This window comes from Streptomyces sp. NPDC001135 (assembly GCF_053598395.1).
Genome location: NZ_JBSFKD010000016.1, coordinates 55,990 through 111,357, shown reverse-complemented (window position 1 = coordinate 111,357; position 55,368 = coordinate 55,990). Strand labels below are relative to the sequence as shown.

The 55,368-nt window shown below is 71.0% G+C and carries 57 protein-coding genes (1 of these 57 only partly in view); 39 read left to right on the top strand and 18 right to left on the bottom strand.

Going from position 1 to position 55,368, the window contains the following annotated elements; all coding sequences use genetic code 11:
• Nucleotides 1-71 precede the first annotated feature (71 nt).
• Nucleotides 72-1,046, bottom strand: a complete 975-nt coding sequence (locus ACWC94_RS20840) for a quinone oxidoreductase family protein (RefSeq protein WP_450798270.1) — start codon at nt 1,044-1,046, stop codon at nt 72-74.
• A gap of 107 nt (nt 1,047-1,153) precedes the next feature.
• On the opposite strand from ACWC94_RS20840, the gene ACWC94_RS20835 reads away from it, so the two are divergent.
• Both ACWC94_RS20835 and ACWC94_RS20830 read left to right on the top strand, forming a co-directional pair.
• On the top strand, nt 1,154-1,477 hold the full coding sequence (locus ACWC94_RS20835; protein ID WP_450798269.1) for an ArsR/SmtB family transcription factor: 324 nt from the start codon (nt 1,154-1,156) through the stop codon (nt 1,475-1,477).
• A 109-nt stretch (nt 1,478-1,586) separates the two neighbouring features.
• A complete protein-coding gene (locus ACWC94_RS20830) occupies nt 1,587-2,543 on the top strand; it encodes a DMT family transporter (protein WP_450798268.1) in 957 nt (318 codons plus the stop codon).
• Here ACWC94_RS20830 and ACWC94_RS20825 read toward each other — a convergent pair.
• Entirely contained in the window at nt 2,431-3,321 is an 891-nt protein-coding gene (locus tag ACWC94_RS20825) for a LysR family transcriptional regulator (protein WP_450798345.1), read from the bottom strand. The genes ACWC94_RS20830 and ACWC94_RS20825 overlap by 113 nt on opposite strands.
• Nucleotides 3,321-3,599 carry a PLD nuclease N-terminal domain-containing protein gene (locus tag ACWC94_RS20820; RefSeq protein WP_450798267.1) on the bottom strand — a complete coding sequence of 93 codons (279 nt, stop codon included), beginning with the start codon at nt 3,597-3,599 and terminating at the stop codon, nt 3,321-3,323. The genes ACWC94_RS20825 and ACWC94_RS20820 overlap by 1 nt, the downstream gene beginning before the upstream one ends.
• A gap of 132 nt (nt 3,600-3,731) precedes the next feature.
• Between ACWC94_RS20820 and ACWC94_RS20815 the strand changes: the two genes are divergently transcribed.
• Entirely contained in the window at nt 3,732-4,220 is a 489-nt protein-coding gene (locus ACWC94_RS20815) for a DUF3515 family protein (RefSeq protein ID WP_450798266.1), read from the top strand.
• A gap of 9 nt (nt 4,221-4,229) precedes the next feature.
• Here the strand turns inward: ACWC94_RS20815 and ACWC94_RS20810 are convergent, their stop codons facing one another.
• Nucleotides 4,230-4,805, bottom strand: a complete 576-nt coding sequence (locus ACWC94_RS20810; RefSeq protein ID WP_450798265.1) for a TlpA family protein disulfide reductase — start codon at nt 4,803-4,805, stop codon at nt 4,230-4,232.
• Nucleotides 4,806-4,893: 88 nt separating this feature from the next.
• Here ACWC94_RS20810 and ACWC94_RS20805 point away from each other — a divergent pair, with 88 nt between their 5' ends.
• The 9 genes from ACWC94_RS20805 to ACWC94_RS20765 all read left to right on the top strand — a co-directional run bounded on the left by ACWC94_RS20805 (nt 4,894) and on the right by ACWC94_RS20765 (nt 12,061).
• On the top strand, nt 4,894-6,345 hold the full coding sequence (locus tag ACWC94_RS20805) for a menaquinone biosynthesis decarboxylase (protein ID WP_450798264.1): 1,452 nt from the start codon (nt 4,894-4,896) through the stop codon (nt 6,343-6,345).
• Complete coding sequence (gene mqnP / locus ACWC94_RS20800; protein WP_450798263.1) at nt 6,342-7,244, top strand: menaquinone biosynthesis prenyltransferase MqnP; 903 nt, start codon at nt 6,342-6,344, stop codon at nt 7,242-7,244. Before ACWC94_RS20805 ends, mqnP begins: the two co-directional genes overlap by 4 nt.
• 79 nt (nt 7,245-7,323) lie before the next feature.
• A complete protein-coding gene (locus tag ACWC94_RS20795; RefSeq protein ID WP_450798262.1) occupies nt 7,324-7,971 on the top strand; it encodes a UbiX family flavin prenyltransferase in 648 nt (215 codons plus the stop codon).
• Nucleotides 7,972-8,049: 78 nt separating this feature from the next.
• Nucleotides 8,050-8,505, top strand: a complete 456-nt coding sequence (locus tag ACWC94_RS20790; RefSeq protein WP_031166822.1) for an Lrp/AsnC family transcriptional regulator — start codon at nt 8,050-8,052, stop codon at nt 8,503-8,505.
• Nucleotides 8,506-8,543: 38 nt separating this feature from the next.
• Nucleotides 8,544-9,707 carry an aminofutalosine synthase MqnE gene (gene mqnE / locus ACWC94_RS20785; RefSeq protein WP_450798261.1) on the top strand — a complete coding sequence of 388 codons (1,164 nt, stop codon included), beginning with the start codon at nt 8,544-8,546 and terminating at the stop codon, nt 9,705-9,707.
• Nucleotides 9,708-9,760: 53 nt separating this feature from the next.
• Nucleotides 9,761-10,423 carry a UdgX family uracil-DNA binding protein gene (locus ACWC94_RS20780; protein WP_450798260.1) on the top strand — a complete coding sequence of 221 codons (663 nt, stop codon included), beginning with the start codon at nt 9,761-9,763 and terminating at the stop codon, nt 10,421-10,423.
• Nucleotides 10,424-10,471: 48 nt separating this feature from the next.
• Nucleotides 10,472-10,996, top strand: coding sequence for an N-acetyltransferase family protein (locus ACWC94_RS20775; protein WP_450798259.1), 525 nt, complete (start codon nt 10,472-10,474; stop codon nt 10,994-10,996).
• A 75-nt stretch (nt 10,997-11,071) separates the two neighbouring features.
• Entirely contained in the window at nt 11,072-11,371 is a 300-nt protein-coding gene (locus ACWC94_RS20770) for a DUF4229 domain-containing protein (protein WP_450798258.1), read from the top strand.
• A gap of 48 nt (nt 11,372-11,419) precedes the next feature.
• Nucleotides 11,420-12,061 carry a TetR/AcrR family transcriptional regulator gene (locus ACWC94_RS20765; protein ID WP_450798257.1) on the top strand — a complete coding sequence of 214 codons (642 nt, stop codon included), beginning with the start codon at nt 11,420-11,422 and terminating at the stop codon, nt 12,059-12,061.
• A 142-nt stretch (nt 12,062-12,203) separates the two neighbouring features.
• Here ACWC94_RS20765 and ACWC94_RS20760 read toward each other — a convergent pair whose 3' ends face one another.
• The 5 genes from ACWC94_RS20760 to ACWC94_RS20740 are packed head-to-tail and all read right to left on the bottom strand — an operon-like array spanning nt 12,204 to nt 19,334.
• A complete protein-coding gene (locus ACWC94_RS20760; protein WP_450798256.1) occupies nt 12,204-13,469 on the bottom strand; it encodes an MFS transporter in 1,266 nt (421 codons plus the stop codon).
• A 39-nt stretch (nt 13,470-13,508) separates the two neighbouring features.
• The gene (locus ACWC94_RS20755) at nt 13,509-13,964 is read right to left on the bottom strand and encodes a cupin domain-containing protein (RefSeq protein ID WP_450798255.1); all 456 of its coding nucleotides are present in this window, start codon (nt 13,962-13,964) and stop codon (nt 13,509-13,511) included.
• A gap of 14 nt (nt 13,965-13,978) precedes the next feature.
• A complete protein-coding gene (locus ACWC94_RS20750; protein ID WP_450798254.1) occupies nt 13,979-15,673 on the bottom strand; it encodes an acyl-CoA synthetase in 1,695 nt (564 codons plus the stop codon).
• On the bottom strand, nt 15,670-18,876 hold the full coding sequence (locus ACWC94_RS20745; protein ID WP_450798253.1) for an FAD/NAD(P)-binding protein: 3,207 nt from the start codon (nt 18,874-18,876) through the stop codon (nt 15,670-15,672). Before ACWC94_RS20745 ends, ACWC94_RS20750 begins: the two co-directional genes overlap by 4 nt.
• Complete coding sequence (locus ACWC94_RS20740; protein ID WP_450798252.1) at nt 18,873-19,334, bottom strand: cobalamin B12-binding domain-containing protein; 462 nt, start codon at nt 19,332-19,334, stop codon at nt 18,873-18,875. Before ACWC94_RS20740 ends, ACWC94_RS20745 begins: the two co-directional genes overlap by 4 nt.
• A gap of 465 nt (nt 19,335-19,799) precedes the next feature.
• Here ACWC94_RS20740 and ACWC94_RS20735 point away from each other — a divergent pair, with 465 nt between their 5' ends.
• The 3 genes from ACWC94_RS20735 to ACWC94_RS20725 all read left to right on the top strand — a co-directional run bounded on the left by ACWC94_RS20735 (nt 19,800) and on the right by ACWC94_RS20725 (nt 23,978).
• On the top strand, nt 19,800-20,777 hold the full coding sequence (locus ACWC94_RS20735; protein WP_450798251.1) for a LysR family transcriptional regulator: 978 nt from the start codon (nt 19,800-19,802) through the stop codon (nt 20,775-20,777).
• Between the two features lie 206 nt (nt 20,778-20,983).
• Nucleotides 20,984-22,906: an AMP-dependent synthetase/ligase gene (locus ACWC94_RS20730; RefSeq protein WP_450798250.1), complete on the top strand. Its 1,923-nt coding sequence runs from the start codon at nt 20,984-20,986 to the stop codon at nt 22,904-22,906.
• Between the two features lie 190 nt (nt 22,907-23,096).
• Entirely contained in the window at nt 23,097-23,978 is an 882-nt protein-coding gene (locus tag ACWC94_RS20725) for a LysR family transcriptional regulator (protein WP_450798249.1), read from the top strand.
• Here ACWC94_RS20725 and ACWC94_RS20720 read toward each other — a convergent pair.
• The gene (locus tag ACWC94_RS20720; protein WP_450798248.1) at nt 23,929-24,393 is read right to left on the bottom strand and encodes an ATP-binding protein; all 465 of its coding nucleotides are present in this window, start codon (nt 24,391-24,393) and stop codon (nt 23,929-23,931) included. The genes ACWC94_RS20725 and ACWC94_RS20720 overlap by 50 nt on opposite strands.
• A 106-nt stretch (nt 24,394-24,499) precedes the next feature.
• On the opposite strand from ACWC94_RS20720, the gene ACWC94_RS20715 reads away from it, so the two are divergent.
• Together ACWC94_RS20715 and ACWC94_RS20710 are read left to right on the top strand one after the other, a co-directional pair.
• Nucleotides 24,500-25,363, top strand: coding sequence for a helix-turn-helix domain-containing protein (locus ACWC94_RS20715; RefSeq protein WP_450798247.1), 864 nt, complete (start codon nt 24,500-24,502; stop codon nt 25,361-25,363).
• A complete protein-coding gene (locus ACWC94_RS20710) occupies nt 25,360-25,614 on the top strand; it encodes a DUF397 domain-containing protein (protein ID WP_450798245.1) in 255 nt (84 codons plus the stop codon). Before ACWC94_RS20715 ends, ACWC94_RS20710 begins: the two co-directional genes overlap by 4 nt.
• On the opposite strand, the gene ACWC94_RS20705 is transcribed toward ACWC94_RS20710, so the two are convergent.
• On the bottom strand, nt 25,573-26,223 hold the full coding sequence (locus tag ACWC94_RS20705) for a class I SAM-dependent methyltransferase (protein WP_450798244.1): 651 nt from the start codon (nt 26,221-26,223) through the stop codon (nt 25,573-25,575). The two genes, ACWC94_RS20710 and ACWC94_RS20705, sit on opposite strands and share 42 nt — an antisense overlap.
• Before the next feature lie 84 nt (nt 26,224-26,307).
• On the opposite strand from ACWC94_RS20705, the gene ACWC94_RS20700 reads away from it, so the two are divergent.
• Nucleotides 26,308-27,960 carry a serine/threonine-protein kinase gene (locus ACWC94_RS20700; protein ID WP_450798243.1) on the top strand — a complete coding sequence of 551 codons (1,653 nt, stop codon included), beginning with the start codon at nt 26,308-26,310 and terminating at the stop codon, nt 27,958-27,960.
• Here the strand turns inward: ACWC94_RS20700 and ACWC94_RS20695 are convergent.
• Both ACWC94_RS20695 and ACWC94_RS20690 read right to left on the bottom strand, forming a co-directional pair.
• Nucleotides 27,957-28,271: an AzlD domain-containing protein gene (locus tag ACWC94_RS20695; protein ID WP_450798242.1), complete on the bottom strand. Its 315-nt coding sequence runs from the start codon at nt 28,269-28,271 to the stop codon at nt 27,957-27,959. The genes ACWC94_RS20700 and ACWC94_RS20695 overlap by 4 nt on opposite strands.
• Nucleotides 28,268-28,957: an AzlC family ABC transporter permease gene (locus ACWC94_RS20690; protein ID WP_450798241.1), complete on the bottom strand. Its 690-nt coding sequence runs from the start codon at nt 28,955-28,957 to the stop codon at nt 28,268-28,270. The genes ACWC94_RS20695 and ACWC94_RS20690 overlap by 4 nt, the downstream gene beginning before the upstream one ends.
• Nucleotides 28,958-29,025: 68 nt before the next feature.
• Here ACWC94_RS20690 and ACWC94_RS20685 point away from each other — a divergent pair, with 68 nt between their 5' ends.
• Nucleotides 29,026-29,589, top strand: a complete 564-nt coding sequence (locus ACWC94_RS20685) for a helix-turn-helix domain-containing protein (protein WP_450798240.1) — start codon at nt 29,026-29,028, stop codon at nt 29,587-29,589.
• 135 nt (nt 29,590-29,724) lie between these two features.
• Here ACWC94_RS20685 and ACWC94_RS20680 read toward each other — a convergent pair whose 3' ends face one another.
• On the bottom strand, nt 29,725-29,928 hold the full coding sequence (locus ACWC94_RS20680; RefSeq protein WP_003992177.1) for a cold-shock protein: 204 nt from the start codon (nt 29,926-29,928) through the stop codon (nt 29,725-29,727).
• A gap of 297 nt (nt 29,929-30,225) precedes the next feature.
• On the opposite strand from ACWC94_RS20680, the gene ACWC94_RS20675 reads away from it, so the two are divergent.
• From ACWC94_RS20675 to ACWC94_RS20650, 6 genes are all read left to right on the top strand, one after another.
• Complete coding sequence (locus tag ACWC94_RS20675; RefSeq protein ID WP_450798239.1) at nt 30,226-31,074, top strand: menaquinone biosynthetic enzyme MqnA/MqnD family protein; 849 nt, start codon at nt 30,226-30,228, stop codon at nt 31,072-31,074.
• An 87-nt stretch (nt 31,075-31,161) separates the two neighbouring features.
• On the top strand, nt 31,162-32,982 hold the full coding sequence (locus ACWC94_RS20670; protein ID WP_450798238.1) for a serine/threonine-protein kinase: 1,821 nt from the start codon (nt 31,162-31,164) through the stop codon (nt 32,980-32,982).
• 31 nt (nt 32,983-33,013) lie between these two features.
• A complete protein-coding gene (locus ACWC94_RS20665) occupies nt 33,014-33,754 on the top strand; it encodes a prepilin peptidase (RefSeq protein WP_450798237.1) in 741 nt (246 codons plus the stop codon).
• A gap of 71 nt (nt 33,755-33,825) precedes the next feature.
• Nucleotides 33,826-35,025: a cyclic dehypoxanthinyl futalosine synthase gene (gene mqnC / locus ACWC94_RS20660; protein ID WP_450798236.1), complete on the top strand. Its 1,200-nt coding sequence runs from the start codon at nt 33,826-33,828 to the stop codon at nt 35,023-35,025.
• A gap of 16 nt (nt 35,026-35,041) precedes the next feature.
• On the top strand, nt 35,042-35,647 hold the full coding sequence (locus ACWC94_RS20655; RefSeq protein WP_450798235.1) for an imidazolonepropionase-like domain-containing protein: 606 nt from the start codon (nt 35,042-35,044) through the stop codon (nt 35,645-35,647).
• Between the two features lie 72 nt (nt 35,648-35,719).
• Nucleotides 35,720-36,415, top strand: a complete 696-nt coding sequence (locus ACWC94_RS20650; RefSeq protein ID WP_450798234.1) for a demethylmenaquinone methyltransferase — start codon at nt 35,720-35,722, stop codon at nt 36,413-36,415.
• Nucleotides 36,416-36,439: 24 nt separating this feature from the next.
• Here ACWC94_RS20650 and ACWC94_RS20645 read toward each other — a convergent pair whose 3' ends face one another.
• Together ACWC94_RS20645 and ACWC94_RS20640 are read right to left on the bottom strand one after the other, a co-directional pair.
• Nucleotides 36,440-36,748 (bottom strand): PASTA domain-containing protein, encoded by a 309-nt coding sequence (locus ACWC94_RS20645; RefSeq protein ID WP_450798233.1) that lies wholly within the window; start codon nt 36,746-36,748, stop codon nt 36,440-36,442.
• 109 nt (nt 36,749-36,857) lie between these two features.
• Nucleotides 36,858-37,388 (bottom strand): GNAT family N-acetyltransferase, encoded by a 531-nt coding sequence (locus ACWC94_RS20640; protein WP_450798232.1) that lies wholly within the window; start codon nt 37,386-37,388, stop codon nt 36,858-36,860.
• A 98-nt stretch (nt 37,389-37,486) separates the two neighbouring features.
• Between ACWC94_RS20640 and ACWC94_RS20635 the strand changes: the two genes are divergently transcribed.
• A complete protein-coding gene (locus ACWC94_RS20635) occupies nt 37,487-38,803 on the top strand; it encodes a geranylgeranyl reductase family protein (RefSeq protein WP_450798230.1) in 1,317 nt (438 codons plus the stop codon).
• A gap of 16 nt (nt 38,804-38,819) precedes the next feature.
• Here the strand turns inward: ACWC94_RS20635 and def are convergent, their stop codons facing one another.
• The gene (def, locus tag ACWC94_RS20630) at nt 38,820-39,446 is read right to left on the bottom strand and encodes a peptide deformylase (protein ID WP_450798228.1); all 627 of its coding nucleotides are present in this window, start codon (nt 39,444-39,446) and stop codon (nt 38,820-38,822) included.
• A gap of 149 nt (nt 39,447-39,595) precedes the next feature.
• Nucleotides 39,596-40,408, bottom strand: a complete 813-nt coding sequence (locus tag ACWC94_RS20625; protein ID WP_450798227.1) for a C40 family peptidase — start codon at nt 40,406-40,408, stop codon at nt 39,596-39,598.
• A gap of 751 nt (nt 40,409-41,159) precedes the next feature.
• On the opposite strand from ACWC94_RS20625, the gene ACWC94_RS20620 reads away from it, so the two are divergent.
• The 13 genes in view from ACWC94_RS20620 to ACWC94_RS20560 are tightly spaced (at most 15 nt apart) and all read left to right on the top strand, a layout consistent with a single transcriptional unit that may run on beyond the window.
• Nucleotides 41,160-41,519, top strand: coding sequence for an NADH-quinone oxidoreductase subunit A (locus ACWC94_RS20620; protein WP_003992243.1), 360 nt, complete (start codon nt 41,160-41,162; stop codon nt 41,517-41,519).
• A 15-nt stretch (nt 41,520-41,534) separates the two neighbouring features.
• Nucleotides 41,535-42,089: a NuoB/complex I 20 kDa subunit family protein gene (locus ACWC94_RS20615; protein ID WP_007383964.1), complete on the top strand. Its 555-nt coding sequence runs from the start codon at nt 41,535-41,537 to the stop codon at nt 42,087-42,089.
• Entirely contained in the window at nt 42,086-42,856 is a 771-nt protein-coding gene (locus tag ACWC94_RS20610) for an NADH-quinone oxidoreductase subunit C (RefSeq protein ID WP_450798225.1), read from the top strand. Before ACWC94_RS20615 ends, ACWC94_RS20610 begins: the two co-directional genes overlap by 4 nt.
• Nucleotides 42,853-44,178, top strand: a complete 1,326-nt coding sequence (locus ACWC94_RS20605) for an NADH-quinone oxidoreductase subunit D (RefSeq protein WP_450798223.1) — start codon at nt 42,853-42,855, stop codon at nt 44,176-44,178. Before ACWC94_RS20610 ends, ACWC94_RS20605 begins: the two co-directional genes overlap by 4 nt.
• Complete coding sequence (nuoE, locus tag ACWC94_RS20600) at nt 44,175-45,041, top strand: NADH-quinone oxidoreductase subunit NuoE (RefSeq protein WP_450798221.1); 867 nt, start codon at nt 44,175-44,177, stop codon at nt 45,039-45,041. Before ACWC94_RS20605 ends, nuoE begins: the two co-directional genes overlap by 4 nt.
• A complete protein-coding gene (nuoF, locus tag ACWC94_RS20595; RefSeq protein WP_450798220.1) occupies nt 45,038-46,387 on the top strand; it encodes an NADH-quinone oxidoreductase subunit NuoF in 1,350 nt (449 codons plus the stop codon). Before nuoE ends, nuoF begins: the two co-directional genes overlap by 4 nt.
• The gene (locus ACWC94_RS20590) at nt 46,384-48,888 is read left to right on the top strand and encodes an NADH-quinone oxidoreductase subunit G (RefSeq protein ID WP_450798219.1); all 2,505 of its coding nucleotides are present in this window, start codon (nt 46,384-46,386) and stop codon (nt 48,886-48,888) included. The genes nuoF and ACWC94_RS20590 overlap by 4 nt, the downstream gene beginning before the upstream one ends.
• Nucleotides 48,885-50,249 (top strand): NADH-quinone oxidoreductase subunit NuoH, encoded by a 1,365-nt coding sequence (nuoH, locus tag ACWC94_RS20585; protein ID WP_450798218.1) that lies wholly within the window; start codon nt 48,885-48,887, stop codon nt 50,247-50,249. Before ACWC94_RS20590 ends, nuoH begins: the two co-directional genes overlap by 4 nt.
• Entirely contained in the window at nt 50,242-50,883 is a 642-nt protein-coding gene (gene nuoI / locus ACWC94_RS20580; protein ID WP_450798217.1) for an NADH-quinone oxidoreductase subunit NuoI, read from the top strand. The genes nuoH and nuoI overlap by 8 nt, the downstream gene beginning before the upstream one ends.
• Nucleotides 50,880-51,722, top strand: coding sequence for an NADH-quinone oxidoreductase subunit J (locus ACWC94_RS20575; RefSeq protein WP_450798216.1), 843 nt, complete (start codon nt 50,880-50,882; stop codon nt 51,720-51,722). The genes nuoI and ACWC94_RS20575 overlap by 4 nt, the downstream gene beginning before the upstream one ends.
• On the top strand, nt 51,719-52,018 hold the full coding sequence (gene nuoK / locus ACWC94_RS20570) for an NADH-quinone oxidoreductase subunit NuoK (protein WP_023547474.1): 300 nt from the start codon (nt 51,719-51,721) through the stop codon (nt 52,016-52,018). The genes ACWC94_RS20575 and nuoK overlap by 4 nt, the downstream gene beginning before the upstream one ends.
• Nucleotides 52,019-52,033: 15 nt before the next feature.
• Nucleotides 52,034-53,980 carry an NADH-quinone oxidoreductase subunit L gene (gene nuoL, locus ACWC94_RS20565; RefSeq protein WP_450798215.1) on the top strand — a complete coding sequence of 649 codons (1,947 nt, stop codon included), beginning with the start codon at nt 52,034-52,036 and terminating at the stop codon, nt 53,978-53,980.
• Nucleotides 53,981-53,985: 5 nt separating this feature from the next.
• Nucleotides 53,986-55,368: the 5' portion of an NADH-quinone oxidoreductase subunit M gene (locus tag ACWC94_RS20560; RefSeq protein WP_450798214.1), read on the top strand. The gene runs 189 nt beyond the window's last position; 1,383 of the gene's 1,572 nt are visible here — the first part of the coding sequence; its start codon is at nt 53,986-53,988; its stop codon lies beyond the right edge, outside the window.

The window sequence follows — 55,368 nt, the reverse complement described above, 5'->3', positions numbered from 1 at the left end:
ATCCCCGGTGGGCGATGGCAAGTCGTCGGCGGCTGCGAAGTGATGCTGGGGGACGGCGAGTTGACGGCTGCTCAGCCGGTCACGCGGAGCAGCAGCTTCCCCGTGCTCGACCGTCCTCCCATCAGCCGGTGCGCCTGCGCCGCCTCCGCGAGGGTGAACTCGGCCGTCACCGGCAGGGTCACCGTCCCGTCGACCGCCTTCGCCAGCGCCTGCTCCGTCAGCCGACGCAGCGCGTCAGGTGCCGTCCTGGCCAGGGTCAGGACGGAGAAGCCGGACACCGTGACGCCGAGCGGGTACAGCTCGGGCTGGCCCACGCTCCACGGCTCGGCGCCGCTCGCGTTGCCGAAGGAGACCAGGCGCCCGAAGGGGGCCAGCGAGGCCAGTCCGGCGCGCAGGGTGTCGCCGCCGACGGGGTCCAGTACGAGGTCGGCGCCGCGCCCGCCGGTCGCCTCGCGCACCTGCTCCTGGAAGGCGCCGACGAACACCTCGTCGTACCCGTGGTCCTTGGCGTGGGCGGCCTTCGCGGCCGAGGACACCACGCCGTACACCGCCCCGGCGCCCGCGGCCCGCGCGAGCTGCCCGACCGCCGTGCCGACCCCGCCCGCCGCGCCCTGGACGAGGACCGACTCGCCGGGCTGGAGCCGGCCGACGGTGTGGACGAGGGCGTACGCCGTGGTCAGGACCGTCGGCAGGGTCGCGGCGGTGCGCAGGTCCAGGCCGGCCGGGACCGGGAAGACGGTCGTCGCCCCGGCCACCGCGACCTCCGCGTATCCGCCGCCCTCGGTGTGTGCCACCACCTCCTGGCCGACGGTCAGGCCCGTGACCCCGGAGCCGAGCGCACGGACGCGGCCGGAGACCTCCAGGCCGGGGACGTAGGGGAGTGCGGGTACCCGGTAGCCGTCCGAACGGGCCTTCAGGTCGGCGAAGTTCACGCCGGTGTACGCCACGTCGATGCTCACCTGCCCCGGGCCTGGTTCCGGCGCCCGGGCCGTCACCAGCCGCAGCACCTCGGGACCGCCGTACTCCTGGAACTCCACCGCGCGCATGCCGCACCCCCGGTTCGACTGTTCAATCAAAAGCGAACACTCGCGAGTGTATGGTTTTCGTCGAACACTCGGCAAGCGGAAGCGGAAGACGAAGAGGGGAGCGTGGCGTGGTAGCCGGCAGTCACCGGGCCGCCCCGGAGCACACCCACCCGGACGACGTGCCCGTCCTCACGGCGCTCGCCGCCCTCGCCGACCCCGTGCGCCTCACCCTGGTGAGGGAGCTGGCCGGCTCCGCCGACTGGAGCCGCAGCTGCGGCAGCTTCGACGTGCCGGTCGGTAAGGCGGCCCTCAGCCACCACTTCGCGGTGCTGCGCGGCGCCGGGCTCGTGGAACAGCGCGACGAGGGACCCAAGCGGGTCAACCGGCTGCGCCGGCCGGAGTTCGACGCCCGCTTCCCGGGCCTGCTGGACCTGGCCCTCCGGGGCGACTGACCGGGCCGAGCGGCTCACCTGCCCGTATCGGCGGCGCCGATGGCCCCATCGGCAGCGCCCCGCACCGGCGCGTGGCACCCGGTCGGGGCCCGGTCCTAGCGTCGGTGCCATGACCTCGGAACTCAAGGGCACCGCCCAGCTGACCACCGCCATGATGCTCTCCGGCACCCTCGGCGTCTTCGTCGTCGAGTCGGGAGCCCCGCCCTTCGACGTCGTCTTCTTCCGCGTCCTGTTCGGCGCCCTCGCCCTCGGCGGCTACGTCACCGCCCGCGGCTGGCTGCGCGACCACGGCTTCACCCCGCGCACCCTCGGACTCGCCGTGCTCGGCGGGGTGTTCATCGTCTTCAACTGGGTGCTGCTCTTCCAGTCGTACCGGAACACGTCCATCTCCGTCGCCACGGTCGTGTACCACACCCAGCCGTTCTACGTGGTCCTCCTCGGCGCCCTGCTGTTCCGCGAACGGCTCACCGCCGCCAAGGCCGGCTGGATCGCCGTGGCCTTCGCCGGGCTGGTCCTGGTCTCGGGCGTCACACCCGGCGACTTCGCGAGCGGCGGGTCGTACCTGACCGGCATCGGCCAGGCCCTCCTCGCCGCCCTGCTCTACGGCCTGTCCACCCTGGTCACCAAGCGGATCACCGGGGTGCGCCCGCATCTGATTGCCCTCGTCCAGGTCCTGGTCGGCATCCCGCTGCTGCTCCCCTTCGCGGACTTCGGCGCCATGAGCGGCACCGGCTGGGGCTGGGGCTGGCTGGCCGGGCTCGGTCTGATCCACACCGGCGTGATGTACGTCCTCATGTACGCCGCGTACGCCAAGCTGCCGACCTCGAAGATCGCCGTGCTCGCCTTCGTCTACCCGGCCGTGGCGATGCTGACGGACTGGGCGGTGTACGGCCACCACATCGGGCTCGTCCAGGCACTGGGCGTCCCGCTGATCGTGACGGCCAGCCTCCGGGTCACCCTCGCCCGTCCTGCTCGGCGAGCAGCCTCCGCGCCCGCTCCACGAACAGCCGCGCATGCGCCGGAAGCCGCTTCCCGGCCCGCCACGCCAGCTGCGTCCGAAGCGTGAACGGCGGCTCCCAGTCCAGTCGTACGACAGAGCCCTCCGCGAGTTCGGCGGCGACCGTCACCTCGGGCAGCAGCGCGACCCCGAGGCCGGCCGCCGCCGCGCGCTTGGTGGCCTCGATCGTGCCGAACTCCATGAACTCCACCGGCTTCAGCGCCGTCAGCTCCCGCTCGAACAGGTCACGGTAGGCACAGCCCGGCTCGGTGGCCAGCAGGGGCTGCCCGGTCAGCTCCGCCGTCGTGACCGCCGCCCCGGCCAGGGCGTGCCCGGGTGCCGCCACCAGGGCCAGCGGTTCCACCGCCAGCACGGCGGTCTCCAGCCCCGGGTGCTCGGTCTCCTCCTCCATCAGGAACCCGACGTCGTACGTGCCCTGACGCAGCGCCTGCCGGGTCTCGTCGCCGATGGTGGTGCGCAGCGCGAGGCGCACCTTGGGGTGGCGGTGGTGGAAGTACTCCAGCAGCGGCGGCAGCCGGTAGGAGGTCAGGGACTCCATCGTGCCGACGGTCAGGGTGCCGGACGGCTCCTCCGGCTCGACGACCACCGCCCGGGCCTCCTCGGTCAGTTCGATGATCTGCCGGGCGTACGGCAGCAGCCGCTCACCGGCCTCGGTGAGCCGGATCCGGCTGCCGAGCCGGTCGAACAGCTCCACACCGAGGGAGGCCTCCAGGGTGCGGATCTGACCGGTCACACTGGACTGGGCGTACGCCAGCTCGGCCGCGGCCCGGGTGAAGCTCAGTACGGTGGCGACCTTCTCGAAGGTGACGAGCAGCCGGAGTTCCATCACGCGTCCCGGTCGTCCTTGCCGAGGGACTTGAGGAACTCGGGGTTGTCGTCGGGCGCGACCCAGGCGGGTGCGGAGCCGCCGGCCGCGGCCTGCCGCACCCGGCCGGTGATCAGCCAGGCGACCGGACCGACCAGCACCTCGCCGAAGAGCAGGATGACGATCACCCACACCACCTTCGGCAGATGCCGCACCTCTTCCTCGGGGGTGTTCAGGCAGTCCACGAAGGCGTAGATCCACAGGGCCAGGACCAGCAGGAACGGCAGATACCTGAGCATTGGCGTGCGATCCCCCGACGATGTGAGACGGCCCCGGTGACCGGGCCAGAGTAGCGGTTGGCCATGATGGACCCCCGCATGATCGCTGCCCGTGCACCGGGGGGCCCGTGCACCGGGGGAGAGGTGGCCGCGATGAGGACCGGCGCGCGCAGGAGACGGGCGGCGGCCTGGCTGGCCGTCGGGGGACTGGTCCTCGGGGGCGTGCTGGTCGCGCGGGAGCTGGCCTCTCCGGTGTTCGGCATGCGGCAGGGACCGCTGGCGAAGGACCCGGCGTGCGCCCGGATCGCCGCGCACTACCCGGACCGCCTGGACGGCGACCGGCTCGACCCGTTCGGCTACGAGGGGCTCGCGGCCTGGGGGCACGGGAAGGTCCGCCTGCGCTGCGGCCTCGTCCCGCCCGCCCCGGCGAAGGACCCGTGCGTCGCGGTGAACGGCGTGGACTGGGTGCTGCGGGAGGCCGCCGCGCGCGACGGGCACGACGTGCTCGTCACCTACGGCCGCCGGCCCGCCGTCGAGGTGACGCTCTCGGCCTCGGTACGGCAGACCGACACCGTGCTCATGGAGCTGAGCCGGCTGGTCGCACCGGTACGCCAGAGCGACCACTGCCTGGCCCGCCACTGAACGGGGGACTCAGCGCGCCCCGTCCGCCTTCTCGGCGAGCAGCGGACGCGTGACCGAGCGCACGTCCGCCTCGGTGAGCGCGACCAGGCCCTGCGCGGCGATCCTTCCCTCCCGGTCGACGAACAGCGTGTACGGCAGCGTCCGCGCCAGGTACTTCCCGGGCAGCCGGTGGACGAGCTGCCGGCTGCCGGGGTCGTACAGGCTCGGGTAGGCCAGGCGGTGGTCGCTCGCGAAGGCCCGGCCCTGGGAGCGGTCGGCGTCGGTGTCCACGCCCAGCACCTGGACGCCCTTGACCGCCAAGTGCCGCTGGGCCTGCGAGAGTTCGGGCGCCTCTGCACGGCACGGGCCGCAGTAGGCGGCCCAGACGTTGAGGACGACGACCTTGCCCCGGTAGTCGGACAGCCGGATGCGGCCGCCGTCGAGCGTGGTGCCGCTGAGGTCGGGTGCGGCCCGGCGGTCGGCGGCCGGGACGCGGATCACCGCGGGCGCGGCCGAGCCGCCCGTGTCCTGCTGGGGCGTGCACGAGGCGAGCGCGACCAGCGCGACCAGCGGAACCAGGAGTCGTGACACGCGACGACGTCTCATGATCGACGAGTATCCCAGCCACGCCGGACCCCGGCCGGGGCAGGGGTGGGCGCAGGGACGCGGCGGTAGGTCGGCGATACTTGGGCGCATGGCTTACGACGATCTTCGCTCCCTGCTGCGGGCGCTGGAGCGCGAGGGCGACCTCAAGCGCATCAAGGCCGAGGTCGACCCGTATCTGGAAGTCGGGGAGATCGTCGACCGGGTGCAGAAGTCCGGCGGCCCGGCCCTGCTCTTCGAGAACGTGAAGGGCTCGGCGATGCCGCTGGCCATGAACGTCTTCGGCACCGACCGCCGCCTGCTGAAGGCGCTGGGCCTGAAGTCGTACGGCGAGATCTCCGAGAGGATCGGCGGCCTGCTGCGGCCCGAGCTGCCGCACGGCTTCGTCGGTGTGCGCGAGGCCTTCGGCAAGCTCGGCGCGATGACGCACGTGCCGCCGAAGAAGGTGAAGGAGGCTCCGGTCCAGGAGGTCGTCCTGCACGGCGACGAGGTCGACCTCGACCGGCTCCCGGCCCTGTTCACCTGGCCGCAGGACGGCGGTTCCTTCTTCAACCTGGGCCTGACCCACACCAAGGACCCCGAGAGCGGCATCCGCAACCTGGGCCTGTACCGCCTGCAGCGCCACGACCGGCGCACCATCGGCATGCACTGGCAGATCCACAAGGACAGCCGCAACCACTACCAGGTCGCGGCGCGGCGCGGCGAGCGCCTGCCGGTGGCCATCGCCTTCGGGTGTCCGCCCGCCGTGACGTACGCCTCCACCGCCCCCCTCCCCGGCGACATCGACGAGTACCTGTTCGCCGGGTTCATCGCGGGCAGGCGGATCGAGATGGTCGACTGCAAGACGGTCCCGCTCCAGGTGCCCGCGAACGCCGAGGTCGTGCTGGAGGGCTGGCTGGAGCCGGGGGAGATGCTGCCCGAGGGCCCCTTCGGCGACCACACCGGCTTCTACACGCCGCAGGAGCCGTTCCCCGCGCTGAAGATCGACTGCGTGACCATGCGGAAGCGTCCGCTGCTCCAGTCGATCGTGGTGGGCAGGCCCCCGACGGAGGACGGCCCGCTCGGCCGTGCCACGGAGCGCTTCTTCCTGCCCCTGCTCAAGATCATCGTCCCGGACATCGTGGACTACCACCTGCCCGAGGCCGGCGGCTTCCACAACTGCGCGATCGTCTCGATCGACAAGAAGTACCCGAAGCACGCGCAGAAGGTGATGCACGCGATCTGGGGGGCGCACATGATGTCCCTGACCAAACTGATCGTGGTCGTGGACTCCGACTGCGACGTGCACGATCTGCACGAGGTCGCCTGGCGGGCCCTCGGCAACACCGACTACGCCCGTGACCTCACGGTCGTCGAAGGCCCCGTCGACCACCTCGACCACGCCTCCTACCAGCAGTTCTGGGGCGGCAAGGCGGGGATCGACGCCACGAAGAAGTGGCCGGAGGAGGGCTACACGCGGGACGGGGGCTGGCCGGACATGGTCCTCTCCGACCCCGACACGGCGGCCCTGGTCGACCGCCGCTGGAAGGAGTACGGCCTGTGAGCAGCGCCTCCGCAGCGATCCCGCAGCCGGGACGCACCAAAGCCTTCCTGCGCCTGGTGATGATCGAGCACTCGGTCTTCGCGCTGCCCTTCGCCTACATCGCCTCCCTCACGGCGATGTACGAGGGGGACGGGAACATCCACTGGGGCCGGCTGCTGCTGGTCACCGTCTGCATGGTGGGCCTGCGCACCTTCGCGATGGCGGTCAACCGCATCATCGACCGCGAGATCGACGCCCGTAACCCGCGCACGGCCCACCGGGAACTGGTGACCGGTGCGATGTCGGTCCGGCACGCCTGGACGGGCGCCCTGATCGCCCTGGTGGTCTTCCTCGGCGCGGCGGCCCTGCTCAACCCGCTGTGCCTGGCCCTCGCCCCGGTCGCCGTCGTCCCGATGGTGGTCTACCCCTACGGCAAACGGTTCACGAACTTCCCGCAGGCCATCCTCGGGCTCGCCCAGTCCATGGGCCCGATCGGCGGCTGGCTCGCGATCTCCGGTTCCTGGGACTGGGACGCGGTGATCCTCGGCCTGGCCGTCGGTGTCTGGATCGGCGGCTTCGACCTGATCTACGCCTGCCAGGACGTCGACACCGACCGCGAGATCGGTGTCATGTCGGTCCCGGCCCGCTTCGGCGTCCCGGCGGCGATCTGGGGCGCGCGGGCCTGCCACACGGTGACGACGGCCCTGTTCGTCTGGTACGCCCTGGCCACCCACGCCGGGGCCCCCTTCTGGCTGGGCCTGGCGATCGTCGCGGGTGCCTTCGTCTACGAACACCGCATCGTCCGCCCCCACGACCTGTCCCGTCTCAACCGGGCGTTCTTCTCGGTCAACGGGTTCATCGGCATTGCCCTGTTCGTGTGCGCCCTGCTGGATCTGCTGGTGCGCGGTCTGACGGTCTGACGAATCCCGGGCCACCCGGCCTGAACCCTGGCCGACCCACCGGTACGCTCAAGGTGTGAACGCAGGAGAAACGCAGCGCGTGCCTTGGATCGTGGGGGTGTCCGGTGCTTCCGGGACGCCGTATGCGGCGGCCGTACTGCGGGCGCTGCTGGAGGCGGGCGAGGCGGTCGACCTGGTGGTCAGCCGGGCCTCGCGGCTGACGCTGCTGGACGAGACGGGGATCTCGTTCCGGGACGCCCACTGGCAGGACGACCTGCGTGAATGGCTGGCCCGGGGTGCCGACGGCAAGCCCGGGACCTTCGACGTGGACATCAGCGGGGTGCGGTACTGGAGCGCGGGCGACCTCGCCGCCGGTCCGTCCTCGGGGTCGTACCCGGCGAAGGGGATGCTCATCGTGCCCGCGTCCACCGCCTGCGTGGCCGGTGTGGCGCTCGGTCTGTCCAAGGATCTGCTGCAGCGCGTGGCGAGCGTCACCCTGAAGGAGCGCCGGCCGCTGGTGGTCTCGGTGCGGGAGACGCCGCTGAACGGGCAGACCCTGCGCCACCTGGTCGCCCTGGACGACGCCGGTGCCACCGTCGTACCGGCCTCGCCCGCCTTCTACGCGGGCGCCACCCACATCCAGGACCTGGTGGACTTCGTCGCCGGACGGGTGCTGGACGCGGCCGGCGTGCGGCACGGCCTGTACCGGCGCTGGAAGGGCGAGCTGGGCAGCGGCACGGACCGGTAGCGCACATCGCAGGCACATCGCAGTACGTCGCATCACTTCAGGAACTCTTCAGACTCTTCAGCGGAAGGCTTCGATCGCATGGACGCGGTGGACAGGCAGCTCATCCAGGCCCTGAGGGAGAACGGCCGGGCCTCGTACGCGGAGCTGGGGCGCCTCGTCGGCCTGTCGGGCCCCAGTGTCACCGACCGCATCAACCGGCTGGAGGCGGCCGGTGTCATCACCGGCTACCGCGCCACGGTGAACGCGGCCTCGCTCGGTCTCGGCGTGACCGCCCTGATCGGCATCTCGCTCTCCGACGCCGCCGATCACGAGGACGTCGCGCAGCGGCTGCGGGACCTGCCGGAGATCGAGGACTGCTGGTTCATCGCCGGCGACGACTCCTACATGCTCAAGGTGCGCTCGTCGGACGTCGACGGTCTGGAGAGGACCATCCGCCGGCTGAGCGGCACCAAGGGCGTCTCCCGGACCCGTACCACCATCGTGCTGTCCACGAAGTGGGAGAACCGGGTCGGGGAGCTGCCCGAAGAGGTCTAGGGATACCGTTGGTCGGGCTGTCGTAGAAAGGTGTTGGCATGGACGTCGGGCTCAAGCGCGAGCTGGAGGAGAAGGTCCGCTCCGGTGAGCGGCTGACCCGCGAGGACGGCATCGCGCTGTACGAGTCGGACGACCTGGCGTGGCTCGGCGGCCTCGCCCACGAGGTGCGCACCCGCAAGAACGGCGACGTGGTGCACTTCAACGTCAACCGGCACCTGAACATGACCAACGTGTGCACGGCCTCCTGCGCCTACTGCTCGTTCCAGCGCAAGCCGGGCGAGAAGGACGCGTACACGATGCGCATCGAGGAGGCCGTCAAGCTCGCCAAGGCGATGGAGTCGGAGAACCTCACCGAGCTGCACATCGTCAACGGCCTGCACCCGAACCTGCCCTGGCGCTACTACCCGCGTTCGCTCAGGGAGCTGAAGCAGGCCCTGCCGAACGTCTCCCTGAAGGCCTTCACGGCGACGGAGATCCACCACTTCGAGACGATCAGCGGTCTGTCCGCCTCGGAGATCCTGGACGAGCTGATCGACGCGGGGCTGGAGTCGCTGACCGGCGGTGGCGCGGAGATCTTCGACTGGGAGGTCCGGCAGCACATCGTGGACCACCGCACCCACTGGGAGGACTGGTCCCGTATCCACCGCCTGGCGCACGAGAAGGGCCTGAAGACCCCGTGCACCATGCTGTACGGCCACATCGAGGAGCCGAGGCACCGGGTCGACCACGTTCTCCGTCTGCGCGAACTGCAGGACGAGACGAACGGCTTCCAGGTCTTCATCCCGCTGCGCTACCAGCACGACTTCGTGGACATGCAGGACGGGAAGGTCAGGAACCGCCTGCAGGCCCGCACCCAGATGGCGACCGGCGCGGAGGCCCTCAAGACCTTCGCCGTCTCCCGGCTGCTCTTCGACAACGTCCCGCACGTGAAGGTCTTCTGGGTCATGCACGGCGTGCAGACCGCGCAGCTGGCCCTGCAGCACGGCGCGGACGACATGGACGGCTCGGTCGTCGAGTACAAGATCACCCACGACGCGGACAACTTCGGTACGCCGAACAAGCTGACCCGTGAGGACCTGCTGGAGCTGATCCGCGACGCCGGCTTCCGCCCCGTGGAGCGGAACACCCGCTACGAGATCATCCGCGAGTACGACGGCCCCGACCCGGAGCGCAGGGAGTCCCCCCAGCCGATGCGGGTCTGACCCCGGGCGGCTTCGCCCGTGAAAAGGCGGGGCCCCAGGGGTACCCGCCCGGCATGGTTGCAACGAAGGCCCCCGAGGACGCCTACACGGCGGAGCCCTTCGTCCCGGACGGCGCGAGCCTCACCGCCCTGCGCCGGGCGGCGGCCGACTGCCGTGGCTGCCCCCTGCACCGGGACGCCACGCAGACGGTGTTCGGCACGGGCAACGCGCACGCGCGCGTGATGCTCGTCGGCGAGCAGCCCGGCGACCAGGAGGACCGCCAGGGCAAACCGTTCGTGGGCCCCGCCGGGAAGCTGCTCGACCGTGCCCTCGCCGAAGCGGGCATCGACCCGGGCGACGCCTACGTGACCAACGCGGTCAAGCACTTCAAGTTCACCCGGGCGGAGCCCCGCAAGCGCCGGATCCACAAGGCTCCGAGCCTGCGCGAGATGACGGCGTGCGGGCCGTGGCTCGCGGCGGAGCTGGCGCTGGTCGAGCCCGAACTGATCGTGGTGCTGGGCGCGACGGCCGGGAAGGCGCTGCTGGGGTCGTCGTTCCGGGTGGGCGAGGTGCGCGGGACCGTACTGGAGCGGGTGATCCACGGCCGGCCCGAGCGGCTGGTGCCGACCGTGCATCCGTCGTCGGTGCTGCGGGCGCAGGACGACGCGGACAGGAAGGCCGCCTACCAGGGGCTCGTGGCCGACCTGAAGGTGGCCGCACGCGCCCTCGGGGCGTAGCCGACCCGGGGTGACGGCCGTCTCTCGGGTAATGGATAAAGTGGCCCAATGCCGCTTACCTATACTCTGGATCCCGCCATCACCCCCGCCCTGCGCGACGGCATCCTCGACCTGTGGACGGACGTGTCCAACGCGGGCGGCGCCGTGGGGTTCGTACCGCCGGTGAGCCGGGAGGACGTCCGGCCGGAGCTGGTGCGCCACTTCGTGGCCATGGCCGAGGGCCGTCACCGGCTGCTCGTCGGGTGCGACGAGACGGGCGCGCCGGCCGCGACCGCCTTCTTCTCCTTCAACACGCACCCGCTCCAGAAGCACTGGGTGTGGCTGTACACGGTGATGGTCCACCCGGGGCACCAGGGCAAGGGGTACGGCCGCGAGCTGCTGGCGACCGCCGCGGACGCGGCCCGCACCTTCGACGGCATCGACGCGATACGACTGACCTGCCGGGGCGGCCTCGGCCTGGAGCGGTTCTACGGCTCCTGCGGCTACAAGGAGGTCGGCCGGGTGCCGGGTGCCGTCCGGGTGGCACCCGGCGACGACCGCGACGACGTGTTCATGCTGCTGTCCCTCGTCTGACCCCCCTGCAAGATCCCTTCCCGGTCGTGCTTCACTGGACGATGACCCCTTTTGGAATCGGACGAGTGGATTGAGATGCTCCGCTACACGCTGATGCGCCTCGGCATCTTCGCCGGCTGCCTCGTGGTCGTCTGGGGAGCCGTCTACTCCGGCATCTTCCCGCGCGGTTTCGGCGACTCCAACTTCCTGTGGGTGCTGCTGCTCTCGCTGGTGCTGTCGGCGCCGATCAGCTGGGTGGTGCTGCGCGGGGTGCGGGAGCGGGCCTCGGAGCAGATCGTCGACAGGGTCGACCGGATGAAGGCCAACCTGGACGCCAACCGCAGCCAGGAGGACCTCGCCGACGACACCGCCCGGGCGCAGGGCCAGCCCTCCTGACCGACGGCACGGCTCCCGGCACCCCGGGCCGCAATTAGTCTTTTCCCCATGGGTGGGGCGAAGACCAGACGGATGCCGCGTGCGGTGCGGGAGCAGCAGATGCTCGACGCCGCCGTGCGGATCTTCGGCCGGCGCGGGTACATGGCCGCCTCGATGGACGAGATCGCCGAACTCGCCGGTGTCTCCAAGCCGTTGGTCTATCTGTATCTGAACTCCAAGGAAGACCTCTTCACCGCCTGCATCCGGCGTGAGGCCGGCGCCCTGACGCAGGCCGTCCGCGCCGGGGTCCGCACGGACCTGCCCGCCGACCGCCGGCTGTGGGACGGGCTCAAGGCGTTCTTCGCGCACACCGCGGAGCACCCCGACGCCTGGTCGGTGCTGCACCTCCAGGCCCGTACGCACGGGGAGCCCTTCGCGGGGGAGGTCGCCGCGATGCGCGAGGAGATCGTCACGTTCGTGACCCGGCTGGTCGCGGTCGCCGCACGGGAGGCCCACCGGGATCCCGACCTTCCCGAGCGTGAGGTCGCCGGACTCGCCGAGGCCCTGGTCGGCGCCGCGGAGTCACTGGCCACCTGGGCCAACGCCACGCCCGGTGCCACCGCCCGGCAGGCCGCGGCCACCCTGATGAACTTCGCCTGGGCGGGTCTGGGCAACCTGATGGAGGGCCGGCCCTGGGCTCCGCCCGGCTGACGGACCCCACACACGTGGTGCCGCGGACCACGCACCCGTGACCACAGGGCCCCCTGGTGCCCGGAGGGGTTTCCCCGGGCGGCCAGGAGGCCCTGTTCCGACTGGGCGCGGGTGCACGGCGGGCCGGTGTCCGGCCGGTGCCCTACTTGCCTTCGCGCGGCATCACCACGGCGGACAGGACGGCGGGCACGGCGCCGACGAGCAGCATGATCACCGGCCAGGACGTCGCCGACAGCAGGCCGGGGATGATGATCGGGGTGATGAACGCACCCGCGAAGACCATCGTGTTCTCCAGCCCGAGTGCGGTGCCGGACCGCTCCTTGCCCGCCATGATCGCGATCTCGGCGTAGTGGACACCGTGCCAGCCGCAGGAGAGCAGTCCCGCGAGGACCATCAGCGCGGCCGCCACCCAGGACGGCCCCGACTGGCACAGCGCGAGCCCGGCGAAGCAGGCCGCGATGATCCAGCTGTAGACGATGACCAGGGTACGGCGGTGCCGGCCGCCCCGGCTGTCGGTCCACCGCCCGCTCCACACCCGGGACACGGCGCCCATGGCCTGGACGGCGAACAGCAGACCGGAGATCGCCGTGAGACCCAGCCCGTGGACGGTGTGCAGGTAGATCGCGGCGAACGACAGGATCGTGAACTGCGGGAAGTCGAGCAGGAAGGCGCTGAAGGACACCCGCCAGATGCTCCAGCGGCGCAGCGGGCTGACGGTGTTGGTCGCCTTCAGACCGCCGGCGGGCAGCGGCGGCTCGTCCATCCAGCAGACGATGGCGAGGGTGGCGGCCAGGGAGAAGGCCGTCAGGAAGGTGAAGACCGCCCGGAATCCGATACCCATGGCGAGGGCGGGAAGGACCGCCGCACCGATGGCTCCGCCGAGGGGCACGGCCGCCACCCGGAGACTGATGGCGAAGCCGTGGCTACCGGGCGGGAACCAGCCCATCACCGCCCTGCCCGAGGCACTGTTGACGCAGCCGCCGAGGGCGCCGGCGAGGAGGAGCACGGCGGACAGCAGCCAGGAGGGCGGGCTGGAGTGCCCGGTCGGGACGAGGAGGGCCGCGGCCACGGCGAGGCACAACGTCGTGCCGGACAGGCCCGAGATCAGCACCCTCCGCTCGCCGAAGCGGTCGGTGAGCAGGCCCCAGATGACTTCGGTGAGCGCTGCCCCGCAGGTCAGGGCGGCGAGGACCAGACCGAGCTGTCCGGTCGAGTAGTGGTAGTCGTCCTGGAGGACCGCGCTGGCCATGGGGATGCCCTGGAAGGCCGCGCTGAACGCGGCCTGCGCGAAGATGCCGATGCCGAGGACCCCCCACTTGTAGTGGGGTGAGTGGACCTTCCCCGACCTGCCGACGGGGAGGGGTTCCGCGGCGTTGTCGGCGACGGCTGTCGTGACCTTTGTGGACATGGTGTTGGGGATCCTTCTGTGAGCGGGGCGGGGGGGAGGTCAGGCAGCGGAGGCCGGTGCGCCGTCCAGGACCAGGCCGGTGTCCGGGGTCTCGCCGGGCAGCAGGGGTTCGGTGCGCTTCTCCCGGATGACGAGCAGGGTGCAGCCGTGCGGGCTGCTCACGCGGTGGACGCTGCCGGGTTTTTCGAGGACGAGGTGCCCGGCGGGGTAGATGTCGCCGTTGTCGTTGTGGAGTTCACCGTCCACGACCACGATCAGTTCGTAGCCGAGATGCCGGTGGAGGTCTCCGTGCGATTGCGGTCCGAAGCGCGCGAGGTAGGCCTCCGCGCCGTCCGGGCCGGTCTCCTCGGCGGTGTAGAGCCAGTGGACGTCGACGGCCTCGCGTCCGGGCTGGACATAGGGCTGCCAGGTCAGGTCGTCGTGCTGCGCACCGCCGAGGAGGCCGGGGATGACACGGACGTCGCGTCGCTGCTGGGGGGAGTTGGCTGCGGTCATGGCGGAGAGTCCTCTCAGATCCGGGAAGTGGTGTGCTGGGCGCTGTCGGTGGTGCCGCTGTGCAGTCGCGCGGCGACTTCGGCGCGGCGGACCTTGCCGGACACCGTGCGCGGCAGGCTGCGGGTGAAGGAGACGCTGTGCACGCGCAGCGCGCGGGTGACGTGAAGGTCGACGTGGGCGAGGAGTTCGGCCGCCGTGGCCCGCCGGCCGGGTTCGAGTTCGACCACGGCGTGGGCGGCCTGGGTGAGGGCCGGGTGGGGCACGGGCACGACCGCGGCTTCGTGCACCGCGGGGTGCGTGCGCAGGACCGCTTCGAGTTCGTACGGGGAGACCCGGTGGCCCGCCGACTTGAAGACGTCGTCGCGGCGCCCGAGGAGGCGTACGTATCCGTCGCGCCCGAATTCCCCGCAGTCCCCCGTCGCGTACAGGTCCTCGGTGAGGACGCGGCCGGTGCGCTCGGCGTCGTCGTCGTAACCGGGCATCAGTCCCACGGGCTGGTTCGCCCGTGACACGTACAGCTGGTCGTCCCGGACGGTGAGCTCCCAGCCCGGCAGCGGCTTGCCGGCCCAGCCGGGCTTGCCGGGCAGGCCCGGGGTGGTGCCGATCAGCGCGGTCGTCTCGGTCTGGCCGTACCCCTCGCGGATGGTGACGCCCCACGCGGTCTGGACGGCCTCGGCCACCTGCGCGGGCAGCGGCTCTCCGGCGGTGGTGGCCTCCCGCAGCCGCGGCCGGGCCCGGTCGGCGTGCCGGGCCAGGCGGGCCCACTGCGCGGGCGGGGCGCACAGGCTGGTGATGTCCCGCTCCTGCAGGAACCGCGGCAGCTGCCCGGAGTCGACGGTGTCGGCGGGCGGCACCACGAGGGTCGCCTCGGCGGTGAAGGGGACGAAGAAGCTGGACCAGGAGTGCTTGGCCCAGCCGGGCTCGGAGATGTTCACATGCCGGTCGCCGGGAAGCAGCCCGTTGAAGTACAGGGACGACAGATGGCCGACGGGGTACGACACGTGGGTGTGGGTGACGAGTTTGGGTGCCGAGGTGGTACCGGAGGTGAAGTAGGCGAAGGCCGTGTCCGAGGCCGGGGTGGGGCCGGTCGGCAGGTACCGCGCCGGGGCGTCGCGGGAGTCGGCGTACGGGTGCCAGCCGGCGACGGGAGCACCGGCCGCGATGCGGGTCACGGGCCCGTCGTGGTCCGACGCGTCCGACGGGTCGAAGAGCGGGGCGAGGTCGCTGCGGCAGACCACATGGCGGACCCGGCCGCGCCGGAGCCGGTCGGCGGCCTCCTTCCGGGTCAGGGAGGTGTAGGTGGGGATGGCCACGGCGCCGGTCTTCAGACAGGCCAGGAGGGTTTCCCACAGCTCCGCCTGCGCGCCCAGGACGATGAGCACCCGGTCGCCGCGCCGGACGCCCAGCCGGGTGAGCCAGGTGGCGAGGCGGTCGGAGCGGGCCGCGAGGTCCTGGTAGGAGATCTGCTGGACCTGGCCGTCGGGGCCGTGGAGTTCCAGGGCGGTGCGCGGGTTGTCGTGGGCGATGACGTCGAACCACTCCAGGGCCCAGTTGAAGTGGGTCAGGCGCGGCCAGGTGAAGGCCCGGCGGGCGGCTTCGTGGTCGGCGCGCAGTTCCTGGAGCAGGTCGCGGCTGCGGCGGAAGACGGTGTGGGCCAGGGTGTGGCGGAGGACGAAGTGGTCTGCGGCGTCCGGGTGCTGCGACGTCATGCGCGGGCTCCTTCCAGTCCGCGAGGGGCGGCCGTGAGCCGCAGCGCTGCCAGCGCGTCCCCGGCGACGGCGTCGGCGTCCTTGGTGAAGTCGGTCCACGGGCCGGGCCGTGCGGATCCGACCTGCATGAACCAGCGCTGCCCCTCGGAGGGGATGCCGAGGACGTAGAGGCCGTCCGCCGCGGTCCCGGCGGTGGTCATCGGCCGGTACGGCGCATCGGTCGTGGTGACACCGCCGGTGGCGAAGCCGTCCGTGCCGTGGTTGTTGCTCCAGGGGGTGATGAGCCCGGTGTCGAGCAGGTGCCGGGTGAGCGGTGCGGGATCGCGGGTGACGTCCGGCGCGGGGATGCGGGCGTCGACGAGGACGTCGCAGTGCTGGAGCGACCCGCCGACCTGTGCGGAGCGGACCGTGAAGCGCTTGCCGGCCTCGTCCGTGCCGAACTCGGTCGCGGGACCCGCCACGTGCAGGACACCCGCCTGGAGCAGGGCCAGTGTCTGCCGCAGGCGCTGGGCCGGCGGGCCGGCGGCCAGGAAGGAGCTGAGCGGTGCGAACCAGCCGAGGAAGTCGTCGCGGTGCGACGCGGCGGTCAGGCCGCCGAAGTCGACCGCGCGGCGGATGGTTCCCCGTACGTCGCGCAGGACGTCCAGGGCCGCCTTGCGCGGACCGTGGTGGTTGCCCTGCGCTGCCTGTGCGATGTCGTCCTGGATCCACCGCGTCAGAGCGGCGGTGAACTCGGCCGGGTCGGCGAAGTCCTGCGGCCCGAACGGCCGTGCCAGGGCGTTGATGTCGAGGGGCTCCAGGTCCTCGATGCCGAGCCGGCGTGCCTCGGCGCGGACGATCCGCTCGGCGTCCTTGGCGTCGGTGGCCTCCACACAGGCGGCCGCACGGGCCAGGAACCGCTGTTCGGCCCGGTCCCCGCGGGACGCGCGCATGGCGGTGGCGTAGTAGACGAGTTGCATCTCCGCGTGCAGCCAGGGCCAGACCTGTGTACGGAAGGTGAGCGGGGCGCCCGATGCGCGCAGGGCGGTGATGCGGTCCGGGGTGAACAGGCGTGGCGTGTAACGCCACAGCGGGCCCTTCTGGTTGCGGCCACGCGCCGGGAGCGGTGCGCCGGAGCGGGAACCGGCGACGATGACGGGCTCCTGCCCGCTGGGCACGTACCGCAGCGACCCGTCCTTCGTCTCGGTGAAGTGCCCGCCGCGTCCCGTGGTCAGGGCGGCGACGATGTCGTAGAACGTCAGGCCCATGCCGAGGACGGCGACCCGGGTACCCGGCGCGATGTCGTCCAGCGGCATGTCGGCGGCGCTGTCGCCGCGGATGTACCGCACCGTCGGGTGGTCGTCGGCGAATCGGGCGAGGCGGTCCTGGTCCGCGGAGAGTCCGCTGCGGGGATGGCCGGTGGTCAGCACCACCCGGTCGGCGGCGAGCAGCTCACCGTCGGAGAACGCCAGCTGCCAGCCGGCGCCGTCGGAGCGCCGCAGGGCGACGACGTGGCCGGTGCGGCGGCGCAGGGTCACGCCCGCGGGCAGGGAGTTCTCGACCGCGTCGAGGAAGAACCGCAGGTATCCGCCGTACAGGGCACGGGGGGCGTAGGCGTTGGGGCCGGGCCACACGGTGTCGGTGGCGGCCCACCACTGGGCCAGGGAGGGACCGGCACCCGCGCGGGCGGGACCGTCGTCCGCGGGACCGGAGAACATGGTCACTTCGCCGCAGGCGGTGTTCATCAGGAAGGCGCTGCTCTGGTTCGTGCGCCAGATGCGTCCCGCGCCGACCTGGTCCTTGTCGACCAGAACGATCTCGACGGGCCGGCCGGGCGCGGCCTTGCCCAGACGGGCGGCGATGCGCTCGACGACGGCCAGTCCGCGCGGGCCCGAACCGACGACCGCGACGCGGTAGGGGGCGGTGACCTGGGGGCGCGGGCGGGGCAGCGCCGCCGCCAGCCGGTCGTGTGTGTCGGCGGTGTAGCGCAGCATGCCGAGCAGCCGGCTCGAGGTGACGGCGAGACGGGTGGTGCCCGGGGCGGGCAGGGGCATGGCGCCCGTGTCGGACCACACCAGGCGGCCGTCGTCGCCGATGGTGCCGCGTGCCGTGCCCGCGTTGTCGCGGTGCAGGCAGAAGGGCACGTCCAGGAGGCCGCGGGCGAAGGCGGTGCGCAGGCCGGAGCCGATGTCGGGTCCCTGCTCCAGGACGGCGGTGATGAGCTTCAGGGCCTCGGCGTAGACCGTCTCGTAGTCGACCTGCCGGGCCCAGGGGAGGCCGCAGCTGTCGTCGAGGGCTCGGCGGGCGGCCTGTGCGGCCCGCTCCAGCGCGGCGACGTTCTCGGCGACGGTGGGGATCCGGTGGGCCTCGGCGACGGTCTTGACGATGATCCGCTGGGCACCACCGCGCACCGCGATCTGGGCCGACATGTCCAGGAGCAGTTCGGCGCCGGCCTGCGTGGCGGGGTAGACGCCCATGTAGGTGTAGAGGACCACGTGCCGGGCCACCCCGGTGGGCAGGAAGAGCTCGGCGAGATGGTGCAGGGCCGCGAGCGCCTCGATGTCCTGGACGGGGTTGGTCTGCTGTGCGTAGGACAGGGACACCGAGGACACCCCGTGCTGGGCGAAGAACATCGCTTCCAGCACGCTGATCGCCACGAGCAGCGACGGCGGGGACATCTGGCCGAGCATGCAGCCGCCGAAGGTCTCCAGGTGGGCGCGCATTCCGTGGTCGGCCGCCTGCTCGGCGAGCTGCTGGGTCGCGTCGGTCCACGCGGACACCGCCTCGGTCAGCGGCAGCCGGGAGTAGGGCAGGCAGTAGGAGACCGGGCCGCCTTCGGACGCGGACAGCCCCGCGGCCACCATGGACTCGAAGATGTGGGCGGGCCGTGCCGAGCCGTGCCGCACCTGGACGGGGATGGTGCCCGCGGCGGCGGCGACGCGTGCGGTGGTGTGCGGCCCGTGGTTGACGAGGGGGAAGCCGTTCAGCGCACGCCCTGCGGCGAGGGCCGCCTCGGCGCCCGCCATGTCCTCCACACGGGTGTAGGAGTCGATGGTGAGGGTGCCCAGGGTCCGGGCGCGGGCGGCGGCGACGGCCGCCAGCCCGTCGGCCATGTCCTGCGGGGCCGACATGCCCATGCGGGGCTGTACGACCAACTGGCCCTGGCGCGCCGCCTGTTCCACGTAGGTCTGCATGTCGCCGGTGCGCGGGGATGTGCCGGTCATGCGGCGACTCCCGGGGACTCGGCGCGGTGGGCCGTCAACTGGCGCAGTGCGGCGTCGAATTCGGCGGGGTCCGCGCCGTCGGTGAAGACCGCGTCGAATCCCGCGGCCGACAGTTCCTCGGCCAGCTGCGGCTGGGCGGCACCCTGGATGCCGAGCTTTCCGCCGATCATCACGGGGACGCGGGAGACCGCGCTGTCGCCGTGCTCGCGCACCTTCCTGATCAGCCGCAGACCGTCGATGGCGCCGTGCCCGTTGACCGAGGAGATGACCACGGCGTCGGGTCGCTGCGTGCGTATCTGCTCGATGATCTCGGCGTCGGGGACGCATGGACCCAGGTTGGTCACTTCGTACCCGTGTTCTTCGAGGAGGAGTTGGAGGAACACGAGGTTCCATGTGTGGGAGTCGGAGGAGACGGTCGAGAGCAGCACACGCCGGGCTCTGGACTGGATCGGTGACATGGGGAGGGCCTCCTGTCGGATGGGCCGCAGCCGGTGGTGCGGCTCCCTCACGATCACGCGTCACGGGCCGGCGACCCATACCGATTCGGAGGTCGTGAACCGCGGTTCGCCTGGCGTGAACCGGGGCCGTGGAATCGTAAGGAGATGGTCAAGGGCGGGCCTGGAAGGTAAAAAGATGAACTTTGGTTTGAGTTTGTACCTGAGGGCAAAAACCGGCCGCAGTCGACGTCGGCACGGGCTCCGTGACCGCTCGGGTGGTCCTGCTCGACCGCACTTGCGGGCCTGGTCACCGAAGTGGGGCCGGACCGGGAAGTCACCCGGCCCGTGTGTGCGCGGGCTGCCGGAATGGCTGATACCGGGGGGTGCGTGACGGGCGCGGGGAGCCGGAGCGGGTATCGCCTGGATGGGCGGTACATGCGATGTTGTTGCCTGAATGCGGTGCGGATTCGGGGAGGGGACGCGAGCGTGGACGTGCAACGGCTGGAAACATTCGTCGCCGTGGCGGAGAGCGAGAGTCTGGCGGAGGCCGCGAAGCGTCTGGGGTATGCCCGATCGACGGTCACCAGCCACCTGCAGAGCCTCGAACGCTCCCTGGGCGCCGCCCTGCTGGAGCGCAGGGCGACCGGACACCGCCTCACCCATGCCGGGGTCTGTCTCCTGGAGTACGCCAAGGACATCCTGGAGAAGATGGCGCAGGCCCAGACCGCGGTGACCGCCGCCGCGGAGAACGGCTCGCACACCACCTTGTCCATCGGCGCCACGGCGTCCCTGTGCACCTACCGCCTTCCCGGGTTCCTGCGCACCCTCGGCCGGCTGGTGCCGGACATCGAAACGCAGGTGTTCGTCGGCGAGGTGGCCGAGCTGCGCGCCCAGGTGAGCCGCGGTGAACTGTCCGCGGCACTCGTCAACTCCAGGACGGCCTCGGTGCAGCCGGCCCGGACGTCCGCACCGGAACAGGACAACCGCCGGCATCTGTGGATCGACCGGGCCGTGCTGATCGGCGCGCCGGAGGCGGTGGCCCGCCCGTCCCGGCTGCTGCTCACCGCCCCTGGCTGCGTCTTCCGGGAGATCGCCGAGCACGAGGTGCTGCCCCGCCTGGGCCGCGTCGACATACAGCAGGTGGGCAGCGTGGACGGGGTCAAGTCGTCCGCGCTGGCCGGACTGGGGCTCGGGCTCGTCCCTCTGATCGCCGTCGGGCCCCAGCTGGAGAACCGGCAGCTGGTCGAGATCCCGCTGCCGCTGCCGTCCGTGACCACGGAGCTCATCTGGAACGCGGAGGTCACCCCCGCCTACGTGGTCCAGCACCTGAGGCGGCTCGGGCCGCAGCAGACGCGGTCCCAGTCGAGCGGTTCCCCCCTGCCCGGTGTGCCGGCCGAAGCGGCCACCGGCCGGCCCCACGACGAACCGCCGCACGCCTGCGCCGCCCGCCCCAGGCCCGCGTAGAAGAGCAGGACAGGCCTGGAAACAGCGGAAGCTGAGCCCCTTTCACACAACCCCCGAGGCTGCACATCCCCGGCTCCGGACCATCCCCGGACTCGCACAATCCCCTCACAGTGGCGCCGTACGATCACCTGCCTAACCAGCGGTAACCCCTTTCTCCGTATCCATGAGGGACCACCGCAGGTGCACGCACGCCACAGGAGCCGCTCGTGTCCACGCCGTACCCGAACGCCCCCGTCTCCGCCACCGACTACGACGGCCGCCCGGTCCTCGTGGAACCCTGGGTCCAACGGCTGGACGGCACCGTACGGGAGGTGTCCGTACCGCCGTTCACGCCCGCGGTGAAACACGGCTCCCTCGCGGACCTGCCGTTCGAGAACGCGGAGTCCGCGCCCGCCGCGATCGTGCTCAGCCGCAAGCTGCCCGACGGCCGCTGGACGGACGTGACGGCCGCCTACTTCGCCGAGCAGGTGCTCGCGGTGGCCAAGGGGCTGATCGCCGAGGGCCTGGTGCCGGGCGACCGCATCGCCGTCATGGCCCGTACGACGTACGAGTGGACGCTGCTCGACTTCGCCGCCTGGGCCGCGGGCCTGGTCACCGTGCCGGTCTACCCCACCTCCTCGGTCTTCCAGACCCGCTGGATCCTGCACGACTCCGGCGCCGTCGCCCTGATCACCGAGACCACCGCCCAGGCCTCCGCCATCGGCCCCGAACTCCAGCACCTGCCCGACCTGCGCCATCTGTGGGTGATGGACAAGGAGCACGTGACCCGGCTCACCGAGGCCGGCGCACCGGTGCCGGACGGCGAAGTCGCCGTACGGCGCGGCATGCTGGGCCCCGACACCCTCGCCACGCTCATCTACACCTCCGGCACCACCGGCCGTCCCAAGGGCTGCGCCCTCTCGCACGGCAACTTCTTCGCCGAGGTCGACAACGCCGTCGAACTGCTCCACCCGGTCTTCAAGGCGCAGGACGAGGAGCCGTCGGTCCTCCTCTTCCTGCCGATGTCACACGTCTTCGGGCGCATGGTGGCCATCGCCTGCGTCCGCGCCCGGGTCCGCCTCGGCCACGCGCCGAGCCTGGCCGCCGAGGACCTGCTGCCGGACCTGGCGGCCTTCAGGCCGACCGCCCTGCTGACCATCCCGTACATGCTGGAGAAGGTCTACAACTCGGCCCGTGCGCAGGCGGAGTCGGGCGGCCGGGTCGCGGTCTTCGACCGGGCCACGGCCGTCGCCCGGCGCTACGGCGAGGCGCTGGAGGCCCGCCAGACCGGCACCGGCAGCGGCCCGAGCCGCGCCCTGAAGGCGGCCCGCGGCTTCTACGACCCGCTCGTCTACCGCAGGATCCGCTCCGCCATGGGCGGTCGTGTCCGGTACGTCATCTGCGGCGGCTCCCCGCTCGGCCGGCGCCTCGCCGCGTTCTACGCCGGTGCCGGCATCGAGATCTTCGAGGGCTACGGCCTGACGGAGACCACCGGCGCCACGACCGTCACCCCACCCCTCAAGCCCCGCCTGGGGACGGTCGGCTGGCCGCTCCCCGGCACCCGCGTCCGGATCGCGGCCGACGGCGAGATCCTCGTCGCCGGCGACCACGTCCTGCGCGGCTACTGGGACCCCCGGGCCGGCGGCGTCGTCCCCGCGACCCGGGACGGCTGGCTGGCGACCGGCGACCTGGGCGAACTGGACGACGAGGGCTACCTCACCATCACCGGCCGCAAGAAGGAACTGCTGATCACGGCGGGCGGCAAGTCGGTGGCCCCGGCCCCGCTGGAGAACTGGCTGCGCCAGCACCCGCTGATCTCCCAGGTGATGCTGGTCGGCGACGGCCGGCCGTACGTCGCCGCGCTGATCACCCTCGACCCCGACGGCGTCACCCACTGGCGGCAGATGATCGGCAAGCACCCGGTGCCGCCGGAACTCCTCGTCGGTGACCCGGAGTTGGAGGCGGTCCTGCAGCGCGCGGTCGACGAGGCCAACAAGCTGGTCTCCCGCCCCGAGTCGATCCGCCGCTTCGCCGTACTCCCCGTGGACTTCACCGAGGCGGCCGGCCATCTGACGCCCTCCATGAAGCTCCGCCGCGAGGCGGTCGTGCGGGACTTCGCCGGCGAGGTGGAGAGCCTGTACGGGAGCTGAGGCCTGTGCGTCGAAGCGGCTACGGTCGACACCCGCTCCTCGCTGGTCCCGCCTCGGTCCGGACGCTCGGCGGGGCGGGGAGCGGGTTGCCGCCTGGGTCGATCGCGGCCCGCCACCGATCCTTGTACGGTCCTGACAGCCAGTCAATCCTTGGGTTTTCTCGATAACTCCAAGTGTTAGCTTGGGGCTTGTGACCCTCGAAGACCTCCGTGTGTTCGTGGCCGTGTGCCGCGCCGGCAGCCTCAGTTCCGTCGCGCGGGATCTCGGCTGCACCCAGTCCGCCGTGAGCCAGCACGTGAAGCGACTGGAGAAGGAGACCGGGGTCGGGCTGCTGGAACGCCAACCGCGGGGGGTGGTCCCCACACAGGCCGGCCGGATCCTGGAAGCGGCGGCGGCCGAGGGCATATCCGGGCTGGACCTCGCGCTACGGCAGCTGCGCGACCTCACCGACGGCCACAGCGGGTACGTCCGCGTCGCCACCGGCGCCACCACCGTCCGGCACTTCATGTCCGACGCGGTGGTCGCCTTCCGCCGCCGTCACCCCAAGGTCAACCTGGAGTTCCGCACCGTCAGTTCGGGACGCGGCACCTTCGACGCCCTGGCCGACGGCACCCTCGACCTCGCGTGGATCACCGTCGGCCCCCGGGTCCGCGGCATCGAGCAGCGGACGATCGCGGAACTGCCCTGGCTGCTCGCCCTCCGCGCCGACGACCCCCTCGCCGCGCGGCCGGATCTCGACCCCGCGGAACTGGCCGACGTACGCCTCATCCGTCTGCCCCCCAACTCCACCTCCGCGGCCCACCTGGACGCGGCCTGCGCCGAGCTGGGCGTGCGGTTCGCCTACGACACGAGCGTCGCCGACTGGGACACGGCGCTGCTGCTGGCCGAGCTGGGGGTGGGCCGGGCGGTCGTACCCGCCGTACCCGGACTGCCGGTACCGGGGGAGGGCGACCTGCGGCTGGTCCCGCTACGGGGCCTGCGCCCCCTCCCGGTCGGCTGGGCCGTCCGCCGCTGGGACGCCCTCAGCCCTCCGGCACGGGCCTTCGCGGACACGGTCGCCGCCGCGCGCTGAGCGAGAGCTCCGCCCAGACCGTCTTGCCGACGGTGCGCGGCGCCACGCCCCAGCGGGTCGACAGCACCAGTACGACCACGAGTCCGCGCCCGTGCTCGTGCTCCGGCCCATCGGCCAGGAACCGCAGCTCCTTGTCACCCCGGGCGTCACTCACCTCGATACGCAAGGTGTCCCTCCCGGGCAGCAGCCGGAGCCGCAGCTCGAAGTCCCGGCCCGGTACCCGACCGTGGGTGACGGCGTTCGCCGCGAGCTCGGCGACGAGGAGTTGAGCGGTGCAGTTCGGGTCGCTGTCGTGCGGGTATCCCCAGGTGGCGAGCTGGTGGGCGGTGAGGCGCCGGGCCAGTCGGGCGCCGAGGGGGGTGGAGCTGAGCCGCTGCGCGAGCTCGTGGGTGGGGGTGGAGATTTCCAGATTCACGTGACAGAGCGTGGTCACTTCTCCCTACGCTGACCAGGGGAATCACGGCGACTGAGCGTAGTCGTACGGGTGCGGTCGGTTGGCGTACGAGTAGTCGGAGGGTGGAGTGACCCAGGAGCGGGAGCGGCGACCGGAGAGGCCTGCTGAGGAGAATGGGGCGGTGGGGGTCTTCGCCGTGGTGGGCAGCCTGTTGAAGCTGCTTCGGGAGAGGGCCGGGTTGAACCAGCGGGAGTTCGGCAGCTTGGTGGGGTACGGCCCTGACCAGATCTCCGCCATGGAGAGAGGGGTACGGACACCGAGGCCGGAGTTCCTACGGAAGGCGGATGACATCCTCCAAGCGGAGGGGCTGTTGACGGCTGTCATCCCACAAGTCGAGGAGGCGATGACCAAGGCGCGGACGCGGCATCCGGAGTGGTACCGCAGCTACGCCGCGTTGGAGGCGGAGGCGGTCTCACTGCACGACTACAGCACCATGGGCGTGCTGGGGCTGCTTCAGACCGAGGCGTACTCAAGGGCGGTGTTCACACAGAGGCACCCGCCCCTGGATGAAGAGACCATCGAAAAACGGGTGGCGGACAGGCTCTCGCGCCAACAGATCTTTGAACAGTGGCCGCCGCCGGAGTTCAGCTTCGTCATGGAACAGGCCGTACTGGAACGGCCGATCGGCGGTCCGAAGGTACAAAGGGAACAGCTCCGCCAGCTGCTACGGATCGGTCGCATGCGGAATGTGCAGGTACAGGTGATGCCGACGGGGCGCACGGAGCACCCCTCACTTGGCGGCTCCTTCACCTTGCTGATCCCCAAGGGGAAGGAGCAGGTTGCGTACATGGAGAACCAGGGGCATCCGAAGTTGATCACCGACCGCGAAGAGGTCCGCATCCTCGCCGCCCGCTATGGGATCATCCGGGCTCAAGCCCTCAACCCGCACGAGTCCCTGAACCTGATCGAGGAGATGCTGGAAGAGCGATGACCATAGAGCAGCTGAGCTGGTTTAAGTCGAGCCACAGCGACGGTGAGGGCGGGCAGTGCCTCGAACTTGCCTACACCTGGCGCAAGTCCACCCACAGCGGGGGCGAGGGCGGCGATTGCCTGGAGATGGCCGCCCACCCCACCGCCATCCACCTCCGCGACTCGAAGCAACCCGCCGCCCCCCACCTCACCCTCACCCCCTCCGCCTGGTCAGTCTTTCTTCTGGGCGAGAAGGAACGCCTGGCCCGCTGACTCCTCCAGCGCGGCGTCCCGTGCGCGCACGGTGGTGGAGTGGAGGACGAAACCGCCCTCGGTCAGCAGCTCCGCCATGAACTCGGGACGGCGCCGCTGGAAGTCCAGGGTCACCGGGCGTCCCCACGGCTGAACCAGGCGGCGCGGCTCGTCCCCCGTCTGGAAGGCCAGCAGGAGATGGCCGCCAGGTGCCAGCACGCGCAAGAACTCAGCGAAGAGACGGGGGAGTTCAGCCACCGGTGTGTGGATGCTGGAGTACCAGGAGACGGCACCGGCGAGGGAACCGTCGGCAAAGGGCAACTCCAGCATCGACCCCTGCTCGAACCGCAGGGCGGGATACTCCCGGCGGGCGATGGCGAGCATCGACGCGGAGAGGTCGAGGCCGAAGACGGACAGACCCAGATCCGCGAGGTGGGCCGTGACCGCGCCGGGCCCGCAGCCGAGGTCGGCCACCGGCACGTCCGGGCCGACCAGTTCGGCGTACGCGCCGAGCAGCGCCCGGTCCAGCGGCCTGGCGGCGAGCGGATCGCGGAAGTGGTCGGCGTAGTCCTCGGCGACCGTGTCGTAGAAGGTGCGGGTGGCGGTCAGGAAGTCCTCGGTGTCGGTCATGGGGAGGACCGTAACGACCCGCACTGACAGGCCCTTTAGGCTTCTGTCGTTCGGTCAGTTGATCGGGGCGGGGGGAAAGGGCCGATGGATCAGGAGACAGATGTTTTCCAGCCACTGCAGGGGGACGATCCGCCGGTGGTGGCCGGTTACCGGCTCGCCGCGCGGCTGGGCGCGGGGGGTATGGGCCGGGTCTACCTGTCGCACACGCAGGGTGGCCGACCGGTGGCCCTCAAGGTCGTGCGGCCGGAGCTGGCCGACGATCCGGACTTCCGGCGGCGGTTCGCACGGGAGGTCAGGGCGGCCCGGCGGGTCCGGGGCGCGTACACCGCCGAGCTGATCGACGCCGACGCGGACGGCGTGCCGCCCTGGCTGGCCACGCTCTACGTGCCGGGGCCGTCGCTGGCGGAGGCCGTGGCCCGGCGCGGACCGCTGCCGGTGCCGGCGGTGCTGTGGCTGATGGCGGGGGTGGCGGAGGCGCTGCAGGCCATCCACGCCGAGGGCATCGTGCACCGGGACCTGAAGCCGTCGAACGTGCTGCTGGCCGCCGACGGGCCACGCGTGATCGACTTCGGGATCGCGCTGGCCGCCGACGGGACGTCGTACACGGCGACCGGAAACACCATCGGCACGCCCGCGTTCATGGCCCCGGAGCAGGCGTCCGGGGACGAGGTCACGACGGCGACCGATGTCTTCGCGCTCGGTCAGACGGCGGCGTTCGCGGCGTTGGGCAGGCCGCTCTACGGCGACGGCTCGGGCGTCAACATGCTGTACCGCATCGTGCACTCCGCACCCGACCTGTCCCTGCTGCCCGAGCCGCTGCGGCCGCTCTTCGCCCGCTGCCTGGCCTCGGACCCGGCCGAACGGGCCACGGCGGCGGAGGTCGTGGAGTGGTGCCGGCAGCGGCTGGGGGCGGACGCCGGAGCGGGCGGGGGACCGGCCGTGTGGCGGGAGATCACCGGGCCGGAGGTCGTGGTCCCGGCGCCGGTGCCCGACCCCACCCCGGTCTCCCCGCAGCCGCTGATCGGGTACCCGCGGTCGCCGGCCGGGTGGCCGCAGCCGACGGCGGAGCAGCGCAAGGCCCGCAGGCGGCGTGCCGCGCTGGTCACGGCCGCCGGTGTGGCGGGGGGCGCGCTGCTGGTGGCGGCCCTGGCGTGGTGGGTGATGGACGCCGAGAACAGGCCCGGTGGCCGGGACGCGGCGGGCTCCAGGACGTCCGCCACGGGGCCGGCGGCACGGTCGTCGGCGTCCGCGCCGGGCTCCTCCTCGCATGCGCCGGACCCGTCGGGGCGCGGGGCCGGTGACGGGTCCGGCAGCGCGTCCGGGGGCGGGGCGTCCTCGTCGGCGTCGCCCCAGGACCCGCGGCCGGAGGGCTTCGCCCCGGTGCAGCTGGACGCGAAGACCTCGTTGAGCCTCAGGGACAAGGAGCCCGCACGGGAGGACCGCAAGGGTGACATCCGCTTCGACTGCCGGTCGCTCGGGTGTGAGCTGACGAGCGACAGCGCCGTCTTCGTCCAGATGTGGGGTGCGCACGGCACCACCCTCGACGAGTGCCGGCTCATACTCGGCAGCGCCAAGAAGCACAGTTGGACGCTGGCCGGGGCGGCGGCCGGCACCGAGTTCTGCATCAAGGACACCGAGGGCGACATCGGACTGTACGTGATCCAGACCAAGTCCACCGCGCTCCCGGACATCGCCTTCCTGCAGGGAGACCTGACGATCTGGCGGAAGGCGGCCTAGCCCACCCCGGCCAGCCGCAGCAGCGCGGCCGTCACCGCCGCGCCCAGCACCACCACCGCGAACGGTGCCCGGCGCCAGGCCAGCAGGCCGCCGACCAGGACCCCGGCGGGCCGGGCCCAGCCCGCGAATCCGCCGGACTCCGTCAGCGCGCCGGTGGCCAGGAGGGCGACGAGCAGCACCACCGCCCCGGCCGAGGCCAGTTCCTGCGCCCGGGCCGGTATCTGGACCCGCCCGTGCAGCACCGGCCCCACCAGCCGGAAGGCGTAGGTGCCCAGGGCCAGCGCGATGATCACGAGGACGGTGGCGTTCATACGGCGGCCTCCACGGGCTGACGGCGATGCAGGAAGAGCCCGGCCAGGGCGAGCAGCACCGGCACTCCGGCGGGTACGGCGGGCGTCGCCGCGAGGGCGATGACGGCGCCGAGCACGGCACACCGCCGTACCGTCGCGTCCCCGCGCAGCTGGGGCAGCACCAGCGCGACCAGCACGGCGGGGAACGCGGCGTCGAGCCCGTACCGGGCCGTGTCGCCCAGCGCGCCGCCGGCGAGCGCGCCCGCCAGCACCCCGGTGTTCCACACGGCGAACAGCCCGAGCCCGGAGATCCAGAACGCCCGCCGCTGCCGTACCGGGTCGGGCTGGGCGAGGGCGAAGGCGACCGTCTCGTCGGTGACCAGGTGGGCGCCGAGGAAACGGGCCGCCCGTCCGGTCCCGAGGATCTCGGCCACGGCCAGGCTGAACGCGGCTGTGCGGGTGTTCAGCAGCAGTCCGGTCGCCGCGGCGGCGATCGGGCCGACCCCGGCGAGCAGCACTCCCACCGCGCTGAACTGGGCCGATCCGGCGTACACCACCACGGACATCAGGACCGGCACCCACACCGGCAGCCCGCCCGCGACCGAGACGGCGCCGAAGGAGACGCCGACGACACCGCTGGCCAGCCAGACGAGTGAACTGTCGCGAACCAGGGAACGGTCACTGGGTGTTCGGAGAAGCGAACGCATGTTTTCTACAATGGACAGCGAACGCCCTGTCCGTCAAGGCGAACGATCATACCGATGGAGCGAACGACATGTCCGAGCCCCCCGCCCGGCTCCCCCGGGAGTGGATCGCCGCGTCGCTCAAGCGTGAGCGCGCCCGTACCGGCCTGTCCCTGTCCGAGCTGGCCAAACGCGCCGGAATCGCGAAGTCCACGCTCTCCCAGCTGGAGGCGGCGAGCGGCAATCCCAACGTGGAGACGCTCTGGGCGCTCGCGGTCGCGCTGGGGGTGCCGTTCAGCGCGCTGGTGGAGCCGCCGGTGCCGAGCGTCCAGGTGATCCGGGCCGGTGAGGGGCCGGCGGTCGCCTCGGCGCAGGCGACGTATGCCGCCACCCTGCTGTCCGCGAGCCCCCCTTCGGTCCGGCGGGACATCTACCGCCTGAGCGCCGAGCCCGGGGCGGCCCGCGTGTCGGAACCGCACATCCCTGGCACCGTCGAGCATCTGATCGTGAGCTCCGGCCGGGTGAAGGCGGGCCCGGCGGGGGAGGAAGCCGAACTCGGTGCCGGGGATTACATGACCTATAGGGGAGATGTGCCGCACTCCTACGAGGCGCTGGAGCCGGGCACGACGTTCGTTCTCGTCATGCAGCACACGTAGGGAATTCGCACAGAATTCACCGACGGCCGGGGGGTGTCGGGGGCCGGAGGCCGGGAGGGAAAGGCAGGAGCCCCGTCGCCGGAACGGCGCGGGGCTCCTTGGGTACTGCTCTCAGGTTCTGCGATCAGGCAGTGATCAGACGGGGGTGACGTTCTCCGCCTGCGGACCCTTCGGGCCCTGCGTCACGTCAAAGCTCACCTGCTGGTTCTCCTCGAGGGAGCGGAAGCCGGAGGCGTTGATCGCGGAGTAGTGAACGAAGACGTCGGGGCCGCCGCCCTCCTGGGCGATGAAGCCAAAGCCCTTTTCGGCGTTGAACCACTTCACGGTTCCGGTAGCCATAAGCCCTCCTTGGGCTCAAAAGGGTTGCCCTGCTCCAGAACCTGCACGTGCGAAACGGTGCTGCACAACTGCATTCGTCTGAAAACGACGAGAGCCCGCGGTCACATGCTCCGCAGGCTCTGTACTGCAAGGGAAACCAAACTGCAACTTGCGGCAAGCCTAGCATCCGGGCAGCCGAAAGCAATAGGGGTCAAGATCACGTCACCCGGATGTTTGAACGGCCGTTGGGCCATTTGACGGCGCGGCGACGGTGGGGCCGGTCCGGGCACCGTACCGCAGGGGGTCTAGTGTCCCGATGTGGACAATTCTCGCACCCGGCCGCGCGTCGGCCACATCCAGTTCCTGAACTGCCTGCCCCTGTACTGGGGGCTCGCGAGAACCGGCACCCTCCTCGACTTCGAGCTGACCAAGGACACCCCGGAGAAGCTCAGCGAGCAGCTCGTGCGCGGCGACCTCGACATCGGCCCCGTCACCCTCGTCGAGTTTCTGAAGAACGCCGACGACCTGGTCGCCTTCCCGGACATCGCCGTCGGGTGCGACGGCCCGGTGATGTCCTGTGTGATCGTCTCGCAGGTCCCGCTGGACCGGCTGGACGGCTGCCGGGTCGCCCTCGGCTCGACCTCCCGCACCTCGGTCCGCCTCGCCCAGCTCCTCCTGGCCGACCGCTACGGCGTCCGGCCCGACTACTACACCTGCCCGCCCGACCTCAGCCTGATGATGCAGGAGGCGGACGCGGCGGTCCTGATCGGCGACGCGGCACTGCGGGCGAACCTGCTGGACGGCCCGCGCTACGGCCTGGAGGTCCACGACCTCGGTGCGCTCTGGAAGGAGTGGACCGGCCTGCCGTTCGTCTTCGCGGTCTGGGCGGCCCGCCGCGACTACGCCGACCGCGAGCCGGACATCACCCGCCAGGTCCACGAGGCCTTCCTCGCATCCCGCAACCTCTCCCTGGAGGAGGTCGCCAAGGTCGCCGAACAGGCCGCCCGCTGGGAGGCCTTCGACGAGGCGACCCTCGCGCAGTACTTCACCACCCTCGACTTCAGCTTCGGCTCCCCGCAGCTGGAGGCGGTCGCCGAGTTCGCCCGCCGCGTCGGCCCGACCACCGGCTTCCCGGCGGACGTGAAGGTGGACCTGCTGCGTCGGTGACCACGCGTCACTAGGCTGAGGGCGACAGGCCCGGACACGGGCCTCGGGTACGGGCCTTGGGGCCGGAGGCGTTGGGGGGAGCGCGCCATGCAGCCGCTGGACGTGGACGAGCCGGCCACCGTCGGCCCCTACCGGCTGCTCGGCCGGCTCGGCGCCGGCGGGATGGGCCGGGTCTACCTCGGCCGCAGCGCGGGCGGCCGTACGGTCGCGGTGAAGATCGTGCACCCGCACTTCGCCCTGGACGAGGAGTTCCGCGCCCGCTTCCGGCGCGAGGTGGCGGCCGCCCGCCGGGTCGGCGGCGCCTGGACCGCGCCCGTCCTGGACGCGGACCCGGACGCCCCGGTGCCCTGGGTCGCCACCGCCTACGCGGCCGGCCCCTCCCTCGCCGCGGCCGTCACCGACACCGGCCCGCTGCCCGCGCACACCGTGCGGGTCCTGGGCGCGGGCCTCGCCGAGGCGCTGACGGCCGTACACGAACGCGGGCTCGTGCACCGGGACGTGAAGCCGTCCAACGTCCTGCTGACCCTGGACGGACCGCTGCTGATCGACTTCGGTATCGCGCGGGCCATGGACGGTACGGCGTCCCTGACGTCCACCGGAGTCTCGATCGGCTCCCCGGGTTACATGTCACCCGAGCAGATCCTCGGCAAGGGCGTCACGGGTGCGGCCGACGTCTTCTCCCTCGGCGCGGTCCTCGTCCACGCGGCCACGGGAGAAGCGCCCTTCCGCGGGGACTCCTCGGCCGCGCTGCTCTACAAGGTCGTGCACGAGGAGCCCGAACTCGGCTTGCTCGACGGTGAGGTGCGCGAGATCGCCGCGGCCTGCCTGGCCAAGGACCCGGCGGCTCGGCCCGCACCCGCCGACGTGAGCCGACGGCTCGCCCCCGAAGGCGCCACCCGACTGGTCGCCGGCGGCTGGCTGCCGGGCCCCCTGGTGGAACAGGTCAGCCGCAGCGCCGTCCGCCTGCTCAACCTGGACACGGGGGAGACGGCGCGGTCGGGCCCGGTGGCCTTCGACCGGCCGGCGGTGACGGGGGCACCGACACCGGCGTCGGCGGCCGACGCGGCCCCTGCCTCCGCCCCTGCCTCCGCCCCTGCCGAGCCGGCCTCCTTCACCGGAGCCGGCGCTTTCGGGCCCGCGCCCGTGATGCGTCCGCAGGGCCCTGGCGCGCCGGATCCTTCCGGTACGGCGGGCGGTGCGGCCGGGGCGGCTCCGGGGGGCGCGACCGGTGCGGCCGGGGTTTCCCCGGAGTCCGCGACCGGCGTGGACGGCGTGCCGCCCGGGGTGCCGACCGTCGTGCCCGAGCCGCGGGACGCGCCGCCGTCCGGCCGGGTCTCCGTCAGCGTGGCGGCGGCCTCCGCACCGGCGGCGGGCGGCCGCGGTCGCCGGCTGAGCTGCACGGTGGTGCTGGCGTTCGCCGGAGCGCTGGCCGTGGTGTCCCTGGTACTCGGCGCGGTGCTGCGGCCCTGGTTCCAGAACGACACCGACGCGGGCGCGGGCAGCGCCCCCCGTTCCCCGGCGCCGAGCGCGGCGTACAGCAGCGCCCCCGGCGGGGGATCCGGTGCGATCCCGGCCCGCTACCTCGGCACCTGGGAAGGACAGGGCACCGAACTCGGACTGCCCGCCGGCACCTTCCGGATCACCGTCCACCAGGCTGCCGTGGGCCAGGAGTTGGGGCGGCTCCGGAACACCGACCAGATCGGCGGCGTGTGCACGGACGTCCTCACCCTGAAGAAGGTGACGAAGTCCCGGCTCCTGGCGACCTCGGTGGGCGCGGAGGACAACCCCGGGCACTGTGTGGCCGGCCCGCGCCAGGTCGAACTGACCCCGGTCGGCGACGACCTGCGGTTCACTTCGGACAGCGCGGCCGAGGGCAACGCGCGGGCCCGCATGTCGAAGGTCGGATGAGGACCGTGAGCGCGAGGGGAGGCGGGACGCGATGAGTACGGGGGCGCTGATGGCCGCCGCCGCGCTGTGGGGCGCCCTGGCGGGCACGCTGCTGCCCCGCGCCGCCTACCGCTTCGCCGTCCCCTCCGGTGAACCGTGGCGGGACCACTGCCCGGACGGCCACCCGCTGCGGGGCTGGATCGGCCGGACGGGGTGCGGCGCGTGCGGAGGAGGGAAGCCGGGCCGGCGACTGCGCACGGAGGTGCTCCCTGCCGTCCTCGCCACCGCCCTGGCGTGCGCCGCTCTCGCCGCCGCCACCGGCACCCGGCCGGAACTGGCGGTCTGGCTGCTGCTCGCGCCCGTCGCGGTGCTGCTGGCCCTGGTCGACGTCCGGGTGCAGCGGCTGCCCGACCCGCTGACCCTGCCCCTCGCCGGGTCCGCCCTCGCCCTGCTGGGCCTCGCCGCGCTGCTGCCCGAGCACGCCGGCCACTGGCCCACCGCCCTGTACGGAGCCCTCGCGCTCGGCGCCGGCTACTACGCGCTGTACCGCATCAACCCGGCCGGCATGGGCTTCGGCGACGTGAAGCTGGCCGTCGGCATGGGCGCCGTACTCGGCTGGTACGGCTGGCCCACGGTCCTGCTCGGCGCCTTCGCCGGCTTCCTGCTCGGCGCCCTGTACGGCGGTGCCCTCGTCGTCGTACGGCGCGCGAGCCGCACATCGGCGATCCCGTTCGGCCCGTTCCTGCTGGCCGGGGCCTTCACCGGCCTGCTGATCGGCGCGTACGCGGCCTGAGAGCGGGCCGGGGAAGTGGCTGACGTAGGCTGAGCCAGTCCGTCCACAACCCTTGACGAAAGGGACGCCCGGTGACCGAGAAGGCCGACCTCCAGTCCGTGCTCGACCGAGCCGCAGCGGGCGGACGCATCACGCCCGAGGAGGCGCTCGTCCTCTACCGCGACGCCCCGCTGCACGCCCTGGGCGCCGCCGCCGACGCCGTACGCCGCCGCATGTACGCGGGTGTTGAGCACATCGCGACGTACATCATCGAGCGGAACATCAACTACACGAACGTGTGCGTCACGGCGTGCAAGTTCTGCGCCTTCTACGCGGCCCCCAAGGACAAGGACAAGGGCTGGACCCGCGACCTCGACGACATCCTGCGCCGCTGCGCGGAGACCGTCGAACTGGGCGGCACCCAGATCATGTTCCAGGGCGGCCACCACCCGGACTACGGCGTCGAGTACTACGAGAAGCACTTCCGGGCCATCAAGGAAGCCTTCCCGCAGCTCGTCATCCACTCCCTGGGCGCGTCCGAGGTCGAGCACATGGCCCGTATCTCCGGTGTGTCGGTCGAGGAGGCCATCACCCGGATCCACGAGGCCGGCCTGGACTCCTTCGCGGGCGCCGGCGCGGAACTGCTCCCCGAGCGCCCCCGCAAGGCCATCGCGCCCCTCAAGGAGTCCGGCGAGCGCTGGCTGGAGATCATGGAGTCCGCGCACCGGCTGGGCGTGGAGTCCACCTCCACCATGCTGATGGGCACCGGCGAGACCAACGCCGAGCGGATCGAGCACCTGCGGATGATCCGGGACGTACAGGACCGCACGGGCGGCTTCCGCGCGTTCATCCCGTACACCTACCAGCCCGAGAACAACCACCTGAAGGGCCGGACGCAGGCGACGCTCTTCGAGTACCTGCGCATGATCGCCATCGCCCGCCTCTTCCTGGACAACGTCCGGCACATCCAGGGCTCGTGGCTGACCACGGGCAAGGAGGTCGGCCAGCTGTCGCTGCACTACGGCGCGGACGACCTCGGCTCGATCATGCTGGAGGAGAACGTGGTCTCCTCGGCCGGTGCCAAGCACCGCTCCAACCGCCTGGAGATCATCGACCTGATCCGCAAGGCGGGCCGCGTCCCGGCACAGCGCGCCACGACGTACGAGCACCTCCTCGTCCACGACGACCCGGCGAACGACCCCGTCGACGAGCGGGTCATGTCCCACATCTCGTCGACGGCCATCGAGGGTGGCACGGCCCACCCCGAACTGAAGCTGCTGGCGTCGAACTAGTCGAACCAGCGGCGCCTTGCTGACCGTTCACGCCGACTCCAGGGGCCACGCCCTCGCCGTCGAGGGCGAGTGGATCGCGGCTGCCGGCCCCCTCGAGGAGCTCGCCGCCGCGTACCCGCACGCGCGCGTGCGCACCTGGCCCGGCATCCTCACGTCCGGATTCGTCAACCTCCACGGCAACGAGCTGCTGGAGGAGGCGTACCACCCGGATCCCCGGGAGGCCGACACCCTCGGCGCCGAGCCGCTGACCGGCGACGCGCTGACCGCGCTCGCGCTCGACGACGCCCGCTGGGGCGCGAGCGCCCGGCGCGGCGTGCAGCGCATGCTGGCGCACGGCACGGTCGCGGCGGCCTGCGAACCGCTGCGCAACCGCGCGGTCCAGGACGCCGTGCGGCGCACCGGACTGGGGATCGTGGGCCGACTGGGCCGACCCGGCGGAGCGCCCTCCCTCGACCCCTTGGCGTCCGGCCTTGAACCCATGCGCCCACCCGCGCGTGAGCCCGGCTCCGCGGCCCGCTTCGCGGTCTTCGACGTCCACGACGAGGCGGAACTCGCCGAGCGGGGCGCGGGGACATGCGTGGCGACGGTGCTGGCGGGCCGCCTGGTGTTCAGGCGCCGATAGCTCCGCCGGAGGCAACGCGGCACGCGAGAAGCCGACGCTCCCGCCGTGAGACCGGGCTGCAACAATGGGCGGGTGACCCGCGCTTCCCTGAACAAGCAGCCGCACGAAGTCGCCTCGATGTTCGACGACGTGGCGGAACGGTACGACCTGACGAACGACGTGCTGTCGCTCGGCCAGGACCGGCGCTGGCGCAAGGAGGTGGCGAAGGCGGTCGACGCGCGCCCCGCGCAGAAGATCCTCGACCTGGCGGCCGGTACGGCCACCTCCTCGCTGCCCTTCGCGCGCACGGGCGCGTACGTCGTCCCCTGCGACTTCTCCCTCGGGATGCTCCAGGTCGGCAAGAGGAAGCACACCTGGCTGCCCTTCACGGCCGGCGACGCGACCAGGCTGCCGTTCAAGGACGACACCTTCGACGCCGTGACGATCTCCTTCGGGCTGCGCAACGTCCAGGACACGGACGCGGCCCTGCGGGAGATGTACCGGGTGACCCGGCCCGGCGGACGCGTGGTGATCTGCGAGTTCTCGCACCCGACCTGGGCGCCGTTCCGCACCGTCTACACCGAGTACCTGATGCGCGCGCTGCCGCCGGCCGCCCGTGCGGTCTCCTCGAACCCGGACGCCTACGTCTACCTCGCCGAGACCATCCGCGCCTGGCCCGACCAGCCCGCCCTGGCCGAGCGGCTGGGCAAGGCGGGCTGGTCGAAGGTGGCCTGGCGCAACCTCACCGGCGGTGTGGTCGCGCTGCACCGGGGCTTCAAGGAGAGCTGAGCCCCCTTCTCCCGGGCGGCGGGCTCAGCGGTCGATCATCTCGAAGGCGTCACCGGGCTCACCGAGTTCGCGTCGGAGTCCACCCGTGGGCGGCCGTGGGATGCGGGGCTCGCGCACGCCTCCGCCGCCCTCTCCCTCACCGAAGTCGAACCACACGTACACCATCGACTCCCGCGGCACCTCGGCGCCGGGCTGCGGGTACTGGCGTACGACGTAGTCGACGACCGTGAGGTGGAAGTCCGGGCGGTCCGGCGCGTTGAGGAGGAGGCCCCGCGCCCGGGCCGTTTCGCGCGCGTCCACGGCCATCAGTCCGACCAGCCGCGGTACGCGCACTTCGGGTGTTTTGGGTGTTATACGCACAGATGTCACCCCCAGCGGTACTGGAAGGGTAACTCCCGTGCGCCCGGGCCGGAAGGAGTTGGTGTCTTTCTGTAACAGACGACTACGCTGCGTTATCCGCGCGGGTGTTGAGGGCGAGCCGGAAGCAGAGCGCCGCCTCGTCCAGCGTGGGATGCGGGTAGGTCTCCGCCGGCCGCATGCCGAGCCGCCGGGTCACCGCGATCGACCGCTCGTTGCCCGGCCGGACCATCGCCACCACCTCCGGCACCCCGGCCGCCCGCACCCGCTCCAGCGTCTCGCGCGCGGCCGCGGTGACGTACCCCTTGCCCCAGTGCGCCCGGCCCAGCCGCCAGCCGATCTCGATCTCGCCGACCGGCCCCCAGCCGGGCCGCCAGGGCTGGGCCCCGGTGAAGCCGATGACCTCCCCGGACCCGTCCAGCAGGGTCCACAGGCAGAAGCCGCGTTCCGCGTCGTGCCGCCGCTGGCGCGCGGTGAGCTCCTCGTAGACGGACAGCGCCGCCGGCCTGCCGCCGTAGAACTCCATGACCTCGGGGTCGTCGAAGACCCGGTGCCAGGCGATCGCGTCCTCGTGGGTGGGGACGCGCAGCCGTACCGCGGGGAGGGGTCGGTTCACAGGACAGCCCTTCAGCCGGGTGATCAATTCTGCTGAATAGACTGCCCATGTCCAGTGCCGGTCGGCACGCAGATTTCGAACCTTGGGGAGATCCCGCCGTGACCGTCGAGACCGAGCCCCACTCCGAGCGAGTCCCCGAGCCCTTCTCCGAGAACACCGCGGACGTCATCGTCGTCGGCGCGGGCCCGGCCGGCTCCACGACCGCGTACCACCTCGCCAAGGCCGGTCTCGACGTCCTGCTCCTGGAGAAGACCGAGTTCCCGCGCGAGAAGGTCTGCGGCGACGGCCTCACCCCGCGTGCGGTGAAGCAGCTCGTGGCGATGGGCATCGACATCTCCGAGGAGGCCGGCTGGCTGCGCAACAAGGGCCTGCGCATCATCGGCGGCGGTGTCCGCCTCCAGCTGGACTGGCCGGAACTGGCCTCCTTCCCCAACTACGGACTGGTCCGCAAGCGCGACGACTTCGACGAGCAGCTCGCCCGCAACGCCCAGAAGGCGGGGGCGCGGCTGTACGAGCGCTGCAACGTGAGCGGCCCGGTCATCGACGACCGCACCGGCCGCATCACCGGCGTCACCGCCAGACTCGGCGAGGAGAAGCGCGAGGTCACCTTCCACGCGCCCCTGGTGGTGGCCGCCGACGGCAACTCCACCCGCCTGTCCCTGGCGATGGGCCTGCACCGCCGCGAGGACCGCCCGATGGGCGTCGCGGTCCGGACGTACTTCGAGAGCCCCCGTCACGACGACGACTACCTGGAGTCCTGGCTGGAACTGTGGGACCGCCGAGGCCCCCAGGACCGTCTGCTGCCCGGCTACGGCTGGATCTTCGGCATGGGCGACGGCACGTCGAACGTGGGCCTGGGCGTGCTGAACACCTCCGCCGCCTTCAAGGAGCTGGACTGGCGCGAGATCCTCAAGGCCTGGTGCGCCTCCATGCCGGAGGACTGGGGCTACACCCCGGAGAACATGACCGGCCCGATCCGCGGCGCCGCCCTCCCCATGGCCTTCAACCGCCAGCCGCACTACACGCGCGGCCTGCTGCTCGTCGGCGACGCCGGCGGCCTGGTGAACCCCTTCAACGGCGAGGGCATCGCCTACGCCATGGAGTCCGGCCAGATCGCCGCCGACGTCATCGTCCAGGCCCACGCGCGGGCCACGCCCGCCCAGCGCGAGATCGCCCTGCAGCGCTACCCGCGTGTCCTCAAGGACACCTACGGCGGGTACTACACCCTCGGCCGCGCCTTCGTGAAGCTCATCGGCAACCCGAAGGTCATGCAGATCGCCGCCCAGCGCGGCCTCACCCACCCGATGCTGATGAAGTTCACCCTCAAGCTCCTCGCGAACCTCACCGACCCCACGGGCGGCGACGCGATGGACCGCATCATCAACGGCCTGAGCAAGGTGGCCCCGAAGGCGTGAGCCCCCGCCGGGTCGGTCAGCCCCGGCTCAGTTCACCGGCCCGGGCGGCCCGGCGGGCGAACACCTCGTCGCGCCGGGCCGTCATCTGCCGCAGCGCGTCCTTTTTCTCCCGCTGGGAGAGCCGGTCCAGGTAGAGGTACCCGTTGGTGTGGTCGGTCTCGTGGGCGAGGCAGCGCGCGAAGTACCCCGTGCCCTCGACGACGACCGGTCGGCCGTCCTTGTCCTGCCCGCGTACGACGGCCCTGTCCGGCCGCGGTACGGCCATCACGGCACCGGGCACCGACAGGCAGCCCTCACCCTCGTCCAGCAGGCGTCGTCCGTGCGTGGGCGTTTCGAGGACCGGATTGACGATGTGCCCGACATGTCGGACACCGTCGTCATCGGGGCAGTCGTATACGAACAGCCGGAGACCGACCCCTACCTGATTCGCCGCCAGTCCCGCTCCCTCGGCGACATACAGGGTGAGGAACATGTCGTCGATGAGCGCGGCGAGGTCGGGCCCGAACTCCGTGACGTCCCGGCACGGCTTGTGCAGGACCTCCTCGCCCGCCTCGGTGATCCGGCGCACCGCACCACGCCGGGCCTCCGGGGCGTGGCGGGGGTAGTGGTCGGCGGGCCTTCCCTGTACGAACACGCGTGGCATCGCGCGGTCTCCTTCGCTCGTGGACGGACCGCCGGGCGGCGGCCCGCGCCGAGCATGTCAGGAACACCGCCCTGGCGTGCCGGGAACGCCGCAGGGCCGCTGCCCCCGAGCGGCTGCGGCCCTACGCGCGTTGAGAGGCGCGGGAGTGCTCAGAGCACCCGCACGGCGCCGGTCGGCGGGTCGTACGAGAGCGGGTGCTCCCCGACGCCACTGGAGGGGTTCTGCGCGCCGACGAACATGCCGTCGCCCACGTACACCGCGACGTGGTACGCGCTGCCCGCAGGGCCCCAGTACAGGATGTCACCCGGCTGCAGGTTGCTCAGCGACACCTGGGTGCCGGCCGTCGACTGGTCCTGGGAGACGCGGGGCAGGCTGATCCCGACCTGCTTGAACGCCGTCTGCACCAGGCCGGAGCAGTCGTACGCCGACGGGCCGGTGGCGCCGGAGACGTACGCCTTGCCGATCTGCGCCTTCACGAAGGAGATCACGGCCGCGGCCGAACCGGTGGCCGTGGACGTGCTCGTGGAGGTGCTGCCGGAGTCCGTCGTGGCGGAGAGCGTCGTGCGCTCCGCGTTGCGGGAGGCGCGCGCGGCGGCCTCCTTGCGGGCGGCCTCCTCGGCCTTCTTCTTGGCCGCGGCGGCCTTCTGCTTCGCGTCGGCGAGGTCCGCCTTGGCCTGCTTCGCGGCCTTTGCGGCGGCCGCGTCTCGCTCGGCCTGCAGCTGGTAGTTCGCGGCGGCCTGCTGGGTGGCGTCCGCGGACTTGGCCGCCTGAGCGGCCAGGTCGGCCGTCAGGGTGGGCAGTTCGAGGGTCTGCGTCACCGGCTCGGCCGCGTTCGCCGAGCCGGACGCCCCGGCGACTGCCAGGGTGCTGAGGACGCCACCGGCAACTCCGGCCCGCATCGCGAGGGTCGACGCGCTGCGGCGGGGCTTCCGGTGGCTGCGTATGTGAGCGGTGTGGGACATGGGAACAACCGGTACCAGGGGCTCCTTCATATCTTCAAGAAACGTGTGCTGCGCCACAGTTGCTCAATCGAGACCCAGAATCCCGGGCGTGTCGCTCTTTATTGACGCCGTAACGGACATAGCGGACGTCGGTGATCAAGGGCTTGATCACGGTCTTTGATCATTACGTCCGGATTGCCCCCCACCTACCACCGGTCGAGGTCGTTGGCCAAGCCCGGTTCTTAGGGATCTCTCATCAATGTGGCGGAGGTCACGGAACGGTTACCGGTGGAGGGGCGTCTCGTGCGTGCGGCGCTCGTGAACGCGTGCACGCGTCCGCACCCCCGTCCACACCGCACCCGCGCCTCCCTCTGATGTGTGAACGCCGCCCTCTACCAGGAGCCCGCGTCCAGCACCAATTTGCATGCAGCGGAAGTCTCTTGATATGGAGACGCCCTCTCCGGCCTGCAGTGACAAGCGAGAATGTCACTTCTGGTGATCAATTGAACGCTTCCCGTATGAAGATCACTCATCATCCGACTTCATGATCCTTCGTCAGGTGGTGGAGATCACAAAGCTTGTGGAATACCCCGTGTCGCAGATCACAGAGCGGCGGGCATAAGATGCGTGGCAACTGGGCTTGTGACCTGCTTCACATGTTCCCGATCTTCGCCCGGGATGACGGGGCTCGGGGGACCGGTGAGGCGGAAGTGAGCGCAGTGCACCAGTGCAACCGCCAGCAGTCAGCGCCGACTGAGAGGAGCGAGGAGCGGTGAACGCGTATGCGCCCATCCTCGTACTGGGAGCCCTCGGGGCAGGCTTTGCGATCTTCTCCGTGGTCATGGCCACGCTGATCGGTCCGAAGCGGTACAACCGCGCCAAGCTCGAGGCCTACGAGTGCGGTATCGAGCCGACCCCCACGCCGGCCGGCGGCGGGCGCTTCCCCATCAAGTACTACCTGACGGCGATGCTCTTCATCGTCTTCGACATCGAGATCGTCTTCCTCTACCCCTGGGCCGTCACCTTCGACGCCCTGGGGATCTTCGGGCTCGTGGAGATGCTGCTCTTCGTGCTCACCGTCTTCGTCGCATACGCGTACGTATGGCGGCGCGGCGGCCTGGAATGGGACTGAGGGGCCTTTAACGACATGGGACTCGAAGAAAAGCTGCCGAGCGGCTTCCTGCTGACCACCGTCGAGCAGGCCGCGGGCTGGGTGCGCAAGGCGTCCGTCTTCCCCGCCACCTTCGGCCTCGCCTGCTGCGCCATCGAGATGATGACCACCGGCGCCGGCCGGTACGACCTGGCGCGCTTCGGCATGGAGGTCTTCCGCGGTTCGCCGCGCCAGGCGGACCTGATGATCGTCGCCGGCCGGGTCAGCCAGAAGATGGCGCCGGTGCTCCGGCAGGTCTACGACCAGATGCCCAACCCCAAGTGGGTGATCTCCATGGGCGTCTGCGCCTCCTCGGGCGGCATGTTCAACAACTACGCGATCGTCCAGGGCGTCGACCACATCGTGCCGGTCGACATCTACCTGCCCGGCTGCCCGCCGCGCCCCGAGATGCTGATGGACGCGATCCTCAAGCTCCACCAGAAGATCCAGTCCTCCAAGCTCGGCGTCAACGCCGAGGAAGCCGCCCGCGAGGCGGAGGAGGCGGCGCTCAAGGCCCTGCCCACGATCGAGATGAAGGGGCTGCTGCGGTGAGCGACGCGAACGGCAACGGCACGGGCGGCGTGAACGGCTCCGCGAACGGGGTGAACCCCGAGAAGGACCTCTCCGCCTCCAACCTCCCCGGCCGGCGCGGACAGGGCGGCGAGGAGATCCGTGTCCAGCGCGGCATGTTCGGTGCCGCGGGCGGCGGCGACACCTCCGGGTACGGCGGCCTGGTCCGCTCGGTCCGGCTCCCGGGACCGGCGACCCGGCCCTACGGCGGCTGGTTCGACGAGGTCGCCGACGAGCTGGAGGGCGCCCTGGAGGAACAGGGGCTCCTCCCGGACAACGCCATCGAGAGGACGGTCGTCGACCGCGACGAGCTGACCTTCCACATCGAACGCGAGCACCTGGTCCGCGTCGCCCGCACCCTGCGCGACGACCCGGCCCTGCGCTTCGAACTGTGCACCGGCGTCAGCGGCGTCCACTACCCCCACGACAAGGGCCGCGAGCTGCACGCCGTCTACCACCTGCGCTCGATCACCCACAACCGGCTGATCCGCCTCGAGGTGAGCGCCCCGGACACCGACCCGCGCGTCCCGTCCCTCGTCCCGGTCTATCCGACGAACGACTGGCACGAGCGCGAGACCTACGACTTCTTCGGAATCGTCTTCGACGGTCACCCGGCCCTGACCCGCATCATGATGCCGGACGACTGGCAGGGCCACCCGCAGCGCAAGGACTACCCCCTCGGCGGCATCCCCGTCGAGTACAAGGGCGCCCAGATCCCGGCTCCGGACCAGCGGAGGTCGTACTCGTGAGCAGCACCCAGTCAGCAGCCGCCCGAGAAACCACCGAGGGAACCGTATATACGGTCACCGGTGGCGACTGGGACGAGGTCGTCCAGTCCGCGACACGCGCCGACGACGAACGCATCGTCGTCAACATGGGCCCCCAGCACCCCTCCACCCACGGAGTGCTCCGCCTGATCCTGGAGATCGAGGGCGAGACGGTCACCGAGGCCCGCTGCGGCATCGGCTATCTGCACACCGGCATCGAGAAGAACCTCGAGTACCGCACGTGGACGCAGGGCACCACCTTCGTCACGCGCATGGACTACCTGACGTCCTTCTTCAACGAGACTGCCTACTGCCTCGCCGTCGAAAAGCTCCTCGGCGTCGAGGACGACATCACCGAGCGCGCCAAGATCATCCGGGTGCTTCTGATGGAGCTGAACCGGATGTCCTCCCACCTGGTGTGCATCGCCACCGGCGGCATGGAGCTCGGCGCCACCACGATCATGATCTACGGCTTCCGTGATCGTGAAATGATTCTCGACCTCTACGAGCTCATCACGGGCCTGCGGATGAACCACGCGTACATCCGCCCCGGCGGACTCGCCCAGGACCTGCCACCCGGCGCGGTGGACCAGATCCGCGAGTTCGTGAAGAAGATGAAGAAGAACCTCCCCGAGTACGACAAGCTCGCCACCGGGAACCCCATCTTCAAGGCCCGCATGCAGGACATCGGCTACCTCGACCTGGCCGGCTGCATGGCCCTCGGCGCCACCGGCCCGATCCTGCGCTCCACCGGCCTGCCGCACGACCTGCGCAAGGCACAGCCGTACTGCGACTACGAGACGTACGACTTCGAGATCCCGACCGCCGACACCGGCGACGCCTACGGCCGCTTCCTGGTCCGCATCGAGGAGATGCGCCAGTCGCTCAGGATCGTCGAACAGTGCCTGGACCGGCTCGCGCCCGGCCCGGTCATGGTCGCCGACAAGAAGATCGCCTGGCCCGCCCAGCTCGCCCTGGGACCGGACGGACTCGGCAACTCCCTCGACCACATCAAGAAGATCATGGGCACCTCCATGGAGGCCCTGATCCACCACTTCAAGCTCGTCACCGAGGGCTTCCGCGTCCCGCCGGGACAGGCGTACGCGGCCGTCGAGTCCCCCAAGGGCGAGCTCGGCGTGCACGTCGTCTCCGACGGCGGCACCCGCCCCTACCGGGTCCACTTCCGAGACCCGTCCTTCACCAACCTGCAGGCCATGGCGGCGATGTGCGAAGGCGGCCAGGTCGCCGACGTCATCGTCGCCGTCGCGTCCATCGACCCCGTGATGGGAGGCGTCGACCGGTGACCACCTCTTCTTCGGAGCGGGGCGTCAGCCTGGGCATGCCCGAACTGCCCGCGCCCGCGTACCCGGACGACGTCCGGGCCCGGCTGGAGGCGGACGCGCGCGAGGTGATCGCGCGCTACCCGGACTCCCGGTCGGCCCTGCTGCCGCTGCTCCACCTCGTGCAGTCGGAGGAGGGCCACGTCACGCGCACCGGAATGCAGTTCTGCGCGGACATGCTCGGCCTGACCACGGCCGAGGTCACCGCCGTCGCCACCTTCTACACCATGTACCGGCGGGGGCCGTCCGGTGACTACCAGGTCGGCGTGTGCACCAACACCCTGTGCGCGGTGATGGGCGGCGACGCGATCTTCGAGACCCTCCAGGAGCACCTGGGCGTCGGCAACGGCGAGACCACCGACGACGGCAAGGTCACCCTGGAGCACATCGAGTGCAACGCGGCCTGCGACTTCGCCCCGGTCGTGATGGTCAACTGGGAGTTCTTCGACAACCAGACGCCGGGCAGCGCCAAGCGCCTGGTCGACGATCTGCGCGCGGGACGGCCCGTGCAGCCCACGCGCGGGGCACGGCTGTGCACCTTCAAGGAGACCGCGCGGATCCTGGCCGGCTTCCCCGACGAGCGGCCCGGGGCCGTCGAGGAGGGCGGCAGTGCGGGACCGGCGTCGCTGGTGGGCCTTCGCCTGGCAAGGGGAGAGACCGCACCCGCGCGCGTGGTCCATCCGCGCGGAGGTCCGCATGAGGAACAGCGGGACAGGGTGCAGGAGCCGTCGCCGGCCGAGCACCTCAGTTCCCATGACGCGCCGCAGGAGACATCGGCCTCCGACCCGGCTCACCCCGCAGGGCCTACCGCAGAGGAGGGGGAGTGATGACCGTGGCACCCGAACTCAAGGACTCGAGCCCCGAGAAGCTGCTCGCACCCGTGCTGTCGGCCTTCTGGGACGAGGACCGGTCCTGGACTCTGGACGTCTACCGGAGGCACGAAGGGTACGAGGGGCTCCGCAAGGCGCTCGCCATGTCGCCGGACGACCTGATCGCGTACGTCAAGGACTCCGGGCTGCGTGGCCGCGGCGGCGCGGGATTCCCGACCGGGATGAAGTGGCAGTTCATTCCGCAGGGTGATGGGAAACCGCACTATCTAGTTGTCAACGCCGACGAGTCGGAGCCCGGGACCTGCAAGGACATCCCGCTCCTCTTCGCGAACCCGCATAGCCTCATCGAGGGCATGGTGATCGCGTGCTATGCCATCAGGTCGTCGCATGCCTTCATCTATCTGCGTGGTGAAGTCGTCCCCGTTCTGCGGCGGTTGCACGAGGCCGTGCGCGAGGCCTACGCGGCGGGCTACCTCGGCGAGAACATCCTGGGCAGCGGACTCGACCTCCAGATCACCGTGCACGCCGGCGCCGGCGCGTACATCTGCGGTGAGGAGACCGCACTGCTCGACTCGCTCGAAGGCCGCCGTGGTCAACCGCGGCTCCGTCCCCCCTTCCCTGCGGTGGAAGGCCTCTATGCCTGTCCGACTGTTGTGAACAACGTCGAGTCGATCGCGTCGGTTCCCGCGATCCTGCACAACGGAAAAGATTGGTTCAGGTCGATGGGCAGCGAGAAGTCCCCGGGCTTCACGCTGTACTCGCTCAGCGGCCACGTCGCCAGCCCCGGCCAGTACGAGGCCCCGCTCGGCATCACGCTCCGCCAGCTCCTCGACATGAGCGGCGGCATGCGGTCCGGTCACCGGCTGAAGTTCTGGACACCGGGCGGCTCCTCGACGCCGATGTTCACCGACGAGCACCTCGACGTCCCCCTTGACTACGAGGGCGTCGGCGCCGCCGGCTCGATGCTGGGCACCAAGGCCCTGCAGTGCTTCGACGAGACGACCTGCGTGGTGCGGGCGGTGACCCGCTGGACCGAGTTCTACGCCCACGAGTCCTGCGGCAAGTGCACGCCCTGCCGGGAAGGGACCTACTGGCTGGTCCAGTTGCTGCGGGACATCGAGGCCGGCAAGGGCGTCATGTCCGACCTCGACAAGCTGAACGACATCGCCGACAACATCAACGGCAAGTCCTTCTGCGCCCTCGGCGACGGCGCCGCGTCCCCGATCTTCTCCTCGCTGAAGTACTTCCGCGAGGAGTACGAGCAGCACATCACGGGCCGGGGCTGCCCCTTCGACCCGGCCAAGTCGACGGCCTGGGCGGACCGCCCGGAGGTGAACGCATGACCGTGACCACCAACGCTCCCGCGGGTGGCGGAGAGGCGGCGGTCCCGCCGGAAGACCTCGTCACGCTGACGATCGACGGCATCGGGATCAGCGTGCCCAAGGGCACCCTGGTCATCCGGGCCGCCGAGCAGCTCGGCATCGAGATCCCGCGGTTCTGCGACCACCCCCTCCTGGACCCGGCCGGTGCCTGCCGTCAGTGCATCGTCGAGGTCGAGGGCCAGCGCAAGCCGATGGCCTCCTGCACCATCACCTGCACCGACGGCATGGTGGTGAAGACCCAGCTCACCTCGCCGGTCGCCGAGAAGGCGCAGCACGGCGTGATGGAGCTGCTGCTCATCAACCACCCGCTGGACTGTCCGGTCTGCGACAAGGGCGGCGAGTGCCCGCTGCAGAACCAGGCGATGTCGCACGGCAACCCCGAGTCCCGCTTCGACGGCAAGAAGCGGACCTACGAAAAGCCCGTGCCGATCTCCACCCAGGTCCTGCTCGACCGTGAGCGGTGCGTGCTGTGCGCCCGCTGCACCCGGTTCTCCAACCAGATCGCGGGCGACCCGATGATCGAGCTGATCGAGCGGGGCGCGCTCCAGCAGGTCGGCACCGGTGAAGGTGACCCGTTCGAGTCGTACTTCTCCGGCAACACCATCCAGATCTGTCCGGTCGGCGCCCTCACCTCGGCGGCCTATCGTTTCCGCTCCCGCCCCTTCGACCTCGTCTCCTCCCCGTCGGTCTGCGAGCACTGCTCCGGCGGCTGCGCCACCCGCACCGACCACCGGCGCGGCAAGGTCATGCGGCGGCTCGCCGCCGACGACCCCGAGGTCAACGAGGAGTGGATCTGCGACAAGGGACGCTTCGCGTTCCGGTACGCGCAGCTCAAGGACCGCCTCGACACGCCCCTGGTGCGCAACGCCGACGGCGTCCTGGAGCCCGCCTCCTGGCCGGAAGCCCTGGAGACGGCCGCGCGGGGCCTGGCCGCCGCCCGCTCCCGGGCCGGCGTCCTCATCGGCGGCCGGCTGACCGTCGAGGACGCCTACGCCTACAGCAAGTTCGCGCGCGTGGCGCTCGACACGAACGACATCGACTTCCGCGCGCGCGTGCACAGCGGCGAGGAGGCCGACTTCCTGGCGTCCCGGGTGGCCGGCCGCGGCCGTGACCTCGACGGTACGGGCGTCACGTACACCGCCCTGGAGAAGGCTCCGGCCGTACTGCTGGTCGGCTTCGAGTCGGAGGAGGAGGCGCCCGGCGTCTTCCTGCGGCTGCGCAAGGCCTGGCGCAGGCACGGGCAGCAGGTGTTCGCGCTGGCCACGCACGCGACCCGGGGCCTTGAGAAGGCGGGCGGCACCCTGCTGGCGGCCGCTCCGGGCACCGAGACCGAGTGGCTGGACGCCCTGGCGAGCGGCGTCGGCCTGGAAGAGCCCGGCACACGGGCCGCCGAGGTCCTGCGCACCGAGGGCGCTGTCATCGTCGTCGGCGAGCGGCTCGCCTCGGTCGCCGGCGGCCTCACCGCCGCCGTACGGGCCGCCGACGCGACCGGCGCCCAGCTGGTGTGGATCCCGCGCCGGGCCGGTGAGCGGGGCGCCATCGAGGTGGGCGCGCTGCCGTCGCTGCTGCCGGGCGGCCGCCCGGCGACCGACCCGCGCGCGCGGGAGGAGGTCGCGTCCGTCTGGGGCCTCGCCGAACTCCCGCTGCGCTACGGCCGCGACACCCACCACATCGTCGAGGCCGCCGCCACGGGCGAACTCTCGGCACTCGTGGTCGCCGGGGTGGAGGTCGCCGACCTGCCCGACCCGGCACGCGCGCGTGAAGCACTCGACAGTGTCGGCTTCCTGGTGTCGCTGGAACTGCGGCCCAGCGAGGTCACCGAGCACGCCGACGTCGTCCTGCCGGTCGCCGCGGTCGCCGAGAAGGCGGGCACCTTCCTCAACTGGGAGGGCAGGGTGCGTTTGTTCGAGGCGGCCCTCAAGCCGGAACAGATGACCCGCCGCCCGGCACCGGCCGACGCGCGCGTGCTGCAGATGCTGGCCGACGCCATGGACGTCCACCTGGGCCTGCCGGATCTGCGCACCACCCGCGCGGAGATCGACCGGATCGGCTCCTGGGACGGCCCGCGCGCCGCCGAGCCCCACGAGTCCGCGGGCCCGCTGCCCCGCCCGGCCGCCGGCGAGGCCGTACTCGCCGGGCACCGGCTGCTGCTCGACCAGGGTGTCCTACAGGAGGGCGACGAGGCGCTCGCCGGGACCCGGCATGCCGCACACGCGCGCGTGTCCGCCGCGACGGCCGCCGAGGCGGACGTCAAGGACGGCGACGTCCTCAACGTCACCGGCCCGGCCGGCACCGTCGGACTCCCGCTGCGGATCACCGAGATGCCCGACCGGGTGGTCTGGCTCCCGCTGAACTCCGTCGGCGCGGGCGTCGCCTCCGGCACCGGGGCACAGCCCGGCTCCCTCGTCCGTATCGGCCCGGCGGCAGTCGCCGAACAGGCCCCCAAGGAGGTGGAGGCATGAGCCCGTACCTCGCAGCTGAAGACCTCTCGATGTTCGGCCGTGACCCCTGGTGGCTGGTCGTCATCAAGGCCGTGTTCTGCTTCGCCTTCCTGATGGTGACCGTGCTGTTCTCCATCGTCTGGGAGCGCAAGGTCGTCGCCTGGATGCAGCTGCGCATCGGCCCCAACCGGCACGGCCCCTGGGGGATGCTCCAGTCGCTGGCCGACGGCGTGAAGCTGATGCTCAAGGAAGACATCATCGTCAAACGCGCCGACAAGGTGGTGTACGTCCTCGCGCCGATCGTCGCGGCCATCCCGGCCTTCATGGCGATCGCGGTGATCCCCTTCGGCCCGGCCGGCAACGAGATCTCGATCTTCGGCCACCGCACCACGATGCAGCTGACCGACCTGCCGATCGCGATGCTCTACGTCCTCGCGGTCGCCTCCGTCGGCATCTACGGCATCGTTCTCGCGGGTTGGAGTTCTGGATCCACCTATCCACTCCTCGGCGGCCTGCGCTCCTGCGCGCAGATGATCTCCTACGAGATCGCCATGGGAGCCGCGTTCGCCTCGGTGTTCCTCTACTCGGGGTCGATGTCGACGTCCACGATCGTGGAACAGCAGCACGACCGCTGGTACATCCTGCTGCTGCCGGTCTCCTTCATCCTCTACATCGTCACGATGGTCGGCGAGACCAACCGCGCCCCCTTCGACATGCCGGAGTCCGAGGGCGACCTGGTGGGCGGCTTCAACACCGAGTACTCGTCCATCAAGTTCGCGATGTTCATGCTCGCCGAGTACGTGAACATGGTGACGGTCTCTGCCGTGTCGACCACCCTGTTCCTCGGCGGCTGGCGCGCCCCCTGGCCGATCAGCTCCTTCTGGGAGGGCGCGAACCACGGCTGGTGGCCGTTGCTGTGGTTCGTCATCAAGGTCCAGCTGCTGCTGTTCTTCTTCATCTGGCTGCGCGGCACGCTCCCGCGGGTCCGCTACGACCAGCTGATGAAGCTCGGCTGGAAGGTCCTCATCCCGGTCTCCGTGACCTGGCTGATGCTGGTGGCGACCGTGCGGGCCCTGCGCAACGAGCACTACGACTTCGCCGACATCGCCCTCTACGTGGGCGGCGGAGTCCTCGCCCTGCTGCTGATCTCCTTCGTCGCCGACATGTTCCGCGAGAAGGCCAAGGCGGCCGGACAGTCCGCCGCCGAGCAGGCCGGCTTCGACCCGATGGCGGGCGGATTCCCCGTGCCGCCGCTGCCCGGTCAGGAGATGCCGCCGGTGCCGAGGCGCCGCCCGCGCCGCGAGCGGGAGCTGATTGTCAGTGGCGGGGCGGACACTGTCAGTGACGGATCTTCGGATGGAAAGGAGGCGTCCGATGGCTGAGGAGCCCAAGGAGACCAAGCCCGGTTTCCAGAACCCCGTCGCCGGCTTCGGCGTGACCTTCAAGGCCATGTTCAAGAAGCGGCTGACCGAGCAGTACCCGGAGCAGAAGAAGACCACGGCTCCGCGGTTCCACGGACGGCACCAGCTCAACCGCCATCCGGACGGCCTGGAGAAGTGCGTCGGCTGCGAGCTGTGCGCGTGGGCCTGCCCCGCCGACGCCATCTACGTGGAGGGCGCCGACAACACCGACGAGGAGCGCTACTCGCCGGGCGAGCGGTACGGCCGCGTCTACCAGATCAACTACGCCCGCTGCATCCTGTGCGGGCTGTGCATCGAGGCGTGCCCCACGCGCGCGTTGACGATGACCAACGAGTTCGAACTGGCCGACTCCAGCCGCGCCAACCTCATCTACACCAAGGAACAGCTCCTCGCCGGCCTCGAAGAGGGCATGGTCGACACACCGCACGCGATCTTCCCGGGGACGGACGAACAGGACTACTACCGGGGCCTGGTCACGCAGGCGGCGCCCGGCACGGTCCGCCAGGTCGCCCTCTCCAAGGGCGAGGTCCCCCAGGAGGCCGCGTCGACCTTCGGTGAGGACGAGCCGGCCTCGGAGAAGGTGATCGGCCGATGATGACGCATCTCGCCGCCTACACCACCTCCACCGGTGAGGCCTTCCAGTTCTGGGTCCTCGGCACCGTCGCGGTGATCGGCGCCCTGTGCACCGTCTTCATGAAGAAGTCCGTGCACAGCGCGCTGTCTCTCGCCGGGACCATGATCGTCCTGGCGGTGTTCTACCTCGCCAACGGCGCCTATTTCCTGGGAATCGTGCAGATCGTCGTCTACACCGGCGCGATCATGATGCTGTTCCTGTTCGTGGTGATGCTCGTCGGCGTGACGGCGGCGGACTCGCTGAAGGAGACCATCAAGGGCCAGCGCTGGCTGGCCCTTCTGTGCGGGGTCGGCTTCGGCGTCCTGCTGTTCGCCGGCATCGGCAACGCCTCCCTGAAGGAGTTCGACGGCACCGGCCAGGCGAACGCCAACGGCAATGTGGAGGGCCTCGCCTCCCTCATCTTCACCAAGTACGTCTTCGCCTTCGAAATCACCGGCGCCCTGCTGATCACGGCCGCCGTCGGCGCCATGGTGCTCACCCACCGCGAGCGCACCGAGCGCGCCAAGACCCAGCGCGAGCTGTCCCAGCAGCGCGTCCGCGAGGGCACACACGTACCCCCGCTGCCCGCCCCGGGTGTCTACGCCCGGCACAACGCGGTCGACATCGCGGGCCTGCTCCCCGACGGCACCCCGTCCGAGCTGACCGTCAACAAGACGCTGCGCGAACGCGGCCAGATCCGTGACGTGTCCGCGGAGGCGCTCAACGATCTGCGCGCACTGGAACAGCGCGCGGAGGAACGCCTGGAGCGCACGGTGATCGAACCGGCGACGTTCAAGCGGCCCGAGGAGGCGTCGAAGTGAACCCGGTCAACTACCTCTACCTCGCCGCCCTGTTGTTCACGATCGGCGCGACCGGCGTACTGATCCGTCGCAACGCCATCGTGGTCTTCATGTGCATCGAGCTGATGCTGAACGCCTGCAACCTCGCGTTCGTCACCTTCTCCCGGATGCACGGCAACCTCGACGGCCAGATCATCGCCTTCTTCACGATGGTCGTCGCCGCCGCGGAGGTCGTGGTGGGCCTCGCGATCATCGTGTCGCTGTTCCGCACCCGCCACTCGGCCTCGGTCGACGACGCCAGCCTGATGAAGCTGTAAGGGGTCGGAAGAATCGTGGAGAACCTGATCGCGCTGCTCATCGCGGCGCCCCTGCTCGGAGCGGCCGTCCTCCTGGTCGGCGGCCGGCGGCTCGACGCCGTCGGCCACTGGATCGGCACACTGCTCTCGTTCGTCTCCTTCGCCTTCGGTGTCGTCCTCTTCGCCGACCTGCTGGGCAAGGGGGCCGAACACCGGACGCTGATGCAGCACCTGTTCACCTGGGTCCCGGTGGCCGGCTTCCAGGCGGACGTCACCTTCCGCCTGGACCAGCTGTCGATGACGTTCGTGCTGCTGATCACCGGCGTCGGCTCGCTGATCCACCTGTACTCGGTCGGGTACATGGAGCACGACGAGCGGCGCCGCCGCTTCTTCGGCTACCTGAACCTGTTCCTCGCGGCGATGCTGCTGCTCGTCCTCGCCGACAACTACCTGCTGCTGTACGTCGGCTGGGAGGGCGTCGGCCTCGCCTCGTACCTGCTGATCGGCTTCTGGCAGCACAAGCCCAGCGCCGCGACGGCCGCGAAGAAGGCATTCCTGGTCAACCGCGTCGGCGACATGGGCCTGTCGATCGCGATCATGCTGATGTTCACGACGTTCGGGACCTTCGCCTTCGGGCCGGTCCTGAGCCACGCGACCGACGCCTCCGAGGGCAAGCTCACCGCGATCGGCCTGATGCTCCTGCTCGCCGCCTGCGGCAAGTCCGCCCAGGTGCCGCTGCAGTCCTGGCTCGGTGACGCCATGGAGGGCCCGACCCCGGTCTCGGCCCTCATCCACGCGGCGACGATGGTCACGGCGGGTGTGTATCTCATCGTCCGCTCCGGCGCCGTCTTCAACGCGGCGCCCGACGCCCAACTCGTGGTCACCGTGGTCGGCGCGGTCACGCTCCTGTTCGGTGCGATCGTCGGTTGCGCGAAGGACGACATCAAGAAGGCACTGGCCGGCTCGACCATGTCGCAGATCGGCTACATGGTCCTCGCCGCGGGCCTCGGCCCCATCGGCTACGTCTTCGCGATCATGCACCTGGTGACCCACGGCTTCTTCAAGGCCGGGCTGTTCCTCGGCGCCGGCTCCGTCATGCACGGCATGAACGACGAGGTCGACATGCGCAAATACGGCGGCCTGCGCACGTACATGCCGGTCACCTTCGTCACCTTCGGCCTCGGCTACCTCGCCATCATCGGGTTCCCGGGCCTGTCCGGGTTCTTCTCCAAGGACAAGATCATCGAGGCGGCCTTCGCCAAGGGCGGCACCGAGGGCTGGATCCTCGGCGGTGCGGCCCTGCTGGGCGCGGCCATCACCGCCTTCTACATGACGCGCGTGATGCTGATGACCTTCTTCGGAGAGGAGCGTTGGAAGAACCAACCCACTCGCTCCCCGGAGGCACCGAGCGCCGAGCCCGCCGCCGAGCACCGCGGCGAGCACGCCGAGCCGCACCCGCACGAGTCCCCGAAGGTCATGACGATCCCGATGATCGTGCTGGCCGTCGGCTCGGTCCTGGGCGGTGGCTTCTTCAGCATCGGCGACCGTTTCCTGCACTGGCTGGAGCCGGTCACCGGATACAGCGAGGGCCACTCCCCGGTCGGCGCCTGGACGGTCACCGGGGCGACCATGGTCTGCCTGGTCATCGGCGTCGCCATCGCCTGGGCCCAGTACGGCCGCAAGCCCGTCCCCGCCGTCGCCCCGCGCGGCTCCCTGCTCACCCGCGCGGCCCGTCGCGACCTGCTCCAGGACGACTTCAACCACGTCGTCCTGGTACGCGGCGGAGAACACCTCACGCGCTCCCTGGTGTACGTCGATCACACCCTGGTCGACGGCGTCGTCAACGGCACGGCAGCCGGCTTCGGCGGCCTGTCCGGACGGCTCCGCCGGATCCAGAACGGCTTCGCCCGCTCCTACGCGGTCTCGATGTTCGGCGGTGCGGCACTCCTGGTCGCCGCGACCCTGCTGATGAGGGCGGTCTGATACCGATGTCCTTTCCTCTGCTGACAGCGACGGCGGCGCTCCCGGCCATCGGGGCCGTCGCCACGGCCGCCGTACCGGCCGCGGGGCGCACCGCCGCCAAGTGGCTGGCACTGCTCGTCTCGCTCGCCACGCTCGCCCTGGCGATCACCGTCCTGGTCCGCTTCGATCCGGACGGCGCCCGCTACCAGCTCACCGAATCGCACGCCTGGATCAAGGACTTCGGGGTGCGGTACGAGCTGGGTGTCGACGGCATCGCGGTGGCGCTGGTCGCGCTGACCGCCCTGCTGATCCCGTTCATCATCCTCGCCGGCTGGCACGACGCCGACCCACTGGAGACCGGCAGCCGACGCTGGCGGCCCACCCAGGGTTTCTTCGCGCTGATCCTGGCCGTCGAGGCGATGGTGCTCATCTCGTTCGAGGCCACCGACGTCTTCGTCTTCTACATCTTCTTCGAAGCCATGCTCATCCCGATGTACTTCCTCATCGGCGGCTTCGGAGACCGCGCCCACGCGCAGGGCGAGGCGGCGGCCTCGACACAGCGGTCGTACGCGGCGGTGAAGTTCCTGCTCTACAACCTGGTCGGCGGTCTGATCATGCTGGCCGCGGTGATCGGCGTCTACGTAGTGGCCGGGAACTTCAGCCTCCAGGAGATCGCGCAGGCCCGCGCCGACGGTTCACTGCACATGGCGACGAGCACCGAACGCTGGCTGTTCCTGGGCTTCTTCTTCGCCTTCGCGGTCAAGGCGCCCCTGTGGCCGCTGCACACCTGGCTGCCCAACGCCATGCAGGAGGCCACCGCCCCGGTCGCCGTCCTCATCACCGCGGTCGTCGACAAGGTCGGCACCTTCGCGATGCTCCGCTTCTGCCTCCAGCTGTTCCCTCAGGCCAGCAAGTGGGCGACGCCCGTGATCCTCGTACTGGCCCTGATCAGCATCGTCTACGGCGCGCTGCTCGCCGTCGGCCAGCGGGACATCAAGCGCCTGGTGGCCTACGCGTCGATCTCGCACTTCGGCTTCATCATCATGGGCATCTTCGCGATGACCAGCCAGGGCCAGTCCGGCGCGACGCTCTACATGGTCAACCACGGCATCTCCACGGCCGCGCTGATGCTGGTCGCGGGCTTCCTGATCTCCCGGCGCGGATCGCGGCTCATCGCCGACTACGGAGGTGTGCAGAAGGTCGCCCCGGTGCTCGCCGGCACTTTCCTGATCGGCGGCCTCGCCACGCTGTCCCTGCCCGGACTCGCCCCGTTCGTGAGCGAGTTCCTGGTCCTGGTCGGCACCTTCGCCCGCTACCCGGCGATCGGCATCATCGCCACCTTCGGCATCGTCCTCGCCGCGCTCTACACCCTCGTCCTGTACCAGCGGACGATGACGGGCCCGGTGAAG

Coding starts and splice junctions, on each gene's coding strand:
- ACWC94_RS20840 (WP_450798270.1), bottom strand. CDS start 1,046: ATGCGCGCGGTGGAGTTCCAGGAGTACGGCGGTCCCGAGGTGCTGCGG.
- ACWC94_RS20830 (WP_450798268.1), top strand. CDS start 1,587: ATGACCTCGGAACTCAAGGGCACCGCCCAGCTGACCACCGCCATGATG.
- ACWC94_RS20825 (WP_450798345.1), bottom strand. CDS start 3,321: ATGGAACTCCGGCTGCTCGTCACCTTCGAGAAGGTCGCCACCGTACTG.
- ACWC94_RS20820 (WP_450798267.1), bottom strand. CDS start 3,599: ATGCTCAGGTATCTGCCGTTCCTGCTGGTCCTGGCCCTGTGGATCTAC.
- ACWC94_RS20815 (WP_450798266.1), top strand. CDS start 3,732: ATGAGGACCGGCGCGCGCAGGAGACGGGCGGCGGCCTGGCTGGCCGTC.
- ACWC94_RS20810 (WP_450798265.1), bottom strand. CDS start 4,805: ATGAGACGTCGTCGCGTGTCACGACTCCTGGTTCCGCTGGTCGCGCTG.
- ACWC94_RS20805 (WP_450798264.1), top strand. CDS start 4,894: ATGGCTTACGACGATCTTCGCTCCCTGCTGCGGGCGCTGGAGCGCGAG.
- ACWC94_RS20790 (WP_031166822.1), top strand. CDS start 8,050: ATGGACGCGGTGGACAGGCAGCTCATCCAGGCCCTGAGGGAGAACGGC.
- mqnE (WP_450798261.1), top strand. CDS start 8,544: ATGGACGTCGGGCTCAAGCGCGAGCTGGAGGAGAAGGTCCGCTCCGGT.
- ACWC94_RS20780 (WP_450798260.1), top strand. CDS start 9,761: ATGGTTGCAACGAAGGCCCCCGAGGACGCCTACACGGCGGAGCCCTTC.
- ACWC94_RS20775 (WP_450798259.1), top strand. CDS start 10,472: ATGCCGCTTACCTATACTCTGGATCCCGCCATCACCCCCGCCCTGCGC.
- ACWC94_RS20770 (WP_450798258.1), top strand. CDS start 11,072: ATGCTCCGCTACACGCTGATGCGCCTCGGCATCTTCGCCGGCTGCCTC.
- ACWC94_RS20765 (WP_450798257.1), top strand. CDS start 11,420: ATGGGTGGGGCGAAGACCAGACGGATGCCGCGTGCGGTGCGGGAGCAG.
- ACWC94_RS20760 (WP_450798256.1), bottom strand. CDS start 13,469: ATGTCCACAAAGGTCACGACAGCCGTCGCCGACAACGCCGCGGAACCC.
- ACWC94_RS20755 (WP_450798255.1), bottom strand. CDS start 13,964: ATGACCGCAGCCAACTCCCCCCAGCAGCGACGCGACGTCCGTGTCATC.
- ACWC94_RS20750 (WP_450798254.1), bottom strand. CDS start 15,673: ATGACGTCGCAGCACCCGGACGCCGCAGACCACTTCGTCCTCCGCCAC.
- ACWC94_RS20745 (WP_450798253.1), bottom strand. CDS start 18,876: ATGACCGGCACATCCCCGCGCACCGGCGACATGCAGACCTACGTGGAA.
- ACWC94_RS20740 (WP_450798252.1), bottom strand. CDS start 19,334: ATGTCACCGATCCAGTCCAGAGCCCGGCGTGTGCTGCTCTCGACCGTC.
- ACWC94_RS20710 (WP_450798245.1), top strand. CDS start 25,360: ATGACCATAGAGCAGCTGAGCTGGTTTAAGTCGAGCCACAGCGACGGT.
- ACWC94_RS20705 (WP_450798244.1), bottom strand. CDS start 26,223: ATGACCGACACCGAGGACTTCCTGACCGCCACCCGCACCTTCTACGAC.
- ACWC94_RS20700 (WP_450798243.1), top strand. CDS start 26,308: ATGGATCAGGAGACAGATGTTTTCCAGCCACTGCAGGGGGACGATCCG.
- ACWC94_RS20695 (WP_450798242.1), bottom strand. CDS start 28,271: ATGAACGCCACCGTCCTCGTGATCATCGCGCTGGCCCTGGGCACCTAC.
- ACWC94_RS20690 (WP_450798241.1), bottom strand. CDS start 28,957: ATGCGTTCGCTTCTCCGAACACCCAGTGACCGTTCCCTGGTTCGCGAC.
- ACWC94_RS20685 (WP_450798240.1), top strand. CDS start 29,026: ATGTCCGAGCCCCCCGCCCGGCTCCCCCGGGAGTGGATCGCCGCGTCG.
- ACWC94_RS20680 (WP_003992177.1), bottom strand. CDS start 29,928: ATGGCTACCGGAACCGTGAAGTGGTTCAACGCCGAAAAGGGCTTTGGC.
- ACWC94_RS20670 (WP_450798238.1), top strand. CDS start 31,162: ATGCAGCCGCTGGACGTGGACGAGCCGGCCACCGTCGGCCCCTACCGG.
- ACWC94_RS20665 (WP_450798237.1), top strand. CDS start 33,014: ATGAGTACGGGGGCGCTGATGGCCGCCGCCGCGCTGTGGGGCGCCCTG.
- def (WP_450798228.1), bottom strand. CDS start 39,446: ATGCCACGCGTGTTCGTACAGGGAAGGCCCGCCGACCACTACCCCCGC.
- ACWC94_RS20625 (WP_450798227.1), bottom strand. CDS start 40,408: ATGTCCCACACCGCTCACATACGCAGCCACCGGAAGCCCCGCCGCAGC.
- ACWC94_RS20615 (WP_007383964.1), top strand. CDS start 41,535: ATGGGACTCGAAGAAAAGCTGCCGAGCGGCTTCCTGCTGACCACCGTC.
- ACWC94_RS20590 (WP_450798219.1), top strand. CDS start 46,384: ATGACCGTGACCACCAACGCTCCCGCGGGTGGCGGAGAGGCGGCGGTC.
- nuoH (WP_450798218.1), top strand. CDS start 48,885: ATGAGCCCGTACCTCGCAGCTGAAGACCTCTCGATGTTCGGCCGTGAC.
- nuoI (WP_450798217.1), top strand. CDS start 50,242: ATGGCTGAGGAGCCCAAGGAGACCAAGCCCGGTTTCCAGAACCCCGTC.
- ACWC94_RS20575 (WP_450798216.1), top strand. CDS start 50,880: ATGATGACGCATCTCGCCGCCTACACCACCTCCACCGGTGAGGCCTTC.